Annotated in this window: 54 protein-coding genes (2 of these 54 only partly in view); 29 read left to right on the top strand and 25 right to left on the bottom strand. The window is 70.7% G+C overall.

Going from position 1 to position 56,860, the window contains the following annotated elements:
* The 3 genes from G401_RS0111690 to G401_RS0111680 form a co-directional block, all read left to right on the top strand.
* A protein-coding gene (locus G401_RS0111690; RefSeq protein WP_027342667.1) for a DNA-3-methyladenine glycosylase 2 crosses the window boundary here: on the top strand, positions 1–988 show its 3' portion. The gene continues 365 nt to the left of window position 1, outside the view; the window shows 988 of its 1,353 coding nt (coding positions 366–1,353); its start codon lies off the left edge, out of view; it ends in the stop codon at positions 986–988.
* A gap of 95 nt (positions 989–1,083) precedes the next feature.
* Complete coding sequence (locus tag G401_RS58280) at positions 1,084–1,422, top strand: winged helix-turn-helix domain-containing protein (protein WP_051366500.1); 339 nt, start codon at positions 1,084–1,086, stop codon at positions 1,420–1,422.
* Between the two features lie 88 nt (positions 1,423–1,510).
* Positions 1,511–2,665, top strand: a complete 1,155-nt coding sequence (locus tag G401_RS0111680; RefSeq protein ID WP_407636852.1) for a DNA recombination protein RmuC — start codon at positions 1,511–1,513, stop codon at positions 2,663–2,665.
* Here G401_RS0111680 and G401_RS0111675 read toward each other — a convergent pair.
* On the bottom strand, positions 2,658–3,623 hold the full coding sequence (locus tag G401_RS0111675) for a 4-hydroxy-3-methylbut-2-enyl diphosphate reductase (protein WP_027342665.1): 966 nt from the start codon (positions 3,621–3,623) through the stop codon (positions 2,658–2,660). The genes G401_RS0111680 and G401_RS0111675 overlap by 8 nt on opposite strands.
* Here G401_RS0111675 and xseA point away from each other — a divergent pair.
* A complete protein-coding gene (xseA, locus tag G401_RS0111670) occupies positions 3,617–4,840 on the top strand; it encodes an exodeoxyribonuclease VII large subunit (RefSeq protein WP_051366499.1) in 1,224 nt (407 codons plus the stop codon). The two genes, G401_RS0111675 and xseA, sit on opposite strands and share 7 nt — an antisense overlap.
* Positions 4,837–5,037, top strand: coding sequence for an exodeoxyribonuclease VII small subunit (locus tag G401_RS0111665; RefSeq protein ID WP_027342663.1), 201 nt, complete (start codon positions 4,837–4,839; stop codon positions 5,035–5,037). The genes xseA and G401_RS0111665 overlap by 4 nt, the downstream gene beginning before the upstream one ends.
* Positions 5,038–5,044: 7 nt before the next feature.
* On the opposite strand, the gene G401_RS44980 is transcribed toward G401_RS0111665, so the two are convergent.
* The gene (locus G401_RS44980) at positions 5,045–5,635 is read right to left on the bottom strand and encodes a DUF4245 domain-containing protein (protein ID WP_157545598.1); all 591 of its coding nucleotides are present in this window, start codon (positions 5,633–5,635) and stop codon (positions 5,045–5,047) included.
* Positions 5,636–5,799: 164 nt separating this feature from the next.
* Here G401_RS44980 and glpX point away from each other — a divergent pair, with 164 nt between their 5' ends.
* Both glpX and G401_RS0111650 read left to right on the top strand, forming a co-directional pair.
* The gene (glpX, locus tag G401_RS0111655; RefSeq protein WP_027342662.1) at positions 5,800–6,822 is read left to right on the top strand and encodes a class II fructose-bisphosphatase; all 1,023 of its coding nucleotides are present in this window, start codon (positions 5,800–5,802) and stop codon (positions 6,820–6,822) included.
* Entirely contained in the window at positions 6,822–7,760 is a 939-nt protein-coding gene (locus G401_RS0111650; RefSeq protein ID WP_027342661.1) for a DMT family transporter, read from the top strand. The genes glpX and G401_RS0111650 overlap by 1 nt, the downstream gene beginning before the upstream one ends.
* A gap of 111 nt (positions 7,761–7,871) precedes the next feature.
* On the opposite strand, the gene G401_RS0111645 is transcribed toward G401_RS0111650, so the two are convergent.
* A complete protein-coding gene (locus tag G401_RS0111645; RefSeq protein ID WP_027342660.1) occupies positions 7,872–8,789 on the bottom strand; it encodes an NAD-dependent epimerase/dehydratase family protein in 918 nt (305 codons plus the stop codon).
* A 125-nt stretch (positions 8,790–8,914) separates the two neighbouring features.
* Here G401_RS0111645 and G401_RS0111640 point away from each other — a divergent pair, with 125 nt between their 5' ends.
* Positions 8,915–9,607, top strand: coding sequence for a TetR/AcrR family transcriptional regulator (locus G401_RS0111640; protein WP_027342659.1), 693 nt, complete (start codon positions 8,915–8,917; stop codon positions 9,605–9,607).
* A gap of 110 nt (positions 9,608–9,717) precedes the next feature.
* On the opposite strand, the gene G401_RS0111635 is transcribed toward G401_RS0111640, so the two are convergent.
* The 10 genes from G401_RS0111635 to G401_RS0111590 form a co-directional block, all read right to left on the bottom strand.
* Positions 9,718–10,689 (bottom strand): NAD(P)/FAD-dependent oxidoreductase, encoded by a 972-nt coding sequence (locus tag G401_RS0111635; protein WP_027342658.1) that lies wholly within the window; start codon positions 10,687–10,689, stop codon positions 9,718–9,720.
* Between the two features lie 40 nt (positions 10,690–10,729).
* Positions 10,730–11,509 (bottom strand): S1 family peptidase, encoded by a 780-nt coding sequence (locus G401_RS0111630; RefSeq protein ID WP_034591414.1) that lies wholly within the window; start codon positions 11,507–11,509, stop codon positions 10,730–10,732.
* A 70-nt stretch (positions 11,510–11,579) separates the two neighbouring features.
* Positions 11,580–12,533 (bottom strand): LuxR C-terminal-related transcriptional regulator, encoded by a 954-nt coding sequence (locus tag G401_RS0111625; RefSeq protein ID WP_027342656.1) that lies wholly within the window; start codon positions 12,531–12,533, stop codon positions 11,580–11,582.
* A gap of 68 nt (positions 12,534–12,601) precedes the next feature.
* Positions 12,602–16,297: a S8 family serine peptidase gene (locus G401_RS0111620; protein WP_027342655.1), complete on the bottom strand. Its 3,696-nt coding sequence runs from the start codon at positions 16,295–16,297 to the stop codon at positions 12,602–12,604.
* Between the two features lie 91 nt (positions 16,298–16,388).
* Complete coding sequence (locus G401_RS0111615) at positions 16,389–17,030, bottom strand: aggregation-promoting factor C-terminal-like domain-containing protein (RefSeq protein ID WP_027342654.1); 642 nt, start codon at positions 17,028–17,030, stop codon at positions 16,389–16,391.
* Positions 17,031–17,220: 190 nt separating this feature from the next.
* Entirely contained in the window at positions 17,221–18,540 is a 1,320-nt protein-coding gene (locus G401_RS0111610) for a PhoH family protein (RefSeq protein WP_034591273.1), read from the bottom strand.
* A gap of 62 nt (positions 18,541–18,602) precedes the next feature.
* Positions 18,603–19,268 carry an aggregation-promoting factor C-terminal-like domain-containing protein gene (locus G401_RS52590; RefSeq protein WP_051366497.1) on the bottom strand — a complete coding sequence of 222 codons (666 nt, stop codon included), beginning with the start codon at positions 19,266–19,268 and terminating at the stop codon, positions 18,603–18,605.
* 182 nt (positions 19,269–19,450) lie between these two features.
* Positions 19,451–20,245, bottom strand: a complete 795-nt coding sequence (locus G401_RS0111600) for an isoprenyl transferase (RefSeq protein ID WP_034591272.1) — start codon at positions 20,243–20,245, stop codon at positions 19,451–19,453.
* A complete protein-coding gene (locus G401_RS0111595; protein WP_027342651.1) occupies positions 20,242–20,697 on the bottom strand; it encodes an RrF2 family transcriptional regulator in 456 nt (151 codons plus the stop codon). The genes G401_RS0111600 and G401_RS0111595 overlap by 4 nt, the downstream gene beginning before the upstream one ends.
* 93 nt (positions 20,698–20,790) lie before the next feature.
* Positions 20,791–22,620, bottom strand: a complete 1,830-nt coding sequence (locus tag G401_RS0111590) for a phosphoenolpyruvate carboxykinase (GTP) (protein WP_027342650.1) — start codon at positions 22,618–22,620, stop codon at positions 20,791–20,793.
* 323 nt (positions 22,621–22,943) lie between these two features.
* Between G401_RS0111590 and G401_RS52585 the strand changes: the two genes are divergently transcribed.
* The 3 genes from G401_RS52585 to G401_RS44960 are packed head-to-tail and all read left to right on the top strand — an operon-like array spanning position 22,944 to position 26,760.
* Positions 22,944–25,613, top strand: coding sequence for a sigma-70 family RNA polymerase sigma factor (locus G401_RS52585; RefSeq protein ID WP_051366496.1), 2,670 nt, complete (start codon positions 22,944–22,946; stop codon positions 25,611–25,613).
* Between the two features lie 18 nt (positions 25,614–25,631).
* Positions 25,632–26,132, top strand: a complete 501-nt coding sequence (locus G401_RS44965) for a GtrA family protein (RefSeq protein WP_051366495.1) — start codon at positions 25,632–25,634, stop codon at positions 26,130–26,132.
* A 25-nt stretch (positions 26,133–26,157) separates the two neighbouring features.
* Positions 26,158–26,760 (top strand): GtrA family protein, encoded by a 603-nt coding sequence (locus G401_RS44960; RefSeq protein ID WP_157545596.1) that lies wholly within the window; start codon positions 26,158–26,160, stop codon positions 26,758–26,760.
* Positions 26,761–26,863: 103 nt separating this feature from the next.
* Here G401_RS44960 and G401_RS0111570 read toward each other — a convergent pair whose 3' ends face one another.
* Together G401_RS0111570 and G401_RS44955 are read right to left on the bottom strand one after the other, a co-directional pair.
* On the bottom strand, positions 26,864–27,394 hold the full coding sequence (locus G401_RS0111570) for a PH domain-containing protein (protein ID WP_027342649.1): 531 nt from the start codon (positions 27,392–27,394) through the stop codon (positions 26,864–26,866).
* A gap of 37 nt (positions 27,395–27,431) precedes the next feature.
* Positions 27,432–28,193: a biotin--[acetyl-CoA-carboxylase] ligase gene (locus G401_RS44955; RefSeq protein WP_051366493.1), complete on the bottom strand. Its 762-nt coding sequence runs from the start codon at positions 28,191–28,193 to the stop codon at positions 27,432–27,434.
* 86 nt (positions 28,194–28,279) lie between these two features.
* On the opposite strand from G401_RS44955, the gene G401_RS57050 reads away from it, so the two are divergent.
* From G401_RS57050 to G401_RS0111550, 3 genes are all read left to right on the top strand, one after another.
* Positions 28,280–29,497, top strand: a complete 1,218-nt coding sequence (locus G401_RS57050) for a WXG100 family type VII secretion target (RefSeq protein WP_051366492.1) — start codon at positions 28,280–28,282, stop codon at positions 29,495–29,497.
* The gene (locus tag G401_RS52575; RefSeq protein ID WP_051366491.1) at positions 29,494–30,171 is read left to right on the top strand and encodes a hypothetical protein; all 678 of its coding nucleotides are present in this window, start codon (positions 29,494–29,496) and stop codon (positions 30,169–30,171) included. The genes G401_RS57050 and G401_RS52575 overlap by 4 nt, the downstream gene beginning before the upstream one ends.
* 208 nt (positions 30,172–30,379) lie before the next feature.
* Positions 30,380–31,951, top strand: coding sequence for an acyl-CoA carboxylase subunit beta (locus G401_RS0111550; RefSeq protein ID WP_027342648.1), 1,572 nt, complete (start codon positions 30,380–30,382; stop codon positions 31,949–31,951).
* Between the two features lie 4 nt (positions 31,952–31,955).
* Here the strand turns inward: G401_RS0111550 and G401_RS0111545 are convergent, their stop codons facing one another.
* Positions 31,956–32,558 carry a hypothetical protein gene (locus G401_RS0111545; protein WP_027342647.1) on the bottom strand — a complete coding sequence of 201 codons (603 nt, stop codon included), beginning with the start codon at positions 32,556–32,558 and terminating at the stop codon, positions 31,956–31,958.
* A gap of 302 nt (positions 32,559–32,860) precedes the next feature.
* On the opposite strand from G401_RS0111545, the gene G401_RS0111540 reads away from it, so the two are divergent.
* From G401_RS0111540 to G401_RS0111510, 7 genes are all read left to right on the top strand, one after another.
* Entirely contained in the window at positions 32,861–34,063 is a 1,203-nt protein-coding gene (locus tag G401_RS0111540) for a S53 family peptidase (RefSeq protein ID WP_027342646.1), read from the top strand.
* Positions 34,064–34,284: 221 nt separating this feature from the next.
* Entirely contained in the window at positions 34,285–35,718 is a 1,434-nt protein-coding gene (locus G401_RS0111535; protein WP_157545594.1) for a hypothetical protein, read from the top strand.
* Complete coding sequence (gene mycP, locus G401_RS44940; protein ID WP_051366490.1) at positions 35,718–36,884, top strand: type VII secretion-associated serine protease mycosin; 1,167 nt, start codon at positions 35,718–35,720, stop codon at positions 36,882–36,884. Before G401_RS0111535 ends, mycP begins: the two co-directional genes overlap by 1 nt.
* 40 nt (positions 36,885–36,924) lie before the next feature.
* Positions 36,925–37,497: a hypothetical protein gene (locus G401_RS0111525; protein WP_027342644.1), complete on the top strand. Its 573-nt coding sequence runs from the start codon at positions 36,925–36,927 to the stop codon at positions 37,495–37,497.
* Between the two features lie 149 nt (positions 37,498–37,646).
* Positions 37,647–37,853: an acyl-CoA carboxylase subunit epsilon gene (locus G401_RS0111520; protein WP_027342643.1), complete on the top strand. Its 207-nt coding sequence runs from the start codon at positions 37,647–37,649 to the stop codon at positions 37,851–37,853.
* 9 nt (positions 37,854–37,862) lie between these two features.
* On the top strand, positions 37,863–38,486 hold the full coding sequence (locus G401_RS0111515; protein ID WP_027342642.1) for a Maf family protein: 624 nt from the start codon (positions 37,863–37,865) through the stop codon (positions 38,484–38,486).
* Positions 38,483–39,145, top strand: coding sequence for an O-methyltransferase (locus tag G401_RS0111510; RefSeq protein ID WP_027342641.1), 663 nt, complete (start codon positions 38,483–38,485; stop codon positions 39,143–39,145). Before G401_RS0111515 ends, G401_RS0111510 begins: the two co-directional genes overlap by 4 nt.
* A 20-nt stretch (positions 39,146–39,165) precedes the next feature.
* Here the strand turns inward: G401_RS0111510 and G401_RS44935 are convergent, their stop codons facing one another.
* The 5 genes from G401_RS44935 to G401_RS44930 form a co-directional block, all read right to left on the bottom strand.
* Positions 39,166–40,368 carry an MFS transporter gene (locus G401_RS44935; protein ID WP_084557069.1) on the bottom strand — a complete coding sequence of 401 codons (1,203 nt, stop codon included), beginning with the start codon at positions 40,366–40,368 and terminating at the stop codon, positions 39,166–39,168.
* An 82-nt stretch (positions 40,369–40,450) separates the two neighbouring features.
* Positions 40,451–42,187, bottom strand: coding sequence for a S8 family serine peptidase (locus G401_RS57045; protein WP_084557068.1), 1,737 nt, complete (start codon positions 42,185–42,187; stop codon positions 40,451–40,453).
* 97 nt (positions 42,188–42,284) lie between these two features.
* Complete coding sequence (locus G401_RS0111495; RefSeq protein WP_027342639.1) at positions 42,285–43,040, bottom strand: ABC transporter permease; 756 nt, start codon at positions 43,038–43,040, stop codon at positions 42,285–42,287.
* A gap of 3 nt (positions 43,041–43,043) precedes the next feature.
* Entirely contained in the window at positions 43,044–43,994 is a 951-nt protein-coding gene (locus G401_RS0111490) for a daunorubicin resistance protein DrrA family ABC transporter ATP-binding protein (protein WP_027342638.1), read from the bottom strand.
* A gap of 45 nt (positions 43,995–44,039) precedes the next feature.
* A complete protein-coding gene (locus G401_RS44930) occupies positions 44,040–44,687 on the bottom strand; it encodes a PadR family transcriptional regulator (RefSeq protein WP_245601689.1) in 648 nt (215 codons plus the stop codon).
* A 115-nt stretch (positions 44,688–44,802) separates the two neighbouring features.
* On the opposite strand from G401_RS44930, the gene G401_RS0111480 reads away from it, so the two are divergent.
* The 7 genes from G401_RS0111480 (at position 44,803) to G401_RS0111450 (ending at position 52,515) form a co-directional block, all read left to right on the top strand.
* Positions 44,803–46,551 carry an acetyl/propionyl/methylcrotonyl-CoA carboxylase subunit alpha gene (locus G401_RS0111480; protein WP_027342637.1) on the top strand — a complete coding sequence of 583 codons (1,749 nt, stop codon included), beginning with the start codon at positions 44,803–44,805 and terminating at the stop codon, positions 46,549–46,551.
* Positions 46,552–46,781: 230 nt separating this feature from the next.
* The gene (locus G401_RS0111475; RefSeq protein WP_027342636.1) at positions 46,782–47,093 is read left to right on the top strand and encodes a hypothetical protein; all 312 of its coding nucleotides are present in this window, start codon (positions 46,782–46,784) and stop codon (positions 47,091–47,093) included.
* Between the two features lie 14 nt (positions 47,094–47,107).
* A complete protein-coding gene (locus G401_RS0111470) occupies positions 47,108–47,728 on the top strand; it encodes a hypothetical protein (RefSeq protein WP_211240720.1) in 621 nt (206 codons plus the stop codon).
* A 4-nt stretch (positions 47,729–47,732) separates the two neighbouring features.
* Entirely contained in the window at positions 47,733–49,172 is a 1,440-nt protein-coding gene (locus tag G401_RS0111465; protein ID WP_027342634.1) for a GuaB1 family IMP dehydrogenase-related protein, read from the top strand.
* A 75-nt stretch (positions 49,173–49,247) separates the two neighbouring features.
* On the top strand, positions 49,248–49,976 hold the full coding sequence (locus G401_RS0111460) for a PALP domain-containing protein (RefSeq protein ID WP_027342633.1): 729 nt from the start codon (positions 49,248–49,250) through the stop codon (positions 49,974–49,976).
* Positions 49,977–50,055: 79 nt separating this feature from the next.
* Complete coding sequence (locus G401_RS52570) at positions 50,056–50,997, top strand: class I SAM-dependent methyltransferase (RefSeq protein WP_027342632.1); 942 nt, start codon at positions 50,056–50,058, stop codon at positions 50,995–50,997.
* A gap of 150 nt (positions 50,998–51,147) precedes the next feature.
* On the top strand, positions 51,148–52,515 hold the full coding sequence (locus G401_RS0111450) for a Fic family protein (RefSeq protein WP_211240719.1): 1,368 nt from the start codon (positions 51,148–51,150) through the stop codon (positions 52,513–52,515).
* Positions 52,516–52,518: 3 nt separating this feature from the next.
* On the opposite strand, the gene G401_RS0111445 is transcribed toward G401_RS0111450, so the two are convergent.
* The 4 genes from G401_RS0111445 to G401_RS0111430 form a co-directional block, all read right to left on the bottom strand.
* Positions 52,519–53,430 carry a transglutaminase family protein gene (locus G401_RS0111445; protein WP_245601688.1) on the bottom strand — a complete coding sequence of 304 codons (912 nt, stop codon included), beginning with the start codon at positions 53,428–53,430 and terminating at the stop codon, positions 52,519–52,521.
* Positions 53,427–54,365: an alpha-E domain-containing protein gene (locus tag G401_RS0111440; RefSeq protein ID WP_027342629.1), complete on the bottom strand. Its 939-nt coding sequence runs from the start codon at positions 54,363–54,365 to the stop codon at positions 53,427–53,429. The genes G401_RS0111445 and G401_RS0111440 overlap by 4 nt, the downstream gene beginning before the upstream one ends.
* A 12-nt stretch (positions 54,366–54,377) precedes the next feature.
* Positions 54,378–55,934 (bottom strand): circularly permuted type 2 ATP-grasp protein, encoded by a 1,557-nt coding sequence (locus G401_RS0111435; protein WP_027342628.1) that lies wholly within the window; start codon positions 55,932–55,934, stop codon positions 54,378–54,380.
* 95 nt (positions 55,935–56,029) lie between these two features.
* The gene (locus G401_RS0111430; protein ID WP_034591269.1) at positions 56,030–56,482 is read right to left on the bottom strand and encodes a hypothetical protein; all 453 of its coding nucleotides are present in this window, start codon (positions 56,480–56,482) and stop codon (positions 56,030–56,032) included.
* A 101-nt stretch (positions 56,483–56,583) separates the two neighbouring features.
* Between G401_RS0111430 and G401_RS44920 the strand changes: the two genes are divergently transcribed.
* Positions 56,584–56,860, top strand: the 5' portion of a protein-coding gene (locus G401_RS44920; protein WP_034591268.1) for a hypothetical protein. The gene runs 236 nt beyond the window's last position; 277 of the gene's 513 nt are visible here — the first part of the coding sequence; the start codon lies at positions 56,584–56,586; the stop codon falls past the right edge of the window.

Here is a 56,860-nt window from a genome sequence, read left to right as displayed (position 1 = left end):
CGGACCGCTGGCCCTGGCCCGCACGCAACGGGCGCAGACCGCGCGTACGCTCATCGAATCCACGTCGCTCGGGCTGGCCCAGATCGCCTTCGCGGCCGGGTTCGGCAGCGTACGCCAGTTCAACGAGACCATGCTCGAGGTCTACGGGTGCCCGCCGTCGCAGTTGCGCCGGCCCGTGTCGCCGGCCGCCGGGGAGATCCGGCTGAAACTCGCGTACCGGGCGCCGATCGACCTGCCGCATCTGCTGCGGTTCCTCGCCGACCGGGCGATCACCGGGGTGGAGGAGTTCGACGGCGCGACCTATCGGCGTACCCTCCTGCTGCCGCACGGGCGGGCGAGCCTCGCGGTGGCCGACGGCGACGGGCACGTCGCGGCCACGCTGTCCCTCGCCGACGCGCGCGACCTCGCGCCCGCCGTGGCGCGCCTGCGCCGCCTGCTCGACCTGGACGCCGACCCGCAGGCCGTCGCGACCGCGCTGGGCCCGCACTTCCCGGCCGCCGCGGGCGTGCGCGTGCCCCACGTCATCGACGGCTTCGAAGCGGCCGTACGCGCGGTCGTCGGCCAGCAGATCAGCGTGGCCGGGGCCCGGACGGTGCTCGCCAAGCTGTGCGCCGACGGCCTGTTCCCGACGCCGGAGCAGCTGCTGGCGCTGCCGGACGAGGCGTTCGCGATGCCGACGAGGCGCCGCCAGACCCTGCGCGACCTGGCCGGGGCCAGCCTCGACCTGTCGCCGGGGGCCGACCGGGCGACCACCCGGGCGGCGTTGCTGGAGATCCCCGGCATCGGCCCGTGGACCGCCGACTACGTGCTGATGCGCGCGCTCGGCGACCCCGACGTCCTGCTGCCGACCGATCTCGGTACGCGGCACGGCGCCCAGGCACTCGGCCTGCCGACGGACCCCGAGGAGCTGCTCGCGTACGCCGAACGCTGGCGGCCCTGGCGCTCGTACGCCCAGATGCACCTGTGGCGGGCCGCCGCGGCGGCCTGAACGCGGCCTGAACATCGAAGATGTCCCGCTGTTTAACGGAGATCACAGAGATCTCCTAGTAGACAGATAGGAAAACTATGTTTAGGCTCGAAGGCATGAGCGTACTCGCCGAACCCCTGTCGCGGGCCACCGCCCAGCTGGAACTCAACGTCGACGCCCGCACCAGCAGCCTCCTCGAGGTGCCGATCCGGTTCACCCGCCGGGAATTCGACCTCCTGCTGTTCCTCTCCGAGCACCCGGGCATCTGCTTCACCCGCCTGCAACTGCTGCGCGCGGTGTGGGGCCACGAGTTCAGCGGCGAGCGCACCGTGGACGTCCACGTGCGACGGATCCGCGTCAAGCTGCGCGGCTACGGTCCGACGATCGCGACGGTGCACGGATTCGGCTACCGGCTCGACGACACCGACCGCGTACGCATCGTCCGGGTGCGCTGAACCTTCCGGCCGGGCGGGGCCGGCGCCGGACCGCGGGGACGAGCGCGGCGGCGGGGCGGGCGCGACCACGGCGGCTATCCTGCCGAACGTGGAGACCGTTCTGATCGCGATCCTCTGTCTTGCGGCCGGTGCGGCCCTCGGCTGGCTCGCCGCGAGCAATCGCAGCGCCGCCGAGGTCGCCCGCCTGAAGGCGACCCTGGAGGCGGCGCAGACCGGCGAGGCCCGGCTCGAACAGTCGATGCGGGCCCTCACGTACGAGGCGACGGCCCAGTCCCACGAGGCGGTCTCCCGGGCCATCGCCCCGCTGCACGAGACGCTGCGCCGCTACGAAGACCAGGTCGCGCAGCTGGAACGGGACCGCGTGGACGCGTACGCGGCCCTGCGCACCGAGGTGAAGGTCGTCTCGGAGGTGTCGTCCGGACTGCGTACCGAGACGGCGCAACTCGTCGCGGCGCTGCGGGCCCCCCAGGTACGCGGCCGCTGGGGCGAGCACCAGCTGCGCCGGATCGTCGAGGCGGCCGGGATGCTGGAACACTGCGACTTCGCCGAGCAGGTCACCGCGTCGACCGACAACGGCGTGGTACGCCCCGACCTCGTCGTCACCCTCCACGGCGGACGGACCGTCGTGGTGGACGCGAAGGCGCCGTTCGACGCGTACCTGACCGCGATGGAGGCCCGCGACGGGCGCCTGCGGGACACCCACCTCGACTCGCACGCCCGGGCACTCCGGTCCCATGTGGACGCGCTGAGCGGGAAGGCGTACTGGCAGGCGTTCACGCAGACGCCGGAATTCGTGGTCCTCTTCGTGCCGGCCGACCCGTTCCTCGACGCCGCCCTGCAACGCGACCCGACCCTGCTGGAGTACGCGTTCGCCCGCGACATCGTCCTCGCCACGCCGGCGACCCTGGTGGCGCTGCTGCGCACGATCGCGTACTCATGGCGGTCCGAGGCGCTGACGAGGGACGCGCTCAAGGTTCAGGAGCTGGCGAAGCGCCTCTACACCCGCATCGGTACGCTCGGCGGCCACCTCACGAAACTGGGCAGCTCGCTGAAGGCGTCGGTCGACGCGTACAACTCCACCGTGGGGTCGCTGGAACGGCAGACGCTGGTGACCGCCCGGCAGCTCGCCGAACTGGGCGTGGCCGACGCGCCGCTGCCGGAGATCGCCGTGGTGGAACTGGCCCCGCGGCAGCTGCAGGCGCCGGAACTGACCGACACCAACGGCCACCACCAGATCAGCTGACGCCGGCGGCCTTCATGTCGCGCTTGAGGTCCTGCGGCAGCGAGAACACGAGCCGCTCCTCGACCGCCAGGATCTCCTCGACCTCGCCGAACCCCCGCTCGGCCAGGTACGCCAGCACGTCGGAGACCAGGTCCTCGGGCACGCTCGCGCCGGACGAGAGGCCGACGGTGGTGGCACCCGCCAGCCACTCCTCCTGGATCTCGTGGGCGAAGTCGACCAGGTGACCCGAGCGGGCCCCGGCGTCGACGGCGACCTCGACGAGGCGTACGGAATTGGAGGAGTTGCGGGAGCCCACGACGATCATGACGTCGCACTCCGGCGCGATCTGCTTGACGACCTGCTGGCGGTTCTGCGTCGCGTAGCAGATGTCGTCGCTCGGCGGCGACTGGAGCATCGGCAGGCGCTGCTTGAGCCGCGCGACCGTCTCCAGCGTCTCGTCCACGCTCAACGTGGTCTGGGAGAGCCAGACGACCTTCTCGGGATCACGTACGGTGACCTTGTCGACGCCGTCCGGGCCGTCCACGAGCTGGATGTGCTCGGGCGCCTCACCGGCGGTGCCGATCACCTCTTCGTGGCCCTCGTGCCCGATGAGCAGGATGTCGTAGTCGTCGGCGGCGAACCGGCGGGCCTCGTGGTGGACCTTCGTGACCAGCGGGCAGGTCGCGTCGATCGCCCGCAGGTTGCGCTGCTTGGCCTCGTCGTAGACGACCGGGGCGACGCCGTGCGCCGAGAAGATGACGGTGGCGCCCTCGGGCACCTCCTCGTTCTCCTCCACGAAGATCGCGCCGCGCTTCTCCAGCTCGCTCACGACGTGCTTGTTGTGGACGATCTGCTTGCGCACGTAGATCGGCGACCCGTACGTCTCCAGGGCCTTCTCGACCGTCTGGACGGCGCGGTCGACCCCGGCGCAGTAACCGCGGGGCTTGGCGAGCAGGACACGCTTACGGGGAGATGTCACCCCCTCATCTTAGGCTGTGCTCTGTGACGAGCAGCCCTGAGGAACCATGGCCAGTCCGTAGAGTGAGCCACAACATAGGCCAATGGGTGAACCGCCTGGGTTGGATCTGGATCGACGGCCAGATCGCCCAGATCGGCCGCCGGCCCGGCATGAGCACCGTCTTCCTCACTCTCCGTGATCCCGCGGCCGACGTCAGCGTCACCGTCACGGCCCCCCGCGACGTCGTCGACCCGGCCCTCACCGACGGCGCCCGCGTCCTCATCCACGCCAAACCCGAGTGGTACGCGACGCGCGGCACCCTGTCGCTGCGGGCGGACGAGATCCGGCAGGTCGGCGAGGGCGAGCTGAAGGCGCGCATCGAGACGCTGCGCAAACTCCTGGAAGCGGAGGGCTTGTTCGACCCCCGCCGCAAGCGGCGCCCGCCGTTCCTGCCGCACCGGGTCGGGCTGATCACCGGCCGGGCCAGCGCCGCCGAGCGGGACGTGCTGACCAACGCCCAGCGCCGGTGGCCCAGCGTCGACTTCCGGGTCGTCAACGTCTCCGTGCAGGGCGTCAACGCCGTGCCGGACATCGTGGGGGCGCTCGGCGTCCTCGACCGGGACGAGGGCGTCGACGTGATCATCCTGGCCCGCGGCGGCGGCTCCTTCGAGGATCTGCTCCCCTTCTCCGACGAGGCGCTGTGCCGGGCGGTGTTCGCGTGCCGGACGCCGGTGATCTCCGCGATCGGCCACGAACCGGACACCCCACTAGTCGACTACGTCGCCGATGTACGCGCCTCCACCCCCACCGACGCCGCCAAACGCGTGGTCCCCGACCTCACCGAGGAGCAGCGGCTGGTCCTGGTCCTGCGCGGCCGCCTCGACCGGGCGGTGCGCAACCGGCTCGACCGGGAACAGCACCGGCTGGACGCCGTCCGGTCGCGGCCGAGCCTGGCCCGCCCGACCGCCCTCATCGACCGCCACTCCGACGACGTACGCGCCGCCGTCGACCGGGCCCGGCGAACCCTGGATCACCGGCTGACCCGGGCCGACGCCGATCTCGGGCACACCCTGGCCCGGCTGCGCGCCCTGTCGCCGGCGGCCACCCTCGCCCGGGGATACGCGATCGTCCAGCAGGCCGACGGACGCGTACTGCGGTCGGTCGAGGAGGCCGGGGCCGGCGACGCGCTGCGGGTGCGGCTCGGCGACGGGACCGTGGACGTTACGGTGGCGGGATGACCGAGTCGCTGAGCTACGAGCAGGCCCGCGCCGAACTGGCCGGAGTGGTCGAGAAGCTGGAGGCCGGCGGCTCCACGCTGGAGGAGTCGCTGGCCCTGTGGGAGCGCGGTGAGCAGCTCGCCACCGTCTGCCAGCGCTGGCTGGACAACGCCCGCGCCCGCCTGGACGCCGCCAAGGCCGCCCCCGACGCCGGATAGCCGGCGGTCAGGAGCCGTAGGCCGCCAGGGTGACCAGGTCGGACGCGCCGACCTCGCCGACGATGAGGACGGTCTGCGTACCGGCGGTGCGGACGAGGGCGGACTCGTGGGCCCGGCCGGTCCACTGCTGCCACTCGACGCCGCCGATCTCGGTGGTGCCGGCCTTGCGGGCGGTCGCGGACAGTTCCGCCTTGACGAACGTGTCCCCACCCTTGTTCGTCTGCGCGATCTGTACGCCCTTGTCACCGGGTGTCAGGTAGCCGATCCGCAGGACGCCGTCCTTGTACTGGGCGCTGACGATCTTCCATCCGGCCGGCGGGGTCGCCGACGGGAACGGGGCCATGCTCGCGCGTACCGCGCCGGACAGGGCCGTGCTCGGATCGACGGTGCCGGTCGTCGAGTCGCCGTAGAAGAAGCGCCCGATCGCGAGGACGATCAGGATCGGGACGAACAGCACGGCCAGCGAGAGCGCCATGTCACGGGGACGGCGGATGCGGCGGGCCTCGGCGGGCGCGTCGGTGATCTCGTCCGCGGCCTCGGCGGCGTCCACCGCCTCGGCGTCGTCCACGGTCTCGGGGGCGGGAGCTGGGGATGTCACGTCGCCCAGTATGACTCCGGCCCCCGTGCCTGCTCGGGGCGCCCTGCGATGCCATGTGCGGCAGCCGCTCCCAGCAGCCCCAAACGAGCGTTAACGTGAACGCCATGTGAGGATGGCAGCATCCCCCGCGAGGACCCCCGCAACGGAGCGAGGAAAGGCGAGAGATGGCTGGCGCGCGTACTCCCCAAGATCTTGATCGAAACCTGGCGCTGGACCTGGTCCGGGTGACCGAGGCGGCCGCGATGAGCGCGGGCCGGTGGGTCGGGCGGGGTGAGAAGGAAGGCGGCGACGGCGCCGCGGTCGACGCCATGCGCAAGCTGATCAACTCGCTCCCGATGCGCGGCGTCGTGGTGATCGGCGAGGGTGAGAAGGACAACGCGCCCATGCTCTTCAACGGCGAGCAGGTGGGCGACGGCACCGGGCCCGAGGTGGACGTGGCGGTGGACCCGATCGACGGGACCACGCTGATGAGCAAGGGGATGCCCAACGCGCTCGCGGTGCTGGCGGTGGCCGAGCGCGGCGCGATGTTCGACCCGAGCGCGGTCTTCTACATGGAGAAGCTGGCGGTCGGCCCGGACTGCGCGGACGTGATCGACATCGAGGCCGGAGTGGCGGAGAACCTGCGCCGGATCGCGAAGGTCAAGAAATCCACGGTCTCCGACGTGACCGTCTGCATCCTGGACCGGCCCCGGCACACCCGCCTCGTCGAGGAGGTACGCCAGACGGGCGCCCGCATCCACTTCATCAGCGACGGCGACATCGCGGGTGCGATCAGCGCGGCCCGGGAGCGCTCGGACGTCGACGTGCTCATGGGCATCGGCGGTACGCCCGAGGGCATCACGGCGGCCTGCGCGCTCAAGTGCATGGGCGGTGCCATCCAGGCGAAGCTGTGGCCGAGCAGCGATGCCGAACGGGAGAAGGCGATCGCGGCCGGCCACGATCTGGATCGCGTACTGCACACCGACGATCTGGTCGCCGGGGAGAACATCTTCTTCGTCGCGACCGGTGTCACCTCGGGCGACCTGCTGCGCGGCGTACGCTACCGGGCCGGAACCGCGTACACGCAGTCGCTGGTCATGCGGTCGAAGTCGGGCACGATCCGGTTCATCGACTCCTACCACCGACTGGAGAAGCTCAGCCTGTACTCGGTGGTGGACTTCGACGGGCAGCCACTAGCCTCCGAGTAGTGAGATCATCCGGTAAGGCGTTCGGGGTCGGGCTGGCCCTTCTCGGCGGGGCGGGCGTGGCCCTGCAGAGCAGGATCAACGGCGAGCTCGCCGGGCGCGTGGGCAGCGGTTTCCTGGCCGCCGTCATCTCTTTCGGCACGGGCTTGGTGATCATGGCGATCGCCACCGCCGTCACACCCAACGCCCGCCGCGGGCTCGGCAAGGTCGCCGCGCTCCTGCGCAAGGGCGGACTTCGCTGGTGGGAGTGTGTCGGCGGGGCGGCCGGCGCGTTCCTCGTCGCGAGCCAAGGCATCACCGTCGGCTCGCTCGGCGTGGCCGTCTTCATCGTCTCGCTGGTCGGCGGACAGTCCGTGAGCAGCCTCTTCGTGGACCGGGCCGGCCTGGCGCCGGGCGGCCCGCGGCCGATCACCCCGAATCGCGCGATCGGCACGGTGCTCACCGTCGTCGCCGTTCCGATCGCGGTCGCCGGACACCTCGGTACGCCGGCCGCGCTCGGACTCGCCGTCCTGCCGCTGCTCGCCGGCTTCGGATCAGCCTGGCAGCAGGCCATGAACGGCCGCGTACGCCAGGCGGGCGAAGGTGTCGTCGCGACGACCTTCATCAACTTCCTGGTCGGCACGGTGGCCCTGATCATCGCCTTCCTGATCTCGATGATCTTCAAGGGTGCCCCGACCGGATCACTGCCCTCGGAACCGTGGCTCTACCTCGGCGGCACGCTCGGCATCATCTTCATCGCGATCGCCGCCGCCCTGGTACGCCACATCGGCGTACTCCTGCTGGGGCTGGGGATGATCGCGGGGCAGGTGATCGGCGCGGTGCTGCTCGACCTGATCCTGCCGGTGGACAACAAGCCCGGGATCGCGACCTACATCGGGGCGGGGCTGACGCTGGTCGCGGTCTGGATCGCCGCCCTACCCCGCAAGACCCCCACCCCCTGACCCTGCTGGCCCCTGGCCCGCTGGCCCAAGATCCCGTTTGGATCAGGGAAATCACCCGAATCTTGGGCCATGATTCGGGTGACAACCGTGATCCAAACGGGATCATGACGGTCAGGCGCGGTAGGCGAGGGTCGCGTCCCGCAGCGCGGTGTCCAGGTCGGACGGCGTCAGGCCGAAGGTGCGCTCGGTCAGCGTCGAGTCCAGCCGGAACGGGCGCTGGAACTGGTAGTTCATCTCCCGCATCGCCTTGTACTGGCCGTTGAACACCCCGCTCACCCAGAACAGCGGGTACGGGATCCGGACGATCTTCGGCTTGGGCGCGCCCACGAGTTCGGCGGCGCGTTCGGCCGCGGCCCGGGCCGAGATCGCCGGATTGGTCGGGGCATGCCAGGCCCGGCCCCAGGCCCGCTCGTCGGTCGCGACGGCCACCATCGCCTTCGCCAGGTCCTCGATCGTCGTGAACGCGTGCGGCGCGTCCGGATCGCCGAGCCATTGCGGCGTACCGCCGGTGGCGATCTTGCTCAGCACCAGCGTGTCCAGGACCGCCATCTCGCCACCGCCGACGTAGTCGCTGGCGCGTACCTCGGTGTAGCGGATGCGGCCCGCCCGGTGCAGGTCGAACGCGTCCTTCGTCATCTTCACGCGGATCCTGCCGTGCTCGGTCTCGGCGACGAACGGCATGTCCTCGGTCATCGGCACGTCGACCGGTCCGTAGCCGTAGACGTTGTTCGCGGCGACGAGCACCGCGCCGGTCGCCTCGGCGGTGTACAGCAGCGCGGCGGCGATCGGCGGCCACAGCTCCTGCCATCTGCTGTAGTCCGCAGGATTCGCGCAGTTGTACAGGGCGTCGGCGCCCTGCGTGATCTCCGCGAGGCGTACGCCGTCGGACGCGTCGGCCGTCACGCCGGTCGCGCCTTCGATCGTCGTTCCGCGCCGCGTGACGATCACGACCTCGTGCCCGTGCGCGACGAGTTCCGCGGCGACCGCCTTGCCCACGCGGCCGGCGCCGACGATGACGTGCTTGCCCATGATCTCTCACCCCCTGGTCGACGAGAGCTCCTCATCATTTGGTGAGCACTGCTCTCTATAACGACAAACGCTCTCACGGACCCCTGCTCCCTGTCAAGAGCAGTGCTCTGATATGTTCGTGAACCATGACAGCCGCATCCGTGCGCTCCCGCGTACGCGCCGAAATGATCAACGAGATCAAGGCGGTCGCCCGCCGCCACCTCGCGACCGACGGCGCAAACCTCTCGCTCCGGGCGGTCACCCGCGACCTCGGCATGGTCTCGTCGGCCGTCTACCGGTACTTCGCCAGCCGGGATGACCTGCTCACGGCACTGATTATCGACGCGTACAACGATCTGGGCGACGCGATCGACGCCGCCGAGGCCGCGGTCGAGCGCACCGACTACCGCGGGCGCTGGCTCGCCCTCGGCCGCGAGATGCGCGCCTGGGCGATCGCCCACCCCCCCGAGTACGCGTTGCTCTTCGGCTCGCCGGTGCCCGGCTACCAGGCGCCGCAGGAGACGGTCGAACCCGGCATCCGCCCGGTACGCGTCTGCGTGGCGATCCTCAACGACGCGGTGGCCGCCGGTGCGCTGCGGCCGTCGCCGGGTGAGCGGATCCCCAAGGCCGCGCGCGACCAGCTGGCCCTGCTGCGCAGCGGTGTCGTGTTCGAGGGGCTGTCGGAGCCGGTGGTCTTCCGGGCGACGACGTCCTGGGCGATGCTGTTCGGCTCGATCAGCTTCGAGCTGTTCGGCCGCTACGGACCGGGCGTCACCGACGCGGGCGCGATCCTCGACCACCAGCTGGCCGAGATGGCCGACTACATGGGCCTGAAATAGCCCGCCTCCCCGCCCCGCCCGCACCCACGAACCCCAACGATCTTGCGCGAATGCCTCGAATTACGCGGCAAATGTCCGCATTGCCCGAACATTCGCGCAAGATCGTCGAATTAGTCGGCGGAGCCGCCGGAGGAGTGGCCGGGGAACAGGTGCGCGTCGGGGTTGATGATGACCGCCGCGTTGTTCACCGCCGTCGCCGCTTCGCCGAAACCGGTCGCGATGAGGCGTACCTTGCCGGGGTATTCGACGATGTCGCCGGCCGCGAACACCCGCGGCAGGTTCGTCGCCATCGTCGAGTCCACCACGATGTGCCGGCGGTCGAGTTTCATCCCCCACTCGGCGAGCGGGCCGAGGTCGGCCGTGAAGCCGAGCGCCGCCACCACCACGTCGGCCGGGCGTACGTCCACTCCGGACGGATCGCTGATCTCGACCGCCGACACCGTGCCGTTCCCGATGATCTTCGTGACCTGGGCGTTGACGCGGATGTCGACCGGCAGTGCGCGTACGCGGTCCACGGTGGCGGCGTGCGCGCGGAACTTGTCGCGGCGGTGCACCAGCGTGACGGAGGAGGCCAGGTCGGCGAGGGCGAGCGCCCAGTCGAAGGCGGAGTCGCCGCCGCCGACGATGACCACGTCGCGGCCGGCGAGGTCGTCGAGGTGCGGGACGAAGTAGATGATGCCCTCGCCGGTGAACACGTCGGCGGCGGGCAGCGGCCGGGGCTTGAAGGAGCCGAGGCCGCCGGTGACGAGGACGGCCCCGCACCGGTACGCGGTCCCGTCCACGAGTTCGAGGACCGGAAGTCCGTCCTCATAGGTCAGTCCGCGGGCCTGTGTCCCCAGCTTGTACGCGGGCGCGAACCCGTCCGCCTGCGCGACCAGGTTGGCGACGAGCTCCCGGCCCCGGATGGCGGGAAAGCCGGCCACGTCGAAGATGAGCTTCTCCGGGTACATGGCCGTGATCTGGCCGCCCGGTTCGGGCAGCGCGTCGATGACGGCGGTCGTCAGCCCGCGGAAGCCCGCATAGTACGCGGCGTACAGCCCCGTCGGTCCCGCGCCGATGATCGCTACATCGATCTCATTCATAGGGAGAAAATAGAGCCGTAACGTTGGCGGCGGAAGGGGCTCACAGGAGATCGTCGATCGCGGCCCGGATGTCTTTCGTGAAGTGGGACACCTGGGTGTAAACCCCCGGGTACTCCTTGCGGGCGCAGCCGATCCCCCAGCTGACGATCCCGACCTCGACGTACTGGCCGTCGGCCGCCTTGCGGACCATGGGCCCGCCGGAGTCGCCCTGGCACGTGTCGACACCGCCCCGCTTCGTGTCGCCCGCGCAGATCATCTCCGGGCCGACGAAGGTGTAGTCGGGCGCGTACAGCCGGGCGCAGGTGTTGTCGGCGAGACCGGGGACCTGGGCGAACCGCAGGTACCGCTGCGAGCGGTACTCCTTCTCACCGGTCGTGCCCCAGCCCATGATCGTGAACGGGCCGACGTCGTCCGAGCCACCACCGCTCAGCCGCAACGTGGGCAGGTCGAGCGTGCGGTCGAGCTTGATGACCGCCCAGTCGTGGCCGCTCGTGACGTCACGGAAACCGGCGGCCCGGCGTACGTAGACGCTCTTGACGGTCTTCGCGTGCGCACCGTACAGGTCGCGCGAACCGGCGATCACCCGGATGCGGGTGTTGTTCCCGGTCGGCCCCGCGCAGTGCGCCGCCGTCAGCACGATGCGCGGCTGGATCAGCGCGCCGCCGCACCCCATCGACAGGTGCACCACCCAGGGGAAGTCCGCCGGCGCGGCCGTCCTGCCGCCGACCACCTCGATCCGCGTACCGGGGTCGGGGCTCGCGTACGCGGGGATCGGTCCGGTCAGGACGAACGCCAGAATCAACGCCAGCACGCGCCGCATCGCCACCCCCGTGTGAGCCGTCATCAGGCACAACGCGAATGCGCGCCGCGGGTTGCGAGCGAGACCGGCCCTAGATCCAGTCCTTGCGCGCGGCGTGCCAGCCCAACTGCACCCGGGTGGTCACCCCGGCGAGATCCATCAGGCCGCGGATGCGCCTCTGGACGGTACGCGCGGACAGGTCCAAGCTGCTCGCGATCGCATGGTCGGTCAACCCCGCGAGCAGCAGCGTCAGTACGCGTACGTCGAGTTCCTCGAGTTCGCCGCCCTCCACCGCCGGGGTGAGCCGCAGGGGCCGGCCCCGCTCCCAGACCTCGTCGTAGAGGGCGATGAGCGCGTCGAGGATGCCGCTGGCGTGCACCAGCACCGAGGCCGGGGCGGTCGTCCGGCCGTCGGTCAGCGGGAGCATGCCGAGCTGCCGGTCAGCGATGATCATCTTGATCGGTACGCGATCGACCACGCGGACGTCCTCGCCCTCTTCGAGCGCCTGGGTGAGGATCGCGTGCGCCGACGGCATCTCCAGGAACTCGCGGTCGATGATGACCCGGTAGCGCACGCCGCGGGCCATCGTCACGGGTTCGGCTTCGTTCTCGCCCGGCGGGACGACCGTCGCGTACGGGACCACCATCGAGCGGATCTCCTCGCGGGCGGCGTGCTGGATCTGGGCGAACCGGTGGCGTACGGCGTCCGCGCCGCTGATCACCTCGATGACGTCCCCGGCCGTGCGGCCCAGCGTCGCGAGGCGGTGCTCCTCGGCCAGCGCGACCAGTTCCAGCTCGGCCGACCGCAGATCGTCGCGGCGCCGCCGGAGCAGGGCGCCCAGCGCGACCGCGGGGGGCGCCATCGCGTACTCCCCGTCCTGAAAGATGACGAGGCCACGCTCCGTGAGCGAACCGAGGAGCACGGGCACGGCGGCGGCCGGCAGGTCCGGCAGGGCGAGCTGCGCGGCCGGGACCGGACCGGGACGCGCGACGAGGAAGCGGTAGAGCCGCTCCTCGTCCGCGGAGAGCCCGAGCGCGGAGAGCATGTCCGGACAGTACGAAGGTGGCCCCGGTGAGCGCACGCCCCCGGGGCCACCTTGTGACCAAACTGCTATCAGCGCAGGCCGTACGCCCGCTCGATCTCCTGGCTGATCGAGAACCCGTTGTCGGAGACCGCCGACGCGCGGACGGACAGGAAGCCGCCGGGCTTCTTCGCCAGCCGCACGTCGCCGGACCACCAGCCGTCGGCACCCTTACGGAGCGTCACGGTCTGCCAGGTGGCACCGTCGTCATAGGACACGTCCAGCGTGACCTTGGTGATCTTCCCGGTGCCGCTGCCGCCGGGCTGCGGCACCGCCTGCAGCGCGATGGTCTGCTTCGACCCGGCCGGCACGTCCCCGTGCAGGTCGGTGGGGAGCTGGTAGTTCAGCTGCAGCAGGGTCACCGGCTCGAAGCGGTCGGTCGCCGCGGTACCGGAGACGAAGTCCCACTCCGTGTGCGTACGCGTGCTCAGCCGCCAGTCCGCCGCCGGCCGGGCCGCGTCGACGACCAGGTGGTACGGCAACTTGCCGGACGGAACCTGCAGCCACTGGAAATCGGTGTCCCAGTCGTTGGAGTCCAGCAACGTGTCGCCCTGGTAGATCTTGGCGCTGGTGGGCATCGTTCCCCAGTCCATCAGGCCGCCGTGGTTGACCGTGGTCCCCGACGACGACCACGCCAGCGGGTGCAGCGTCATCTGGTCGCCGACCCGCTGGTTGCGGACCGCGTACACGTTGTTGAACGCCGGCCGGGCCGCCGGGGCGAACCAGTCGATCTTCGTGGTGCTGCCGGCCGCGTACACGTGATCGTCGGAGGTGTCGCTCCAGCCGCCGTGATCGTGCACCTCGACCCACGGCATCCCCGGCGTCACCCACTCGGTACGCGTGCTCGGGTACAGCTCCCGCTCCGCGAACGTGAGGACGGCGTTGGTGACGACGTCGTACCGTGCGCCCGAACCCTCGACCGCGTCGACGGGGTTGAAGTACCGCGCCTCGACCTTGCCGAGGTCCCGCTGCCGCGGGTGGTACGCGAGCGACCGGTCCGGTACCTGGCCGGCATAGGTCTGCGAGAGGTCGTAGGTGAACGGCGTGTACGCCGAGGTCTTCACCGTCAGCGGCAGCCCGGCCTTCGCGAAGCCGAGCAGCAGCTGCCCCTCGTTCTTGTGCACGGTCGCGACGGGGATCGTCGCCGCGCCGACCACCTCGTTGAGCCGGCCGGGGCCGTCGTCGACGACCACGAGAGCCGCCGCGCCGGCCGCCGCCGCGTTGGCCGCCCGCTCGTCCGGGGCCACCGCGTCGCTACGGACGACGACGGCGAGCCGGCCCTTCGCGCGTACCTTGGCGAAGTCCGCGGCCGAGCCCGTGCCGGCGTACACCGCCTTGAGGTGCTGCGTACCGGTGGTCAGGGCGCTGCCGGGCTGAACGGTGGCGTCGAACGTGATCAGGCCGCCGAGCAGGGACAGGTCGATCGACCGCGCCCCGAACCGCCAGTGGGTCTCCATCGTGAAGGCGCCCGCGGTCACCTTCGCGGTCGGCGACAGGTAGAAGTCGTCGTACATGATCGGCAGCACGTAACCCGAGCTGATCTGCGCGCCGTTGGGGAACGTCAGGTCGTAGCCGAACGAGCGCTGCCGGTCCTCGGCCCGCTCCGGCGCGGCCGTGTCGACCAGCCGGGCCTTGCTCGCGTCGAGCGTCACCGTCCGGGCCTGGTTCAGCGTGACCTGCGGCGCCACCAGGTCGGCGATGCCGAGGTGGTCCGGCTTCTCCCCGGTGGTGTCGAGGGAGACCTCCGCGGCGTAGTCGCCGGGGCGCAGGCGTACGGTCATCTCGCCGTCGACCGCGAACAGGTAGGGGAACCACAGGTCCGACGAGTCGTACACGACGACCGTGCCCGAGGCCGGCTTGCCGTCCCGGCCCACCAGCTTGATCGTCAGGTCGTAGTGCTCGTCTTCCTTGATCAGGGCCAGCCCCGTACGCGCGACCGCCTTCCCCGTCGCCGCGTCGGTGCCGACGAGGAAACCGGTGAAGCGGCCGTAGCCGACGGCGGTGGGATCGCCGGTGACGTCCACTGTGGCCGTCCCGCCGGCCGGAACCCGCACACTCGGTACGCCGACCGTGAACGCCGGGTCGCCGGACACCGCCAGGTTCAGGGTGACGTCCGCCGCTCCGGTGTTCGTGTAGGTGACCTGCTTGGTGACCGGGCCCTCGCTCGGGCCGTGCGGCCAGGTGAAGTTGCCGAAGAGCACCGAACCGCTGCTCGTGACGTCCGCCTTGATCGCGGCGGCCACGTCGACGCGGCCGGCGCCCATCTCGAACGGCGTGTAGTCCAGCGCCTTCGAGGTCGACATCAGCGCCAGCTTCAGCTGCTGCCCCGACCAGTCGGGGTGGCGCTGCTTGAGGATGGCGGCCGCGCCGGAGACGTGCGGCGTCGCCATCGACGTGCCGCTGATCGTCCAGTAGTACCCGTCGCCCTGGGCCGGATTCTGCTGCTGCGAACGGGCGGCGGTGATGTCCACGCCCGGCGCCACGATGTCGGGCTTGATCGCCCCGGTCGACATCAGCGGCCCGGTCGCCGAGAAGTACGCGAGGTAGTCCTGCTTGTCGACGGCGCCGACGGTCAGCGCGTCGGCCGCCGCACCGGGCGCGCCGATCGTCTCCGGGCCGGAGTTGCCGGCCGCGATCACGAAGAGCGTGCCGTACTGCTCGGACAGCGCGTTCACCGCCAGCGACAGCGGATCCTGGCCGTCGGAGGGGCGGTCCTCGCCGAGGCTCATGCTCACGACCGAGGCGCCGGACTGCGCGGCCCACTCCATGCCCGCGAGGATCCAGGAGTCGTCGCCCCAGCCCTCGTTGCTCAGCACCTTCCCGACGATCAGGTCGGCGCCGGGCGCCACGCCCTTGTACACGCCGCCGGACGCCGCGCCCGTGCCGACGATGGTGGAGGCGACATGCGTACCGTGGCCGTGGAGGTCGGACGTGTCCTCGCCGGGCACGAAGCTGACCTTGTCATCGATCTGGGTGGCGAGGTCCGGATGGGTCGCGTCGATACCGGTGTCCAGCACCGCCACCTTGACGCCCTTGCCGTCGTAGCCGGCCGCCCACGCCTCCGGCGCGCCGATCTGCGGCACGCTGTCCTTCAGGTTGACCTTGGCCCGGCCGTCGAGCCAGATCTTGGCCACGCCCTCCGCGAAGGTCTTGCTCTCGGGTCGCGGCGCGACGCTCGTCCAGAAGGTACGCGTCTGCCGCTTGTCGGCCGTGAGCGCCGCTCCGCCGATGGTGGCGAACCGCCGGGTGAGCTTGCTGCCCTTGGGCGCCGCCGGGGCCGCCGCCGTACGCGTCTTCGGCGGGACGAACGTGGCGATCATCGGGACGGATCCCGACTTCGCGTCGTCGTAACCCATCTCGATCAGGTCGGAGACGTCGAACAGGCGGCTGTCCAGCTTGTCGGCGGCCAGCAGCGGCAGCACCTCGTCGGGCAGGACGTAGAGGTCGCCCTTCACCTTCTGGACGCGTACGCCGCCGGTGGCGGAGGACGGCCGGACGACCGAGGCGGCCTGCTTGCCGTCGGCCAGGGTGGTGACCGTGACGACGTCGCCCGTGACAAGGGTGATCTTGTGGGTGGCGGCGGCTGCTCGCGCTGTGGCCGGCGCCGGCTGCCCGGCGACCGCCGGGGCCGACAGGGCGGCGGTGCCCGGCGTCAGAAGGGGTAGGGCGGTGACGGCCGCGAGAAGCGACCACCGCCGGCGCCGGGAGAACAAGGAGGGGGATGGCATGCCAGCTGTCTACCGGCGCGCCATCCCCTCGATCAACGGTATCGAAGTGGCGACAAGACGCCCTGGCGCAAAGTCGCCACCACCTCCTCCGTTAGTACCAGCCTTGGTCCTCCGAGTGTTGCCATGCGCCGCAGGGCGTCTTGTAACGCTTCTCGATGTAGTCCAGACCCCACTTGATCTGCGTCGCGGGGTTGGTCTGCCAGTCGGCGCCGAACGCCTTCATCTTGTCGCCGGGGACGGCCTGCGGGATCCCGAAGGCGCCCGACGACTTGTTGTACGACTTGTAGTTCCAGTGACTCTCGCGCGTCCACAGCTTGTCCAGGCACGGCATCTGGTCGAGGCCGAAGCCGGCCTTGAGCAGTTCGGAGCAGCCGATGGCCTTGGCTCCCGTGTACGCCTTGCACGAGGTCGGAATCGGACCGTAGGACGGCGGCCGGTTGGCGCGCCGGTTGGCCTCGTCCTCGGCCGCCTTGGCCCGGTCGGCGGCGAGCTTGGCCTCCTGGGCCGCCTTCGTGGCGGCCTCCTTCGCCTTGGCCTGCTGCTCGGCCGTAAGGCTCGCGGCGGCGGCGAGGTCCTGTTTCTGCGTGGCGTTCTCGGCGGCGTTCGCGGCCGTCGCCTGACCCGACGTCGACGAGGACGAGTCCTTGCCGGAGTTCAGGTAGACGCCGCCGGCGACACCGGCGACGAGCAGCGCGACGGCAGCGGCGCGTACGCCGATGCGGCTGACCAGCACTCACAGTCCCTTTCGTGGGGCGACAGAACCACCACGACGGCGACGTGCGGTACGGCGCGGGGCGCCGGAGGTACCGCCGGGGGGGCGGAGGGGGTGCCGCCGTGGCACGCCCACCACCCTCGCCCGGCGTCTATGGCTCCGCACGGCGTGGGCAGGCCATTGTGACCGCTGTCACGCCGCAAATCAGGGCTTAATTCGGCAAATCCTCCAGCAGGTCGGTGACCATCTCGGCGATCGGCGACCGTTCCGACCGCGTCAGGGTGACGTGCGCGAAGAGCGGGTGGCCCTTCATCGCCTCGATCACCGCGGTGACGCCGTCGTGCCGGCCGACCCGCAGGTTGTCGCGCTGCGCCACGTCGTGCGTCAGCACCACACGCGACCCCTGGCCGATCCGGGACAGGACGGTCAGCAGGACGCCCCGCTCCAGCGACTGGGCCTCGTCGACGATCACGAAGGCGTCGTGCAGGCTGCGGCCGCGGATGTGGGTCAGCGGCAGCACCTCGACCAGCCCCCGCGCCATCACCTCCTCGAGCACGTTCTCGTGCACGACCGCGCCGAGGGTGTCGAAGACCGCCTGCGCCCAGGGATTCATCTTCTCCGTCTCGGAACCGGGCAGGTAGCCGAGCTCCTGGCCGCCGACGGCGTACAGGGGGCGGAAGACGATCACCTTCTTGTGCTTGCGGCGCTCCATCGCCTGCTCCAGACCGGCGCACAGGGCGAGCGCGGACTTGCCCGTGCCGGCCCGGCCGCCGAGCGACACGATCCCGATCGAGTCGTCGAGCAGCAGATCGATCGCGATGCGCTGCTCGGCCGAGCGCCCGCGTACGCCGAACACCTCCCGGTCGCCCCGCACGAGGCGGACGGTCTTGTCGGCCTGCATCCGGGCCAGCGCGCTGCCCTTGGGGCTGTGCAGCACGAGTCCCGTGTGGACGGGCAGGTCGGCGTCGACCTCGATCGGCGAGCCGCCGTAGAGCCGGTCGACGCGCTCGGCGTCCACGTCCAGCTCCACGAGTCCGGTCCAGGTGCCGTCGGCGGCCTGGCCGTGCCGGTACTCGTCCGCCGCCAGCCCGACCGCCGCCGCCTTCACGCGCAGCGGCATGTCCTTGCTGACCAGCGTGACGGTCTGGCCCTCGGCACCGAGGCCCAGCGCGACCGACAGGATGCGGGCGTCGTTCGAGCCGGTGCGGAACCCGGCCGGCAACAGCTGCGGATCGGCGTGGTTGAGCTCCACGCGCAGCGTTCCACCGAGATCGTTGACCGGCAGCGGCTGGTCGAGTCGGCCATGGCGGATGCGCAGCTCGTCGAGGTGACGCAACGCCTGCCGGGCGAACCAGCCGAGTTCGGGATGATGGCGCTTCGCCTCCAGTTCGCTGATGACGACGAGCGGCAGCACGACGTCATGCTCGGCGAAACGGAAGACGGCCGCGGGATCGGCGAGAAGGACGGAGGTGTCCAGCACGTAGACGTGCCTGGCGGCCTCGGATGTCTTGCCTGGAGCTGGGGCGACCATGACTCACGTTAGCGGTAAATCAGGCATGGACACCAGCCCCCACGCCGATCGATGAAACGCGTCTAGTACCATCCGGTCGCTTCGGAGTGGGCCCACGCCGCCGACGGGCTGCCGTAGACCGACCTGATGTAGCCCAGGCCCCACTTGATCTGCGTCGCGGGATTCGTCCGCCAGTCCGACCCGGCGCTGGCCATCTTGCTGCCCGGCAGCGACTGCGGGATGCCGTAGGCACCCGAACCCGAGTTCTCGGCCGTCGTCGTCCAGTCGCTCTCCCGCGTCCACAGCTTGTCGAGGGAACTCATCTGCGCGTACGCGAAACCGAAGGAAGGCAGCAGCTTGCAGGCGATGAGCCGGTTCCCGGTGTACGCCCTGCAGCTCGCCGGGGTCGCCGTGGTGGTCGTCTTGCGGGTGGCCGTCGCCTTGGGCGCGGCCTTCGCCGTGGTCGCCTTCGGGCTGGGTTGGGCGGCGCTCGGCGACGGACTCGGGCTGAGGCTGGGGCCGGTGCTGGGCGAGCTGCTGGGACTGGCCGAGGCGAGCGTCCGGTCGAGATCCCGGTCGGCCGCCTGGGCCGAACGTTGGCTGTCGAGCTCGGCCACCTGGGCGGGATCCGGACCGTGCGAGGGGACGGCCGCGAGGGCCACGCCGCCGATCGCCAGTACGCCGGTCGCGGCCAGGCCGACCACGATCTTCCGCCGGCGAACGGCACGCAGCAGGGAACCGATATTCACGAGTGTCTCCGATCGGGGGTACGCGGAGCGCGCTCAGGGGGTGAACGCGAAGCGCCGGGGGGCGGCGCAAGTCGCCGACACTCCCCCTCGACCGGAGAGATCGCCAAGGAAAACCGCGAATTCTGTGGACTTCGCCACGAAAAGCCGGCTGTTTTGTCCAGCCGGCTTTCAGGTCGGGGTGATCAGGCCCCGAAGCGCCGTTGCCGGATCGCGTACGCGCGCAGGGCCCGCAGGAAGTCGATGTGCCGGAAATCCGGCCAGTTCATGTCGGCGAAGTAGAACTCCGAGTGGGCCGACTGCCACAGCAGGAATCCCGACAGCCGCTGCTCGCCGCTGGTCCGGATGATCAGGTCGGGATCCGGCTGGCCCTTGGTGTAGAGGTGCTCGGCGATGTGCTCGACGTCGAGGATCTCGGCCAGCTCTTCCAGCGTCCCGCCGGCCCGGGCGTGCTCCTGCAGCAGCGAGCGGACGGCGTCGGCGATCTCGCGGCGGCCGCCGTAGCCGACGGCCATGTTGACGGTCGCCCCGCCGGTGCGGTCGGCCGTCTTCTCCTCGGCCGCCTTCAGCGCCGCCGCGTTCTCCGGGGGCAGCAGGTCGAGCGCGCCGGCCATGACGAGCCGCCAGGGATTGCCGTCCTCGGCCAGCTCGGTGGCCAGGTCGGAGATGATCTGCAGCAGCGGGTCCAGCTCGGCGGCCGGGCGGCGGAGGTTGTCGGTGGCCAGCATGTAGAGCGTGACGTGCGGGATCTCGGCTTCGTCGCACCAGCGCAGCAGATCGATGATCCGGCGCGCGCCGACCCGGTGGCCGTCGTTGGGATCGACGTACCCCATCTCCCGGGCCCAACGGCGGTTGCCGTCGCACATGACGCCGACGTGACGGGGGCGCGGCTTGCCGGTCAGCTTCCGCTTGAGCCGCTGCTCGTAGACGGAATACACCAGATTGCGCACGGTCTTCACCCCCGGCAGCCTAGACCTCATCGTGACTGCCACGCATCCGGCGCGGTCGTGAGGGCCATGACCGGAGCGGGTAGCTCGCCGCGCACTATCTGCCCGAGAGTTACCTCGTCAACGACGTTGCGGACGGCCGCCCGGACGGCGACCCAGAGCGTCGGCAGGTGCTCGGAGGTTCCCGAGTAACTGGTCTGCTCGGGACGGTGCCCGCGTACGCCGGCCAGCGGCCCGTCGACCGCCCGCAGCACCGAGCCGACCGTCGTCTCCTCGGGTGGCCGGGTCAGGCAGTAGCCGCCTTCCGCGCCCCGGATCGATATCACGATCCCGCCCCGGCGGAGGTCGGCCAAGATTGCTTCCAGGAACTTGCGCGGCAGGCCCTGCGCATCGGCGAGCGCCTGAGCGGAAATCGTGGCCGGGTGCGCGGCGGCCAGTTCGAGCGTGGCCCGTACCGCGTACTCCCCACGTGCGGAGATTTGCACGGTCCCAGCGTAGGTGAACCTCGGCCGGAAGGAGGAGCCGCGTCCGGTCGGCACCCGCCGCGGACCCGGAGATCCGCGGCGGGCGGGTACGCGTCAGGCGCCGAGCCGTGCCTTCAGGGCGTCCAGCTCGGCCCAGAGCACGCCGGGCAGCTTGTCGCCGAACTTCTCGAACCACTCCGTGATCTGCGGCAGTTCGGCCCGCCACTCCTCGGGGTCGACACGCAGCGCGGCGGCCAGGTCGTCGGTCGAGATGTCGAGGCCGGACACGTCGAGGCCCTCGGGCGTCGGCACGTAGCCGACGGGCGTCTCGACGGCCGCGCCGCGACCTTCCAGCCGCTCGACGACCCACTTGAGGACGCGCGAGTTCTCGCCGTATCCGGGCCACAGGAACTGGCCCTCGTCGCCGCGGCGGAACCAGTTCACGTAGAAGATCTTCGGCAGCTTGCCGGCGTCGCCGGTGCCGCCCTTGCCCATCTCGATCCAGTGGCGGAAGTAGTCGCCGGCGTTGTAGCCGATGAAGGGCAGCATCGCCATCGGGTCGCGGCGCACGACGCCGACCTGGCCGACCGCGGCGGCCGTGGTCTCCGAGGAGAGCGTGGCCCCCTGGAAGACGCCGTGCACCCAGTCGCGCGCCTCGCTGACGAGCGGGATCGTCGTCTTGCGGCGGCCGCCGAACAGGATCGCGTCGATCGGTACGCCGGCCGGGTCCTCATAGGAGTCCGCGAGGATCGGGCACTGCTTGATCGGCGTGCAGAAGCGGGAATTGGGGTGGCTCGACAGCTCGCCCGACTCCGGCGTCCAGTCGTTGCCGTGCCAGTCGATCAGGTGCGCGGGCGGCTCGCCCATGCCCTCCCACCAGATGTCGCCGTCGTCGGTGAGGGCCACGTTGGTGAAGATCGAATTGCCCTTCGCGATCGTCCGCATCGCGTTCGGGTTGGTCCGGTAGTCCGTGCCGGGCGCGACGCCGAACAGGCCGTACTCCGGGTTCACGGCGTACAGGCGGCCGTCGGAGCCGAACCGCATCCAAGCGATGTCGTCGCCGAGCGTCTCGACCTTCCAGCCCGGGATGGTCGGCTCCAGCATGGCGAGATTGGTCTTGCCGCAGGCGCTCGGGAACGCGCCGGTGACGTGGTAGACCTTCCCCTCCGGGCTGGTCAGTCGCATGATCAGCATGTGCTCGGCGAGCCAGCCCTCGTCCCGGCCCATGACCGAGCCGATCCGCAGCGAGAAGCACTTCTTGCCGAGCAGCGAGTTGCCGCCGTAGCCGGAGCCGAAGCTCCAGATGAGCCGCTCCTCCGGGAAGTGGGTGATGTACTTCGTCTGGCTGCACGGCCACGCGACGTCCTCGTCACCCGGCCGCAGCGGGGCGCCGACGGAGTGCAGCGCGTGCACGAAGTCCGCGTCGTCGGCCATGGCGGCGAGCACCTCGGCACCCATCCGCGTCATGACCCGCATCGACGCCACCACGTACGCCGAGTCGGTCAGCTCCACACCGAACATGGGCTTCTCGGCGGTGAGCGGGCCCATGCAGAACGGGATGACGTAGAGGGTCCGGCCCGCCATGCAGCCCCGGTACAGGTCCGTCATGACCCGCTTCATCTCGGCCGGGGCCATCCAGTTGTTGGTCGGCCCGGCGTCGGCCTCGTCGACCGAGCAGATGAACGTCCGCTCCTCCACCCGCGCGACATCCGTCGGGTCGGTCCGCGCCCAGAACGAGTTGGGCTTGATCTCCGGGTTCAGGCGTACCAGCGTGCCCGCTTCGACCAGTTCGGACGTGAGGCCGTCCCACTCCTGATCGGAACCGTCCACCCAGACGATCCGTTCGGGGGTGGTGAGTTCGGCGACCTCGCGTACCCAGGCGAGCAACTTCGGATGGGTGGTCGGGGCCTGATCCAACCCCGCTAGGACGGTCGCTGCGGTCATTGCTCTCTCCTATGTGGTCGACACTGACCCGGGAAGAAAAGAAGTGTGAACGCCCCGGTGGAATGCGTTCACCTGAACGTGCCCTCAGCGTAAGCCCTGGCAGTCCCGTTTTTCCCGGGGCAGCTTGTGAAGAACTGCACAAGCTGCGGCGCTTTTGCGCGCGGACGCTCGTTTCTCCGGTTACCCGCGCGCGCATGCGCAAAACCTGCGGCCGCGCCGGTAAACGACCGAGTCGACCTGGGGGTCTTCCCTCGCCAGGGCGACCCCGGTTAGAGTTTGGGCAAATCGGGCAACCCGCTCTAAAACTCCCCCCGGAGGCGGAAGTGACCGTTCAGATCCACTCTGCCCTGACCTCGGACGCGGAGTTGCTGACGCGCGTACGCGACGGCGACTCCGAAGCCTACGGCGAGCTCTACCGCCGCCACGTCGACGCCGCCCGGCGGCTGGCCGTCGTCCTCGCGCACGACCGCGGCGAGGCCGAGGACCTGGCCGCCGACGCGTTCGCCCGGGTGCTGGCGAGCCTCCGGTCGGGCGGCGGCCCCCGCACGGCGTTCCGGCCGTACCTGCTGACGTCGGTGCGCAACGCCTTCTACGACCGCGTACGCCGGGCGCAGCGGGTCGAGCCGACCGACGCGATCGAGGACTACGAGACGCCGGAGCCCTATGAGGACCCGTCGATCGCCGCCCTCGAGCGCTCGTACGCCGCCCGCGCCTTCGCCCGGCTGCCCGAACGGTGGCGGGCCGTGCTCTGGCACACCGAGGTGGAAGGCGAGTCGCCGACCCAGATCGCCCCGCTGTTCGGGCTGACCGCGAACGCGGTGTCGGTACTCGCTTACCGGGCGCGGGAACGGCTGCGCCAGGGCTATCTGGCCGAGCACATCACGGTCACCGGATCGCCGCGCTGCCATTGGACCGGCGAGCACCTCCCCGGCTACGTACGCGCCGGCCTGCCCGGCCGTGAGCGTACGAAAGTGGAGGATCATCTGGGCGAGTGCGCGGAATGCCGGCGGCTGCACCGGGAGCTCACCGAGGCGAACGTGAGCTTACGGGTGGTGCTCGCGCCGCTGCTTCTCGGCAGCGCGGCACCCGGATACCTGGCGACGGCGGGCGGCCGGGCCGGCCTCGCGGCCGCGCTCACCGGCCTGCTGGCGGGCGGGTGGCACGGTCTCGCCGCGGTGTGCGGACGGTGGGTCGAAGGTGTGCGGACCGCCTGGTGGTGGGTGAGCACCCTGCCGCGCCGGCTGGCCCGGCGCTACGGCGGCGCCAACGTCGCCGCGGCGGGCGGCCTGATCGTGGCAGCGATGCTCGGCATCACCATGTTCGTGGTGACCGTGCTCGCGCACACCGGCACGCCGGGATCACGGCACACCGACGCGGCGCCGCTGCCGATCCCCGCGCCAGCCGTCGGTCCGGGCTCGACTCCCACCGCACCGGCCGCCGCCCCGTCGTCGCCGGCCGCGGCATCGGGCGCAGGCTCGCACAGGGCGACCGGCGCATCGCCGAGCGCGGCGTCGATCCGGCCGGCCACCGCGCCGGGAACGGTCGCGGTCACGCCGGACACGTCGGGAAGCGAACTCGTCGCGGGCGGGCGCGGGGTGCTGCCGATCGCGTTCAGCCGGACGGAGGAGAGCGGCCGCGAGGAGTCCGCCCGCACGCCCGCCCCCACCCCGGTCGCCCTCGCGGTCGCCCCCGCCCCCGCCGTCGCCCCCGCCGTCGCCCCCGCGCCGGATCCCTCGACGATCTTGCGCGAATGCCCCAGAAACTGCCCTACTTCGCCCGATTCGCCCGAACATTCGCGCAAGATCGTCGAAAAGCCGGGCGTCGAAAAGCCGGGCGGAGGGAAGGAAGGGAAGGGGTGGGTGGTGAGTGTGACGTTGCCGGAGGGGATCACCCTCGCCGACGCTGACGCCGGGGACGGCTGGTCCTGCGCGAACGACAAGACGGACAAGACCGGTACGCGTATCGGCTGCGCGCGGACGCGTACCGCGGCGGGGTCGGTGGCCCGCATACCGGTCGAGATAGGCAAGAACGTCACGGGCTTCCAGCAGGTCACCCTCAAGATCGATGGCCGCGTGACGTCCTTCCGGGTACCCGTCGCGCCGGCCGGGGCCAGGGTCGCGTTCGCCGCGGCGGGCCGGCTGCGTACCACCGTCGCGGGGAACACGCTGGTGTCGTGCGTACCGCGGCCGGTGTGCCTGAGCCAGGACAACAACGACGTCCAGGTCGGGCCGCTGCTGCCGACCGACGTCGAGCCGGGTGTCCCGGCCGGGCTCGTCCTGCCGGGCCCGCGGGCGGCCAGCGGCGCGCTGCTCGATCTCCCCGCGACGGCCAGGATCCGTTGGGCCGGGCTGATCGTGGCCGGTTCGAACGCGGCCAGCCCGGACGCCGTCCAGCTCCACGACGGGCACGGCTGGCACCAGGTCGAGCTCACGTCCCACATCGCCACCTCGGGCGCCGCCGAGGGCACGCGACGCGTACGGCAGGGGTTCGCGGACGTCACCGCGCTGCTGCGGGCCGGACACGGGCCGGCCTGGTGGGTGGCCGCGCCCGCCGGCCGGCTGCCCGCCGGTCTGGGCGCCTTCGCAGGCTGGTCGCTCGCCGTCGTCTACGAACTGCCGACCCTGCCGGTCGCCGAGGTCGCCGTCCATCTCGGCCCGCTCGCCCTCCAGACCCCCCTGACGGTACGCACGTCCCGGCACTCGCTGATCGACGTCGCCTACGCCATGTGGGACGGGGACAAGGGGTACGCGGGTGACACGCTGCGGATCGGCGGGACGGCGGTCGGCGTACCCGGGAACTTCGCACAGGGGTTCAATCCGAGCGCGGCCGCGCTGGAGTGCGCCGGCCGGCCCCGGTGCGACGGGCGTACGCCGGGAGTGGATCTCGGGGTCGTCCAGGCCCGGACCAGCGGCACGGGCGGCGTGACGGTCGACCCGGGCGATGATCCGCTGGGGTGGGGACTTCTGGCCGTGGGCGAGCAGCGGGCCCGCTGAGCCCGGTACGCTGGCCGCGTGTCGACCGTCACCAGGCCGGAGCCCGAGGCCGATAGCGCGGGGCTGGTAACCAGGTTGTACCGGCGTTTCCGGGGCATCCTGCACGAGCTGGGCAAGTTCGGCGTCGTCGGTGTTCTCGCCTTCGCCACGGACACCATTCTCTATGCGGTGTTCCTGGGCCTCGGCCTCGAGACCACGCTGGCCAAGACGATCTCCACGGCGATCGCGGCGACCTGCGCCTTCCTCGGCAACCGGTTCTGGACCTGGCGCGACCGGCCGCGTACCGCGCTGCACCGGGAGTACCTGCTGTACTTCCTGTTCAACCTGATCGGCCTCGGCATCACGTTGGTGGTGCTGTGGATCACGCACTACCTGCTCGGCGGCATGTGGCCGGTTCTGCAGTCCCCCGTCGCCGACCTGATCTCCGGGCAGATCGTCGGCAACGCCGCGGCGACCGTGTTCCGGTTCTGGGCGTACCGGCGGTTCGTGTTCGCTCAGCCACAGGCCGAGCGGGCCTGAAGGCGACCCGGGTAAGGTGAATCGGGTGCGTCTTGTCCGGTTCCTACCTCCGCGCTTCCAGCGGCTGGCCCACGAGATCATGAAGTTCGGCGTGGTCGGCGTGCTCAATACGCTGATCAACCTGGCCGTCTTCGACGCCCTGCTGGTCTCGATCGCCGACGTCGGCCGGCTGAAGGCCAACTTCGTCGCCACCGCCGTCGCGACCGTGTTCGCGTACCTGATGAGCCGGTACTGGACCTTCAAGGACCGGCCGAGCGGGCACTCGGCCTCGCGTGAGTTCCTGCTCTTCGTCTTCCTGAACCTGATCGGGCTCGGCATCGAGTCGGCCGTCATCGGCGCCGCGGTCTACATGCTCGACGCGAAGTCGATCCTCGCCGCCAACATCGCCAAGATCGTCGGCCTGGTGCTCGGCACGATCTTCCGGTTCTGGGCGTACCGCACGTTCGTCTTCAAGCCGTCGACCGCCCAGATCGCCGAGGGCGAGGCGCTGGCCGCGGCCGTGGCGACGACCGGCACCCTCGGGGTCGAGGCGACGCTCGCCGAGATCGAGCAGGCGTACGCCGCCGGCCACCTCACCGAGGAGGAGTTCCGCCGCTTCGCGCAGGCGCACTCGTCCGGCGCCGTCTGACCGGACGCGTACGACGGCACGGGAAGGCGCAGGGAGGCGCAGGAAGGCACGGAAACGAAAAGGCCCGCCGGTCGGCGGGCCTTTCTGCTGTGCGTACGAGCCGTCATTTCTTCTCGCGCGTGGGCTGCGCGGGGCGCTCGTCGTCGTCGTAGCTGTGCGAGTCGCGATCGGCCTCGACGATCTCGTAGAGCGACGTCTGCACGCGCTCGACGTGCGGGATCTCCTTCAGGATCGACTGGCCGCGCTCGCCGGCCGACTCGATCGTGAGGGTGCCGCAACCGAGGATCCGCTCCAGGAACGTCTGGCTCATCGAGTGGTCGTTGATCCGGTTCACCGGGATGTCCCGGCGGTTGCGGGAGAAGACGCCCGTCTGCAGCAGCACCCGCTCGTTGGTGAACACGTAGTGGGTGGTGCGCCACTTCAGGTACGGCCACAGCGCCAGCCAGACGATCGCGATCAGCGCGAGCGCCCCCACGATGTACAGCCCGATCGCACTGATGGCGACGCCCGCGACCACGGTCAGCGCGATGCCCAGGACCGTCAGGATCACCGGCCAGATCAGCGCCTTCCAGTGCGGGTGCAGGTGCATCACGACGCGCTCGTCCTCGCTGAGCACGTCTTCGGGGAATGCCACGACTTACCTCCTGCTTACTCGGTGGGTCGCGCTGAGGTTAGACGGTGCCGTCCAGTCGCGCCATCGGCCGCACATGCACCACGTCACCCGCCGCGACCGGCGTACCGGCCACGACGAGACGCCCGTCACCGTCCACAGTGGTCACCAGACCCCGCCGCTCCGCGCCCCCGGGCAGGATCACTCTCACCTCGCGGCCGATCGTCACGCACATTCCGGCGTACGCGGAGTGCAGGCCGTTCGCCGCCGCGTCCCCGGAAGCGGCCTGCCAGCTGTCGTAACGTTCGCCGAGTCGTGTCAGAAAGCCGTCGAGGATCTCCTCGTTGTCGACGGCCTTCCTCTGCTCATACGCGAGCGACGTCGCGCGGATGCCGGTCGGGGTCGGGGGCAGCTCACCCGGCTCCAGGTTGGTGTTGAGGCCCACACCGAGCGCGATCGCACCGGCACCGTCGGACTCGGCGAGGACACCGGCGCACTTCGCGTCGCGTACGAGCAGGTCGTTGGGCCACTTCAGACCGGCGTCGAGCCCGGTGACGGCCCGGACGGCCTCGGCGAGGGCCACCCCCGCGAGCAGCGGCAGCCAGCCGATCCGCGCCGTCGGCACGTCCACCGGGCGCAGCAGCGTGGTACACCAGAGCCCGCCGTCCGGCGGCGACTGCCAGCTGCGGCCGAGCCGCCCGCGGCCCGCGGTCTGCGTACCGGCGACGATCACCAGACCTTCGGGCTCCCCGGCGGCCGCGGCGGCCAGGACATCGGCGTTGGTGGACCCGGTTTCGGCGACCCGGCGTACGCGGAACTGCATGTCATCAGGTTATCCACACCCCCTTGTGCCACCTGGCCGGCGCCCGTACTTTTCTGGTGTCCGCACACTCCGGGGGGCCGTGAGCTATGACGAATCCACTCGTCGCGCAGGCGCATTCCTCGACGACGTGGAATACCGGCCTCGGTCTCGTCGAGGACGCCGCCCAGGTGGCGAACGGCATTCACAACCATTCCTGGGTGGACGCCACCCTCGGCGGGGTCGGCGGCACTCTCGACATCCTCGGCATGGTCATCGACCCGATCGGTTCGCTGGTCGCGTGGGGCGTCTCCTGGCTGATGGAGCACCTCAAACCGTTGAAGGAAGCCCTCGACTGGCTGGCCGGCAACCCTGACAAGATCGCCGCGCACGCGCAGACGTGGAAGAACGTCTCCCAGTTCACCGATCAGGCGCGCGAGCAGTTCGCCGACGCCGTGCGTACGCAGACCGCCCAGTGGGTCGGGGATTCCGGCGACGCGTACCGGGAGCACGCGGGGATCCACCTGCAGGCGCTGGAAGGGATCTCGAAGGCGACCAACGCGATCTCCTATGCCGTCGAGGGCGCGGGGCTGCTCGTCGGCCTGGTCCGGGGCATCGTCCGCGACCTGATCGCCCAGTTCATCGCGACCCTCGCCGCCCGGCTGCCGCAGTGGCTGGCCGAGGAGGGACTCACCCTCGGCCTCGGCACACCGGTCGTCATCGGCCAGGTCACCGCCCTGGTCGCCAAGTGGGTCAACAAGATCAAAGGATTCATCGAGGCACTCCTGCGCTCCCTCAAGCGGCTGCGCCCGCTCGTCGGCAAGCTCGGCGACATCCTCACCGAACTGCGCGCCCTGCTGAAGAAGCTGGGCCGGGCCGATCCGCTGCACGGTGACCCGCACGCGCCGCACGGCCGCGGGATGGCCGAGGACTTCGACCCGGCGACCTGGGAACCCACCGTCACCCACGAGCCCGGCGCGACCGCGATCGGCAACGACCCCAACACCGCGGACGCGCTGGCGTTCGCGCCCCGCGAGGACGGCGTCCACAACGTCGTCATCCACGGCAACCAGCACGGTTTCGCCATGGGCACGACGCCCGAGGAGGTCGCGGCGGCCGTCCGGGCCAATCCGTCCTACGTGCCCGGTCAGCCGATCCGGCTCATCACGTGCTGGGGCGGCAACATGACGACCCCGATGGCCAGAGAGCTCAAAACCACTGTTCACGGCTACAATACGAAGCTCTACGTGAACCCGGACGGCTCGTTCGCGGGCGGCGGCCAATGGCAGAACTTCGACTGGGAGAACGACGGGTGGATGCTCGAATGAGGTACGCCGGCTTCTACGACGCCCTCGGCTACACCGTCGGGACCGGGGTCGAACCCCGATCCGTGCTGGGCGACCGGATCCGCCTCATCGACCGCGACCGGGTCGTCGCGTACCTCGACCGGGGTACGACGCTCATCGCCGTCCCGGGCCCGGAGCAGGACCCCATCGGCGGGACGCAGACCGTCGACGGCGGGTCCGGTGTGCGTACCGACGGGGAATGGGCGTGGCCGACGATGGCCGCGTACCTCGTGGCCACCTACGACATGGACCTGCCTGAGGAGTTCCTCGCCCGCATCCGCGCCGCCGCCTACGTGCCGCCGACCGTCGAGCGCGAAGAGCTTATCGAGATCTTCGAAGCCAACCGCACGCTCCTGACCCCGCGCCCGGCCTCGGCCGACGACCGCGTACGCCTCGACGTCATCCTCGTCCGCGAAGTCACCGGCACCGGCGACGAAACCCTGGCCCTCTGCGGCGCCTCGGCAACCGGCGGCCCGATCACCGTAGGCGCCGAGTTCATCCGGCACGGCACCGACGAGCGCGTCACCGTGGCCGGAGTCCGCCTCCGCGACGGCATGGCCACAGAGCTCGCCGACGGCGCCAAGGGCCTCGTCAGCCTGAGCGGAGCGACAGCCGCACAGATCGCCGCGGGCGACGTCTTTTTCGCCGCCGAATAGCGCGACCGGCCGACGGCGAACGATGCGTCGCCCCACTCACCTGGCAGTGGAGGCCCCCCAGGGCCGGAACGGTCTCCCGCGCGAGGAGCGGAGGTGAGATCGACGAACCCGGGACAAAATGATCTTTATCCTCCAGAATTTGATCTTGAATCTCAGGAATGACCACAGTCACAGATTTTCTCCTGAACGCTGATTTAGGATCGAGCGCATGACGCCCGATCCCCACACCACCGCCGGCAAGCTGGCCCTCCTCGCCGCCCACATCGACGAGGCCGTGCACGCCGGCTCGGCGCGGGCCGTGGAGAAGCAGCACGCGCGGGGCAAGCGGACCGCCCGCGAGCGGATCGCGATGCTGCTCGACGAGGGCAGCTTCGTGGAGCTCGACGAGTTGGCGCGGCACCGGTCGCAGAACTTCGGCCTGGAGAAGACACGGCCTTACGGCGACGGCGTGGTGACCGGGTACGGCACGGTCGGCGGGCGTCAGGTGTGCGTGTTCGCGCAGGACTTCACGGTGTTCGGCGGGTCGCTGGGCGAGGTGTTCGGCGAGAAGATCGTCAAGGTCATGGACCTGGCGATGAAGATCGGCTGCCCGGTCGTCGGGATCAACGACTCCGGCGGCGCGCGGATCCAGGAAGGCGTCGTCTCGCTGGGCCTGTACGGCGAGATCTTCTTCCGCAACGTACGGGCGTCCGGCGTCATCCCGCAGATCTCGCTGGTCATGGGGCCGTGCGCGGGTGGCGCGGTGTACTCGCCGGCGGTCACGGACTTCACCGTGATGGTCGACCAGACGTCGCACATGTTCATCACCGGCCCGGACGTGATCAAGACCGTCACCGGTGAGGACGTCGGGTTCGAGGAACTCGGCGGGGCGCGTACGCACAACACGAAGTCCGGCAACGCGCACTATCTGGCGGCCGACGAGGAAGACGCCGTCGAGTACGTGAAGGCGCTGCTGGCGTACCTGCCCTCGAACAACATGGACGAGGCTCCGGCGTACCCGGTGACGGCGTCGCTGGAGCCCACCGACTCCGACGGCGCGCTCGACACGCTGATCCCGGACTCGGCCAACCAGCCCTACGACATCCACCAGGTCATCGAGACGGTGCTCGACGACGGCGACTTCCTCGAGGTCCAGCCGCTGTACGCGCAGAACATCGTGGTCGGCTTCGGCCGCGTCGAGGGGCACCCGGTCGGTGTCGTGGCCAACCAGCCGACGCATCTCGCGGGCTGCCTCGACATCGCGGCGAGCGAGAAGGCCGCGCGGTTCGTGCGTACCTGCGACGCGTTCAACATCCCGGTGCTGACCTTCGTGGACGTGCCCGGCTTCCTGCCCGGCACCGGCCAGGAATGGGAGGGCATCATCCGGCGCGGAGCCAAGCTGATCTACGCGTACGCGGAGGCCACCGTCCCGAAGATCACGGTGATCACGCGGAAGGCGTACGGCGGCGCGTACGACGTGATGGGGTCGAAGCATCTCGGGGCGGACCTGAACTTCGCCTGGCCGACGGCGCAGATCGCGGTGATGGGCGCGCAGGGGGCGGTCAACATCCTCTACCGCGCGGAGCTGGCCGCCGCGGCCGATCCGGTCACCGAGCGGGCCAAGTTCATCGCCGAGTACGAGGACACGCTGGCCAACCCGTATGTCGCCGCCGAACGGGGCTATGTGGACGCCGTCATCCAGCCGTCGGCCACCCGGGCGCACGTGACGCGGGCGCTGCGTACGCTGCGCACCAAACGGGAGACGCTGCCACCGAAGAAGCACGGCAACATTCCGCTGTAGCCGGTCAGCCGCCGATCCGGACGGCCTGGGCGGCGGCGATCCGGCGCACCTCGGCGGCGGTCATGTTCGTGCCCGCGACCGTGGCCACGAACGCGCCCCGGCGTACGACGGCCGTCCACCACTGGACCGCCGGATCGTCGGCGTGGATGCTGTCGCTGCGGACGAGCACCGCGTCGTCGGCCGTGAACCGCTGGTCCTCGATCGTGTGGCTGACCAGGGCGGCCGTCGTCTGGTAGCGGGGGCAGGCGGTCAGCACCGCCCGGATGTCCGTCAACGCGCGCGGGGCCCAGCCGTCGGCGTACTCCTCCAGCACGATCTGCACAGTGCGGCCGTGGCCCTGCGTGAACACGGCCGCCCGCGCGGCGGTCCGGTGCTGCTGGGCCGGATAGTCCGCGGGCGCGTACGCCGCGCAGCCGCTCAGCGCGAACGCCCAGCCCACGGCCTCCGGGGCGGGAGCCGCCCGCCAGCCCGCGCCGCCGATCTCACGAACGGTGAGCAGCCGGGGGTCGGGCGCGGGCACGGCCGTCCGGTCGGCCTGCCCGGCGGGCCGCGGCGCACAGCTGCCGGCGGCGGCGAGAACGAGGACGGCGACGACGAGCAACCTCATGACCAGCTCAACGCCGGCTGGTACCGACCGGCAACTCCCCGCCCCCGCCGGTGCGGTCCAGCCGACCGCGAGTCCACCGCCGGTGGCGCGATGAATCGCCTTTCTCCTATGATTCGTAGGAGACTTCCTCCACTGTGGATCTTAGCGAATTCCCAGCGTACGCCCATCGAATCGCAGCCTTTTCGCAACGCATTCACGAGATCTCACACGAACTTATACATTTACAGTTCTGCATCAAAGGTGCCCACGCCATCACCCGGTGTGGGCATCGGCGTATCCCTCAAACCCCCAGGAGGGTTCGAATGCGTACCTCACTCCGCGCCGGGCTGGGCCTTGCCGCCCTGGCCGCCGCACTGACGGCCGTCCTCGCACAGCAGCCGGCACAGGCCGCGCAGGCGTCCACCGCGCACCACTACTCGTCCCAGCGCACCTGCGCGACGGCCGCCTCCGGCTCCGCCGCCTGCCACGCCCGGGTCCGCACGGACTCGGCGACGCCGCACGCCACCACGGCCTCGCCGGCCGGCCTCAACCCGGTCGACCTGCTGGACGCGTACAAGCTGACCGCCCTGGCCGGCTCCAACGGCGGATCGCAGACGATCGCGATCGTCGACGCGTACAACGACCCGACGGCAGAGGCCGACCTCGGCGTCTACCGCGCCCAGTTCGGGCTGAGCGCGTGCACCACCGCCAACGGCTGCTTCAAGAAGGTCAACCAGACCGGCGGCACGTCGTACCCGGCCACCGACGCCGGCTGGGCGCTGGAGATCTCGCTCGACCTGGACATGGCCTCGGCGATCTGCCCGAACTGTAAGATCCTGCTGGTCGAGGCGACCTCGTCGAGCTTCGCCAACCTGGGCGCGGCGGAGAACTACGCGGCCGCGCACGCCACCGTCGTCTCCAACAGCTGGGGCGGCTCGGACGCGCGCGACACCACCTACGGCTCGTACTTCAACCACAGCGGCGTCGCGATCACCGTCTCCTCGGGCGACAGCGGCTACGGCGCGGAGTACCCGGCCTCGTCCCACTACGTCACCGCGGTCGGCGGCACCAAGCTGACCAAGGCGACGGGCACCTCGCGCGGCTGGACCGAGACCGCGTGGACCAGCGCGGGCAGCGGCTGCTCGAAGTACAACACCGCACTGTCGGGCGCCTCGACGTTCGGCACCGGCTGCAGCAAGCGGGCCGAGGCCGACGTCTCCGCCGTGGCCGACCCGGCCAGCGGCGTGTCGGTCTACGACAGCACGGTCTACTCGGGCCAGAGCGGCTGGTGGGTCGTGGGCGGCACGAGCGCCTCGGCGCCGATCGTCGCCGGCGTGTACGCGCTGGCCGGCAACGCCGCGTCGATCAGCAACAACACCCTGTACACGGGGTACAGCTCGGCCAACTTCTTCGACGTGACCAGCGGCAGCAACGGTTCGTGCACCACGACCCAGTGGTGCAACGCGCGCGCCGGCTGGGACGGCCCGACCGGTCTGGGTACGCCGAACGGCGTCGCCGGGTTCTGACGGATCTCTGTTCCTCCCCTGATCGCGGCCCGGCGGAACCTCCGCCGGGCCGCGTCCCATGGAGGTCACGCGGGAGGTGTTCGCCGAGGTCGCTTCCGGTCACCGGCGGACAACTCTGCCAAGTTCCCGCTTGCCGGACATACCGCTGGCATCGGGGTGGCATGGAACCGGTATGGCACAGTAGGCTCAGCGTCGATCGCTCGAGCGGGGAGGGTCCGGCGATGATTCCACCAGAGGACACCTACAGCGGCACCAGCTGGTATGTGCTGGATGTACCCACGATGTGGAGCTACATCAGCGGCATCAATCTCGATCCCATGTACACGCAGTCGAGCGGCTGGGACAAGGCGATCGATCTGGCGTCCACGAACCTGTGGCGGCTCAAGGACTTCCGGGACAAGCTGACGCAGGCGTGGCCGCCGGAGAAGAGCCAGGCCTCGCAGGAGTACGTCGGCAAGCTGGACGAGCTGATCACGAGCGTGCAGGACGTCTACGACGCGGCCGTGGCCAACAAGACGAGCGCCTCCAACCTGACTTCCTCGTTGTCCGAGGCGCAGTACAAGGTCAAGCCGCTGTACGACGAGTACCTGAAGAACATGGGCACTCAGTCCACATACGAGCAGAACCTGACGAGCAAGAAGACCGAGCTCGCCAACAAGTACACGGCCGGCAGCAACAGCTACAAGTCGGCGCTGGCCGCGTGGCAGAGGTCCAATCCGGACCCCGCGACGGCCGCCCGCCAGGCGCAGATCACCGACACCGTGCGGCAGACCATGTCCGGCCTCAGCACCGACCTCGTCGTGAGCAGCGGCAAGATGGTCGAGCCCAAGCCGTACACGCCGCCGCAGATCGCCGGCCGTGACACCGGCGGCTCCAAAGTGGGCGGCGGCAGCGACGGCGACACCGGCGGCGGAAGCACCACCGGCAGCGGCAGCAACCACACCGCGCCGGTCATCCCGCCGCCCGTGTTCCTCCCGCCGACCACCACCGGGCCGTCGCTGACCGGCACGACGACCCTGCCGCCGCCGGTCGCGCCGACGCCGATGCCGACGGCGCCGATCTCGACGCTGCCGAGCACTCCGCCCGGCACCGGGCCGATCGGCATGGTCCCGCCGGTGGCGCCCGTCGGCCCCGGCGGCCTCATCAACCCGCCGCCCAACCCCACCGGTCCCCTGACGACGTTCCCCGGCGGCAAGACCGGGCCCGGCGTCATCGGCGGCCGCGGCCTCACCGGCGTGCCGGGCGAGGGCCCGATGGGCGGCGGCCGGGTCAACCCCGTCGGCGGCGTCATCGGCCGCCAGGGTGCGACCGGCGGGATGGGCCCGATGGGCGGTGCCCGCGGCGGGTCCGTGCGCGGCGTCAACCCGGCCGGTGGAGTCATCGGCGGGCGTGGCGGCGCGGCCGGGCGTACCGGCCCGGGCGTGACCGAGGAGGAGCTGGCGGGTCGCGGTGGCCGCGGCGGAGTCGGCGGACGCGGTGCCGGCATGGTCGGCGGCGGAGTCGGCGGACGCGGCAAGCGCAACCCTGACGACCACGAGAACGAATGGGACCCGGACAACCCGTGGGAGGTCGCCGAGGGCGTCGCCCCGGTGGTCGAGGCGCCGGCGGAGTCCGGCCCCATCGATCCGGGCCCGGCGATCGGCGGACGTTGGTGATGCTGCGCCGGACCCTGGTCGCGGCGGCAGTCGCGGTGGTGGCCGTTTTCGCGGCCACCCCCGCGTACGCGGACAACGTCCGCGTACAGCAGTGGCACCTGAACTATCTGAAGATCGCCCAGGCGCAGCAGATCGCGCAGGGTGCCGGCGTCACCGTCGCGGTCATCGACTCCGGCGTCGCCGACCACCAGGACCTGTCGGACAACGTGCTCGACGGGACCGACGTGGTGCCCGGCGGCGCGGGCAACGGCCGCTCCGACAGTGAGGGCCACGGCACCGGCATGGCCGGGCTGATCGCCGCGCACGGGCACGGCGCGGGCGGCAAGGACGGGGCGCTGGGCATCGCGCCCAAGGCCAAGATCCTGCCGATCACCATCACGACCGCGAAGTACCAGGGCCAGGACCAGCCGATGGCCGACGCCATCCGGTACGCGATGGCCCACGGCGCGAAGATCATCAACATCTCGCAGGACACCGGCGATCTCCAGACCCTGCGCGCGGTCAACGACGCGCAGGCGGCCGGCGTACTGATCTTCGCCGCGGCCGGGAACACGGACCAGGGCGACACGGCGGTCTCGTCCCCGGCCCGGTACCCGTGGGTGGTCGCGGTCGCGGGCGTCGACAAGAACGGCAACCACGCCCCCACCTCGGTAGCCGGTGCGGAGGTCGAACTGGCCGCGCCCGGCGTCGACATCGTGACCACCGGCCTGAAGGGCATCTGGCGCAAGGGCACCGGCACGAGCGACGCGACCGCGATCGTCTCCGGCGTGGCCGCGCTGGTCTGGTCGAAGTTCCCGAACCTGAGCGCGGCCGAGGTGCTGCACCGGATCGAGGCGACGGCCGTCGACAAGGGCCCGGCCGGTCGTGACCCGCAGTTCGGCTACGGCGTCGTGGATCCGGTCGCCGCGCTCACCGCCGACGTGCCTTCGAGCGCGTCGCCGTCGGCGCAGGCGTCGAGCCCGCTGCCGACGCTCGCCTCGCCGCCGGCGGACGCCCTGCCCGACAGCGGCGGCTCCGGCGACAGCAAGCTGCCGCTCCTGCTCGCGGTGGCCGGCGGTGCGGTCGTCCTGATCATCATCCTGGTGATCGTCGCGGTGGCGATGAGCCGCTCCCGGCGGCGCCCGCCGCCGCCGAGCGCCGGCCCGCCGTGGTCACCGGGGCGCTGACGCGCGCAGACTGTTCATCGAAAGTGACGGAGGTGCATCCATGACGGGCAACAACGACGACAAGCTGCTCTACGATCCGCAGCTGTACCACCACCTTCCGCCGGAGGACCGGCCGTCCACCTTCATCGCGGACTACAAGGACATCGCGGTCAACGTCGACGACCTGGAGTCCTTCTCGAAGTCGCTGATGGACGAGCTGACGAAGAACTACCTCCCGCACCGCGACAAGGTGGCCACCGACCTCGCCGTCGGCGACATCTACACCAACCAGAACTTCGTCGAGCTGATCGACGCCATGAAGCGGCACGCCGAGATCCGCCAGCTGACCCTCAACCGCCTGTTCGACCACGGCGACGGTACGGACACCATGGCAGTCGCCGCGGACAAGATCAGCAAGAACTACGGGTCGTCGGACGCGTACTCGTCGGCGACGTCGCGGGACGTCACGAAGGTCATAGACAACAGCACGACGAGCACCGATCCGAAGGTCAACACCAACACGACCTACTCGCCGAACGGCGCCGTCACGGCCCCGGCGACGACCACGACGGTCACGGTGCCGACCAGCACCACGACCTCGAACCCGGACAACGGCACGGACGTCACCGGCTGAGTCCCCGGATCGGCCACACGTGTGTGCGCCGAACGTGATTGCGGGCGCCTGCGTCCCGCAAGGTATCAAGGTAGTACAGCGGGCGGTGTGATCTGATCGCACCGCCCGCTCTGTGTCTGCGGCGGCCGCCGACGGGGCACAATGTCGGCATGAGCCAGCTGCCGATGATCGAGGTCGTGACCGGGGCCCCCACCGACGAGGAGATCGCCGCTCTCGTCGGCGCCGTCCTCGCCCTGGGCGCGGGCCGGCCCGCCGAACCGGCACCCGCGCCGCGCAGCGCCTGGTGGGCGAGTGGCCTGCCGGACCGTCCGCGCGACTGGCGTACCTCGGGGTTGCCGGGGGCGTCGGGCCGATAATCTGAGCCGATGAATCTTGTCCTCGCCTCGGCGAGTCCTGCCCGGCGTACGCTGCTGGCGGCCGCGGGGATCGACGCACACGTCATCGTCAGCGGGGTCGACGAATCCTCGGTCGGCTCCTCCAACGCCGAGACGCTGTGCGCCGTGCTGGCCCGGATGAAGGCGCTCGCCGTAGCGGAACGCGTACGCCGGGCGGAGCAGGGCATCCATCTGCCGGCCGGCCGGGTTCTCGTTCTCGGCTGCGACTCGGTGCTCGACTTCGAGGGCAAGGTGCTCGGCAAGCCGGACGACGCTCAGGACGCCCGCGACCGCTGGCACGCCATGCGCGGCAAGAGCGGGGTTCTGCGTACCGGGCACTTTCTGGTGGACCTGGACCGGGGCAAGACCGCCGAGGCGGTGGCGTCCACGACGGTCCACTTCTCCGACGTGACCGACGACGAGATCGAGGCGTACGTGGGCACGGGTGAACCGTTGCACGTCGCCGGCGCCTTCACGCTGGACGGGCTCGGCGGGCCCTTCGTGTCCGGCATCGACGGCGATCCGAGCACCGTCATCGGCCTGTCCCTGCCGACCTTCCGCCGCCTGCTCGCCGAGTTGGACCTGACCGTCATGGATCTCTGGAGGCGATCATGAGCAAGCAGTCCCTGACTCTCTCGAACGAACTGCACGCGTACCTGGTGGCGCACGGTACGCCGCCCGACAGCCTGATCGCGGACCTCATCGCCGAAACCTCCGCCGCCCTCGGTGGTGTGTCGTCGATGCAGATCGCGCCCGAGCAGTCCGCCTTCTTCACCTTCCTGGCCAAGGTCATCGGCGTACGCGCCGGGGTGGAGGTCGGCACGTTCACCGGCCTGTCCAGCCTGTCGATCGCCCGGGGCATGGCGCCCGGCGGCAAGCTGATCTGCTTCGACGTGTCCGAGGAGTACACCTCGATCGCCCGGCGCTACTGGGAGCGGGCGGGCGTCGCCGACCTGGTCGAGCTGCGCATCGGCCCGGCCGCCGACCGGCTCGGCGAGCTGCCGGCCGAGCCGCACCTCGACTGGGTGTTCATCGACGCCGACAAGGAGAACTACGCGACCTACTGGGAGGCCCTCGTCCCGCGCGTACGCCCCGGCGGGGTCCTCGCCGTGGACAACGTGCTCTGGTCGGGCCGAGTGCTCGATCCCGAGGGCGAGCGGTCGGAGTCGACGGCCGCCATGATCGCATTCAACGACCTCGTCGCCGCGGACAAGCGGGTCGAGCCCGTGATGCTGCCGATCGGGGACGGGCTGACGCTGGCGTACAAGCGGTAGGTGGTGCGGCCGGGTGCTCGTCAGGAGACGGCGAGCACCTCGGCGGCCACCGGAACCGGGGCCGACGCCCGGGTCATCGAGACCCGCAGCCGCCAGGCGCAGGCCGCCGCCGCGACGAGCAGCACCGGCACGATCAGGAACGCGCCGCGTACGCCGAGCAGGTCGGCCGCCGCTCCCAGGGCCAGCGGGCCGACACCGAAACTGACCGCCATCGAGTAGGACGAGACGGCCGCCGCCCGGTCGGGCTGGTCGGGGGCGGCGCGCAGGGCCAGCGCGATCGCGATCGGATAGTGCATCGCGTTGCCGAGGCCGAGGACGAACAGGCCGACGATGGCCGGCGCGGCGACCGGCGTCGACCAGAACAGCAGGAAGCCGGCCGCGCTGACCGAGAGCGCGCCGAAGTAGAACGGGATCGCGGGCAGCCGCAGCGCCAGCCGGGCACCGGCCCAGCGGCCGAGGAACATGCCGGCCACCACCGCCGAGATCGCCTGCGCGGCCGTTCCCGAGCTCATGCCGTTGTGCTCGCGCAGCAGGTCCACGGCCCAGAGCGACAGCCCGGCCTCGACCGAGCCGGTGATCGCCATCATCGACCAGGCCAGCCGGTACGCCCGGCCCAGCGGACGCCGCTCGCCCGACGGCCGCGACGGTGCGACCGTCCCGGCCGGAAGGCGTACTCGGAAGAAGAACGCGACCAGGGCGAGTACGCCGACCAGCGCGACCAGCGTCAGCAGGCCGGGACGCCAGCCGAAGCCGGCGCCGACGGTGGCGCCCAGGACGAACGGCGCGACGAGGCCGGCGGCGGTGCACACGGCGTTGGCCTCGGTGATCGCGGCGGAGCCCGCGGTGCCGTGCTGCTCGTTGAGCGAAGCCACCACACCGGTGATCATGATGACGCCGAACGCCATGATGACCATGGCGAGCGGCAGGGTGAAGGCCAGGCCGCGCACGAGCGCGAAGGCGACGACACCGGCCACGACGCCGGCCAGGCTGGCCCACATGCTCCGACCACGACCGAAGCGGCGCAGGACGGCCGGGGCGAGCGCGCCGCCGATGAGCGAGCCGACGGCGAAGGCGGTGCTGTGCAGGCCCGCCACCGCGCTGCTGACATGGTCCTCGTCGCGCAGCATCGGCACGACCGGGCCGAATCCGTAGAGGAAGTAGCCCCACGCTCCGAGTTGGGCATAGATGAGCCAGGTCACGGAGTCACGGCGGAGCTGAGGCACGCCTCCAAGTTACAAGCGGGCCGGCCGCGCCGGGCTCGGCCGAGTGGCCGGGCCCGGCTATGAGCTTCACCACGCACGGTCCTTACGTACGCGGACCTTTGCCCTCGTCAGGCAGCACGGGGAAGCTCGCGGTGTCGTAGATCGTCGGATCGGCTTCGGTCGGGAAGGCGAAGCGCGGCTGCGGGACGGCGATCGTGGGCTGGTTCAGCGCGGCGGCGTCGACGGCGGGCCGGTTCACCATCGGCGCTGCCGGCTGCTGCTGGACCGCGGGCTGCGGCGGCTGCATCCGCGGCGGCTGGGGCGGCGCGACCTGCTCGGCCGTGTGCTGTGGGGCATGCCGCCCGGCGGCCGATGCGGCCGGAGGCTGGGCCACCGTGGGATGCGGCGCCGTCGGCGGATCCCAGCCCGGCACGTATACCTGCTGCGTCGCGGGGTAGGACGCCGTGGTCTCGGCCGTCGCCGTGGTCGCCGGGAACCCGGAAGTAGCGGGATATCCACTCGCCGCCGGGAAGCCCGTCGCGACCGGCGGCGGGTTGCTCGGGAACGTCATGGCCGGCTGGGCGTTCCAGGCGGCCGGCGCGGGGCTGATGGGCGGTGGCGACGACACCGGCTGCGGCGCCCAGGCCTGCTCCGGCGGCGGGTTGCCGCGCCGGCGAACCATGATCATGACCACCGTGCCGACGGCCAGCAGGAGCACCACCGCGCCGAAGATCCCCGCGAGCAGCCCCACCGGTACGCCGCCCCCACCCGAGGTGGTCCCGGCGGCAGCGGGCGGAGCCGCCTCGGTGGCGTCCACAGTGGTCTGCACCGACGCCTCCGCGGACGGTGCGGCGCTGGCCGACGGGCTCGCCGAGGGCGACGGCGAGGCGAGGATGTTGGCGGCGTTCAGGGCGGCGACCGGGTTGATCATTCCGAAGCCGTACTGCGGGTCGCGACCCTTGGGCCCGAGGTCGGTGGCGCTCTTGCGCATCGCGTCGAGGACCTGGTCGGCCTTGAGCTTCGGGTACCGCGCCCAGACCAGGGCGGCGACCCCGGCGATCACGGCGGACGGCATGGCCGTCGACACCGGCGTCGCGTACGCGCCGGCGGTCTTGTCGAGCGTGATCATCGCCGAGCCGGGGGCGGCGAACTCGATCTTCGAGCCGGTGAGGAAGAGCGGATCGATCTTGCCCTTCTGGTCGGTTCCGGCCGCCGTCACCACGCCGGGCCAGCTGGCCGGTGGCGGGATCTGCTTGTCGAACTGCGTGTTGCCGGTCGAGGCGACGACGATCACCCCGGCCGCGACGGCCCGGGCGACCGCGTCCATGGTGGCCTGATCGCCGCCGTAGCCGGCCAGGTGGATGATCTTCGCCTTCTTCTTGACCGCGAAGTCGATGGCCTTGGCCACCGTGCCGTCGGTCGGGGCCGGGCGGGCAGCCGAGACGCGGATCGGCAGGATGCGGGCGCTCGGTGCGATGCCGAGCAGGCCGAGGCCCGTGCCGTGCCCGGTGCCGGCGATGATCCCGGCGATCCAGGTGCCGTGCCCGTCCGTGTCGGTCTTGCCGTCGCCACCCGCGGGGACGGTGTAGTCCATGCCGGTCAGCAGCCGGCCCTTGAGATCGGCGTGGTCGAAGACGCCGGTGTCGATCACCGCGACGGTGATCCCGCCACCGTGGCTGATCTTGTGGGCCGTCGCGATCTTCAGCGGCGACAACCACCATTCGGCCGTCCGGGTGGCGTCCGCGGCGCTCGCGGGGCCGGCCGGCAGCAGAGCCGCGCAGACAGCCGTCACGGCCGCCAGCAGCATCGCCGTCCAACTCGTGGTCGCTCGTGATCGCATACCCGTCCCCTCCCCAAAGAACAGTGCGCCGCACGGCAGAGTACCGTGCGGCGCCACTCGAAGCTTCCTCGGCGAGGTTCGCCTGTGGACAGTGCGGTCAGCGTACGGACCTGGCGAACGAACGCGCTGCCCAGAACACGGCCAGCACGGTCAGCACGCCGATGATCACGAGCGCCTTCCACACCGCGGGCGCGCCCGGATCGCCGTTGAAGAGCGCGCGTACGCCGTCCACCGCCCACGAGAACGGGTTCCATTTCGCCACGTTTTTCAGCCAGACCGGGGCGAACGCGAGCGGGAGCAGGATGCCGGCCGTCAACAGCACCGGCTGGCTGACCGTCTGCAGCAGCGGAGCGAGGGCGTCCTCGCTGCGTACCTTGAGGGCGACGGCGTACGAGACGGCCGAGCAGAACATCGCGATCAACCCCAGCAGCAGGTACGCGAGGAGCACGTCGCCGAGGCGTACGGACAGGCCGAACGGGATGGCCAGGACGGTGATGATGATCGCCTGTACCAGCAGTGACATGACGTCCCGCAGCGACCGGCCGAGCAGCAGGGCGCCCCGGCTGACCGGGGTGACCCGGCTGCGCTCGATGGTGCCGGCCCGCAGTTCGGCGATGAGGCCGAAGCCGACGAAGAGCGCCCCGAAGATCGCCAGCATGACGAGCAGACCCGGCACGAACACCTGGTACGCCTCGGCGTTGGTCTTCGCGCCCAGCGCCGGCTTCAGCAGCGGGGCGAACAGCAGCAGGTAGAGGACGGGCTGGACGATGCCGACGATGATCCACACGGGATTGCGCAGCAGCAGCTGGGTCGCGCGGCCGAAGACCAGCCAGGTGTCTCGGAACAGTTTCATGGCTCAGCTCTCCCGCAGGGTGCGGCCGGTCTTGGTGAGGAACACGTCGTCGAGGCTGGGCCGGTGCAGCTCGATCGTGCCGAGCGCGATGCCCTCGCCGTCGAGCGCGCGCAGGATCAGCGGGATCGCGGTGCCCGCCTCGTCGACGTAGAGGCGTACGCCGTTGTCGGTCGTCTCCAGCTTGCGGACGAATTCGGCGCTGCCGAGCACGTCGGAGGCCCGGGTCGTGTCGGACAGGCCGATGTTCACGACGTCGCCGGAGATCTCCTGCTTGAGCGAGTCCGGCGTACCCTCGGCGACGATCTGGCCGTGATCCATGATCGCGATGCGGTCGCAGAGAGCGTCCGCCTCTTCCAGGTAGTGCGTCGTGATGAAGACCGTCATGCCCTCTTCACGCAGGCGGCGCACCTCGTCCCACATGTGCGCGCGGCTCTGCGGATCCAGGCCGGTCGTCGGCTCGTCGAGGAACACGACCTTCGGCTGGTGGATGATCCCGAGCGCGATGTCGACCCGCCGGCGCTGGCCGCCCGAATAGGTCTTGCAGCGGCGGTCGGCGTACTCGGTGAGCTGGAAGGCTTCGAGCGTCACGGCCGCGCGCCGCTGCGCCTCGGCTTTGCCCACGCCGTACATGCGGGCATGAAGGACGAGTTCCTCGCGCGCGGTGGACTCGTCCCAGGTGCTGCCGCCCTGCGCGACGTAGCCGATCCGCCGGCGGACCTCGCCGGGGTCGCGGCGCAGGTCGACGCCCGCGATCGTGGCCTGGCCGCCGTCGGGTTCCAGCAGCGTGGCCAGCATGCGCAAGGTCGTGGTCTTCCCGGCTCCGTTGGGCCCGAGGAAGCCGAAGATCTCACCCGGCTCGACCGCGAGGTCGACGCCGCGCACCGCTTCGACGGCCTTCTTGTCACGACCCTGACGGGACCGGAAGGACTTCTTCAGTCCATGGGTCTCGATCATCATGGTCGCACGCTATCGCGTTATAACGTAACTAGTCAAGTTTGATTATTGCTCGAAATCCGACTCGCCGACCGGCAGCTTCTCGCCTGTACGCCGCGCGAACTCGCTCCAGCCCTCCGGGTGGTCCACCCGCTCCGGCATGTACGGCGCGCCGGACTCGATCAGGTCGGCGATCCGCTCGCACCACGCGATCTCACCCTCGCTGCGGGCGATCCACAGCTCGAACAGCCATTTCACGTACGCGGGCTTGTTGACGTCGGAGCGGCCGGTGTCGTTCATGTCGACGAATCCCTGTGCGGTGACGCGCAGCATCCGCGCCCGGTGCCGCAACGCCGCGGCCGCCTCCTTGCGGGGCAGGCCGGGCAGGAACACGAAGGCGGCGGCGAACGGGTCCATCGCCGGATTGATCTCCCACCACTGCTGCCGCAGCATGGACTCGAAGACGTCCCGGCCACGCGGGGTGATCTGGTACGACGTGCGCTCCGGCCGCCCGTCGACCTGCTCGGTCCCCGTCTCCTCGAGCAGCCCTTCGTCGGTCATCTTCTTGAGCGCGTGATAGATCGAGCCGGGCTGGATCTTCGCCCACTTGTCGGCGTTCCAGCTCAGCAGCTCACGGCGGACGTCGTAGCCGTGCACGGGCTGCATCCAGCTCACGACGCCGAGGATCATCAGACGGGTGGACGAGGTGGCCATGCGCATCAGCGTAATACTCAAATTTGAGTCGCCCTGACCGCCTCGGCCCGGCATCTTGATCGCTCGTGAGCCATTGCACAGAGTGCTGACGTGAACGGGCGTTTAGACTCCGGCCATGGGCTCGCTCTCCACCGTCCTCATCGCCAACCGCGGCGAGATCGCCGTCCGCGTGATCCGCGCCTGCCGCGACGCCGGTCTGCGCAGCATCGCCGTGTACGCCGACTCCGACCGCGACGCGCTGCACGCGAAACTGGCCGACGAGGCGTACGCGCTGGACGGCGAGACGGCCATCGACACCTATCTGCGCATCGACAAGCTGATCGCGGTGGCCGCGAAGGCCGGCGCCGACGCGGTGCACCCGGGCTACGGCTTCCTCTCCGAGAACGCCGAGTTCGCGCAGGCGGTGCTGGACGCCGGGCTGACCTGGATCGGCCCGACCCCGCAGTCCATCCGCGACCTCGGCGACAAGGTGACCGCCCGGCACATCGCCCAGCGCGCCGGCGCCCCCCTCGTCCCCGGTACGCCGGAACCCGTGCAGGACGCGGCCGAGATCGTCGCCTTCGCGCAGGAGCACGGCCTTCCTGTCGCCATCAAGGCGGCCTTCGGCGGTGGCGGCCGCGGGCTCAAGGTGGCCCGCACGATCGAGGAGATCCCGGCCCTGTTCGAGTCGGCGACCCGGGAGGCGGTGGCCGCGTTCGGCCGGGGCGAGTGCTTCGTCGAGCGCTACCTCGACCGGCCCCGGCACGTCGAGGCGCAGGTCCTCGCCGACCAGCACGGCAACGTCATCGTCGTCGGCACTCGGGACTGCTCCCTCCAGCGCCGCCACCAGAAGCTGGTCGAGGAGGCGCCGGCCCCGTTCCTGACCGACGAGCAGCGCCGCGCGATCCACGAGTCGGCGAAGGCGATCTGCCGGGAGGCCGACTACCACGGTGCCGGGACGGTCGAATACCTCGTCGGCCAGGACGGCACGATCTCCTTCCTGGAGGTCAACACCCGGCTGCAGGTCGAGCACCCGGTCAGCGAGGAGACCACCGGCCTCGACCTCGTCCGCGAGCAGTTCCGGATCGCCGCCGGCGAGCAGCTCCGGTTCACCGAGGACCCGACGCCCCGCGGGCACAGCATCGAATTCCGGATCAACGGCGAGGACCCGGGTCGCAACTTCCTCCCGGCGCCCGGAGCCGTGACCCGCCTCGTCCTCCCGGCCGGTCCCGGCGTACGCGTCGACACCGGCATCGAGTCCGGCAGCGTCATCGGCGGCAACTTCGACTCCCTGCTCGCCAAGGTCGTCGTGACCGGGGCGACCCGGGCGGAGGCGCTGGAGCGGGCCTGCCGGGTGCTCGACGAGATGGTCGTCGACGGGATGGCGACCGCGCTGCCCTTCCACCGCCTGATCGTCCGCGACCCCGCCTTCACCGGCGAGCCGTTCACCGTCCACACGCGCTGGATCGAGACGGAGTGGGACAACACCGTGCCCCCGTTCGGTCCGGCGGCCGCGGCCGACAGCACGGCCGAGGAGCGTACTACCGTCGTCGTCGAGGTGGGCGGCAAGCGCCTGGAGGTACGCCTCCCGGCCGGCCTCGCCGCCGCGCCCGCCCCGGGCCGGGCCGCCCCGAAGAAGGGCCCGAAGCGGGGTGCCGCGGCCACGGCCGGCGGGGACGCGCTCACCGCTCCGATGCAGGGCACGATCGTCAAGCTGGTGGTGGCCGACGGGGACACCGTGGCCGAGGGCGACCCGATCGTCGTGCTGGAGGCCATGAAGATGGAGCAGCCGCTGACCGCGCACAAGGCGGGCACGGTCACGGGGCTGACGGCGGCGGTGGGCGAGGTCGTCCAGTCCGGCGCCGTCATCTGCACCATCGCCTGACGAACCGCCCGCCTGACGGTTCACCGCGACCCTCCCCCACCCCCAAGATCCGCGACCTTCCACCCACCCCCCAAGATCTGGTTTGGATCAGGTTTTTCACCCGAATCATGGCCCAAGATTCGGGTTATTTCCGTGATCCAAACGGGATCACGGCCCGGTCCAAGCCGGATCACCGCGGGGTTATCCACAGGCCCTCGCGGCATCGTCCTACTTCGATTAACGTGCCGGGTATGCGCGAGTCAGAACCCGTCTCCGTCCACGCCCCGGATCTGCACGCCGCGGCCGAGAAGCTGACCGCCGAGGCGTACCCGCTGCTGGTCGGTTCCTGGGACGATCTGTCCCGGGTGGACATTCCCGCCGATCCCCATGCCGCCGACACTCCCGGATGCGACGTCGACGGGGCGTTCGCTGCGTACACGGCGGCGCTGGCCGAGACCGTCCGCGGCCTCCTGGTCGACGTCGAGACCCTCGCGGCCTCCGTTCAGCGGTCCGCCGCGGCGTACGCCGTCACCGACGGGGCCGAGGGGCGGCGTTACGAATGATCATCCCGGGCGCTGTGATGCAGGATCTGATCGCGCTGGCGAAGACGGCCAACACGCTGCGGGCCAATCCCCGGCTGGACAAGCTGGACGGGTTCGTCGCCCAGCTCGACGCGGCCGCCTGGGAGTCGCCGCTCGTGTTCCTTCCGACGGCCGCGCTCAGCTCGTCGGCGACCCGGCTGCGCGGCGCCCATGCAGCCGTCGCCGGGGCGGGCACGCTGCTCGGCCAGTGGGAAGGCGCGGCCGGGGACGCCGCGCGCCAGGCGACCGGCACGGCCGCGGACCGGCTCGGCGGCCTGGCGGACCAACTGGAGGACGATCTGCTGCCAGCGATCGAGGCGTTCGCGAACCGGCTGAACGAGATCACGACGATCTGCGAGCACTGCGGCCGCGAACTGACCGCCGTGCGCCAGTTCCTCCCGCAGGTCCGCGCCGCGGCCGACCTCGCCGACCCGGCCGCGCCCGAGATCTTCCGGCGGATCGCGGCGCGGACGTTCGAGACGTTGTTCCAGCTGACGAACGCGTACTCCGAGTACATGCAGGTGAGCGCCGACCTGGTCCGGCTGCTGCACGTGCTGGGCGACGGACTGCGAGCCGGCGGGAATGCCAGCCCCGCGCCGGCGCGGTCCCTAGCATAGGGAAATGCGGTTTCTGACGGGCGCGACTCCTCCGTACGACCTCACCTACTCCGACGTCTTCATGGCACCGAGCCGGTCCGACGTGGGCTCGCGGCTCGAGGTCGATCTGTCCACGAGCGACGGCACCGGCTGCACGATCCCCCTCGTGGTGGCGAACATGACGGCGATCGCGGGGCGGCGGATGGCGGAGACGGTGTCCCGGCGCGGCGGCCTGGTCGTCATACCGCAGGACATCCCCATCGACGTGGTCACCGAGGTCATCGGCTGGGTCAAGGACCGCCACCTCGTCCACGACACCGCGATCACACTCGGCCCGACGGACACCGTCGGCGACGCGATCCACCTGCTGCCCAAGCGCGCGCACGGCGCGGTGATCGTCGTCGACGCCGAGCGCCGGCCGGTCGGCGTGGTCACCGAGACCGACACCATCGGCGTCGACCGGTTCGCGCAGGTACGCCACGTCATGTCGCCGGATCCGCTGACGGTCGACGTGAACGCCGACGCGCGTACCGGATTCGACAAGCTGATCTCGGCACGGCGGAAGGTGGCGCCGGTGGTCGACCACGACGGGCGCCTGGTCGGGGTGATCACGCGGCAGGGTGCTCTCCGCGCGACGCTCTACAAGCCGGCGCTTGACGCGAAGGGGCGGTTGCGGATCGCCGCCGCCATCGGGATCAACGGCGACGTGGCCGGCAAGGCACGGTCGCTGCTCGACGCGGGCGTGGACACCCTGGTGGTGGACACGGCGCACGGCCACCAGGAGCGGATGATCTCGGCCCTGCGCGCGGTACGCGCCCTCGACCCGCCGGTACCGATCGTGGCCGGCAACGTGGTGACCGCCGACGGCGTACGCGATCTGGTGGAGGCCGGTGCGGACGTGCTCAAGGTCGGCGTCGGGCCGGGTGCGATGTGCACGACGCGGATGATGACCGGCGTCGGGCGGCCGCAGTTCTCGGCGGTGCTCGACTGTGCCGCCGCGGCGCGGGACCTGGGCCGGCACGTCTGGGCCGACGGCGGGGTACGCCATCCGCGCGACGTCGCGCTCGCCCTGGCCGCCGGCGCCGCCAATGTCATGATCGGTTCCTGGTTCGCCGGCACGTACGAGTCGCCCGGCGACCTCTACACCGACCCGGACGGCCGCCGTTACAAGGAGAGTTTCGGCATGGCCTCGTCCCGGGCGGTGAGCGCGCGGACCGCCGACGACTCCGCGTTCGACCGCGCCCGCAAGGCGGTCTTCGAGGAGGGCATCTCCTCGGCGAAGATGTATCTCGATCCCCGCCGGCCCGGTGTCGAGGACCTGATGGACGAGATCGTCGCGGGCGTCCGCAGCGCGTGCACCTACGCCGGGGCACGCACGCTGGACCAATTACACGAAAACGCCGTCGTCGGCGTCCAATCGGCGGCAGGCTACGCCGAAGGAATGCCGTTGCCGACGAGTTGGTAGCGGCGTTGGAAGTAAGGCAACCCCGGCACGCCGGACGGTCGTCCACCATGTAGGACCACGAAGGAGGGGGCCGTCGTGATCACCATCGGCAGCGTCGCGCGTGAGGAGATCGAGGCGGCGGCGGCGCGTACCCGCCACGTCATCCGCCACACGCCGATCACCTTGATCGAGCCCGGCGCCTTCCCCGGCACCGTCATGCTCAAACTCGAACAACTCCAGCACGCCGGCACGGTCACCGTCCGCGGGCTGTTCAATCTCATCGTGTACGCGTTGGAGCAGCGCTCCTTCGACGCGGACGCGGGGCTGGTGTCCTTCGGGGACGACGGCGTACGCGTCGCGGCCGAGCACGTCGCCCGGGCCCTGGACCTGCCGCTGCACTTCGCCGAGGACCGCTCGGCCGCGTGCGCGTACGGGCTGGCGACCGGGGCGCTGCTGTGCGACCCGGAGAGCCCGGAGGCGATCACCGGACTCGGCACGGTCGGCCTCGAACTGTGGACGCAGACCCTCGGCCGCCTGGACACCGTCATCGTCTCGGCCGGCCCGCTCGCGGTCGGCATCGAGGCCGCGCTCGGCGGTCAGGCGCGGGTCCTGCTCGCCTCGGCGACCCCCGACCGGGCGGCGTACGCCCGCCGGACCCTGTGGCGTGAGCGGCGGCTGGCGGTCGACGAGGCCACCGCGGTCGCGTACGCGTACCTCCAGGACAGCTATCTGATGCGGCCGGACGAGCACGTGGCACTGGTCCTCGCCGGCGCGCTCACCGATCCGAGCGACCTGATCGGACTGGTCGGGCTGCTGCCCCGCTGAACCGCCACGCCCCCGAACGAGGGACACCTCGTTCCGCCGTACGCCATTTTCTTCGCTTTTATCCCTTTAGGATGGCGCCATGACCACGGCCAGCCCGTTCCCCACCATCGACTACGACGCGAACGACTACGACTACCAGGACTACTGGAACGGCCGCGACTACGAGATGTGGTCCGAGGACCGGGTGCTGCGCCGGCTCATCCCCCAGTTGCGCCCGTTCTCGTGGTTCGCCGACTTCGGCGGGGCGTACGGCCGCAACTCCCGGTACTACCTGCACGAGGCGCAGCAGGCCGTCATCCTCGACTACTCCGCCACGAACCTCACCAACGCGGCCGGACGCCACCCCGGCTCGCTCGACAAGCTCGGCCTCGTCCGGTGCGACCTCAACAAGGTCCCGTTCGCCGACGACGCCTTCGACGCCGCCATGGTCATCCGCGTACTGCACCACCTGCCCGACGTCGACCACGCGCTCGGGGAGATGGGCCGGACCATCGCCGGCGGCTGGCTCATCGACGTCCCGATCAAGCACCACCTGCTCGGCCTCGCCCGCGGTGCCGTCAACCGCCGCCTCGCCGACGTCCGCAACGCCCAGCCGCTCGTCACCGGCGCGTCCGACGAGAAGTACTTCAACTTCCAGCTGACCGCGATCCGCGAACGGCTCACGTCGCTCGGCTGGCGTACGCGGCTCGGCGCCAGCGTCAACAACTTCCGCCGCTGGGAGAGCCGCGTACCGTCGACCGTCGCCCGGTACGCCCGGCCGGTCGTCCAAGGGCTCGAAGCCTGTACGCAGTCCGTCGGCCGCGGCTGGCTCGGCCCCAGCCAGTTCGTCGTGGGTACGCGGACGATCACGCCGGCCCCGCGCTTCGGAGAACCGGCACCGGGGCTGCCCGCGTTCACGGCTCGGATGGTGTGCCCGGCCTGCCGCGGCGCGCTCGCCTGGACGCCGGAGACGGCGAAATGCGGGGGATGTGCCCGCGAGTACCACCGCCACGGCCCCTACTGGGACTTCGTCGCTCACTGACGGTCAGCGGCGCATTGCTCCCATCTCTGGGAGAAAGTGGGAGCAAATCAGTGGCATCTGCTCCCACTTCTGGGAGATAGTGGGAGCAACGCGGGACAACCGTGTCGGGATTCGCCGCTCATGGGCGTTCTCCGTGGCATTCTCCGCACGATGGACGTGAGCATGCGCCAGCCGATGTCTCCCCCGCCCCTGGAGAGCCTCCTCTCCAGCGCTTTTCGTGACGGTGACACGACGAGCGCTCTGGCCCGGCTCTGGGCACAGGCCGTCGGACAGCCGTACCGGCACTGGGACGAGATGCGCTTCCGCCAGCCGCCCGCCGGATTCACCCTGGAACAGTGGTGGGTGGCGACGAAGCTGCGCCGTGCCAGCACCATGCGGCCGCTCTCCATCACGGACAGAGGTCAGCGCCGGTTCCACTATTGCCTGCCCGACGAAGTCCTGCGGGAGACCGAGTTCATCGCCTCACGTCTGAGCGGCCGGATCGGCCAGGCCGAGCAGGTCATGAACCCGGCTACCCGGGACCAGTACCTGGTCACCTCGCTCATCGAGGAAGCTGTCACCTCCAGCCAATTGGAGGGCGCCTCCACTGATCGGCGCGTGGCGAAGGACATGATCCGATCGGGCCGGGCGCCCCGCGACCGCAGCGAGCGCATGATCCTCAACAACTTCGCGGCAATGGAGAAGGTAAGCGATCGACGGGCCGAGAGGCTCACTCCGGAAATGATCTGCGAGCTGCATCGGGTGGTCACCGACGGCACCCTCGACGATCCCCGGGCGGCGGGCCGGTTCCAGCAGTCCGGCGAGGAGCGGGTCGTGATCCGTGACGACCAGGGCGCCGTCCTCTACGATCCACCACCGGCCGAGGAGATCGCCGACCGCGTTCAGGAACTCTGCGATTTCGCCAATGAGACGACGTCGATCGCATACCTGCCACCGGTTCTGCGGGCTCTGACGATCCACTTCATGATCGGGTACATCCACCCGTTCGAGGACGGCAACGGCCGCACGGCCCGCATTCTCTTCTACTGGTCGATGCTGAATCAGGGGTACTGGCTCACCGAATTCCTGAGCGTCTCGCGCCTGCTCAAGAAGGCTCCCGGCAAGTACGGACGATCGTTTCTCCATACGGAGAGCGACGACGGCGACATGACCTACTTCTACATCTACCATCTCGGCATCCTGCATCGGGCGATCGACGCACTCGACGGATACCTGGCCACGAAGGTGGACGAGGCACGAGAGGTCCGGTCGCTGCTGTCCACCGCAGCCACCGACTTCAACTCACGCCAGATCGCCCTGTTGCAGAACTCGATCAAGCATGACCACGTCGCGTACTCCGTCCAATCGCACATGATGTCGCATCGAATAGCGATGGAGACGGCCCGCAAGGACCTCGTCGAGCTGGAACAGGCCGGGCTCCTCGCCAAGACACGATCGGGGAAGAAGTTCGTCTACGCCGCGGTCCCAGATCTCGTACAGATCCTCAAGCACGACAAACGGATGAGGGGAATCGGCTGAGGGTCAGCGGAGGCGGGTGAGGATCACCTCGACCGTCTGCCCGGTGCCGTCCGGTCCCGCGTACACCCCTTTGAGCGGCGGCACGTCGCCGTAGTCCCGGCCGCGGCCGACCACCACGTGCCGCTCCCCCACGGGTACGCCGTTGGTCGGGTCGAACGCGCGCCACTCGCCGGACCACCACTCGATCCAGGCATGGCTCTGGCCGACGACCTCTTCCCCGAGTCCCGCACCCGGCGTCGGGTGGAGGTAGCCGGACACATACCGCGCCGGTACGCCCATCTCGCGCAGCAGGGCGATCGCGAGGTGGGAGATGTCCTGGCAGACGCCTTTGCGCTGGCGCCACACCTGGACGGCGTCGGTGAGCACGCCCGTCGCGCCCGGCACGTAGTCGATCTCGGTGCGGACGAGCTCGCAGACCGCGCGGGCGGCCTCGTGCGGGCCGCGGTGGCGGGATCTGAGGTCGGCGGCCCGGTCGGTCAGCTCCTCGTCCAGCGCCGTACGCGGTGTCGACACGAGCATCTCGTGCCACCTGTCCACGATCGACGGGGCGGCCAGCTCGGTCCAGCCGGGGCCGCCCGTGCGTACGGCGGCGGGGCCGGAGGTCTCCACGACCGACTCGGCGACCACGTCCAGGAATTCGTGTGGAGTGTGTAGGTCGAACGCCGTGACCGCCGTACCCCAGTAGTCGTGGTACGCGTACGTGCGGGCGGCCGGCAGCACCGAGACCGTCGCCTGCAGCACGTTCTGCCGCGGTTCGGCCGAGGGCAGCATGCGGGCCTCGTTGTACGACGACACGACCGGGCCCGCGTACTGGAATCCCGTGCGGTGCTTGAGATGCAGCCGCCAGCCCGGCGCACCCGTCGCCATCTGCGTTCTCCGTTCGTTGGCCAGGGTCCGGCCCGGTTCCGATCTCATGCCACCGCCTCCGCCCATGCGACCGCCGCGGTCTGGCGGAAGTACCGTGCCGACACCGCCTCGTTCACCGCCGAGCAGGTGCGCTCCAGACCGGCGAGCACCTGCGGCAGGCTGGTCAGCAGCTCCTCCGGCGACTTGTACGCCAGTTCCGTCCGCGCCCGCCCCAGGACCCGTTGCGCTTCGGTGCCGACGCCGACCCGGCCGGGGTCGGGTTCGAGTTCGGCCAGGCAGGTCTCGGCGGTGATCAGGGCGGCCAGGACCGACCGCGGGAACAGCCGGTCGAGCAGCAGGAACTCGGCCGCGTGCCGGTCGCTCAGGGACCCCCGGTAGGTGCGCAGATAGGTCTCCCAGGCGCCGCAACTGCGCAGCAAGGTCAGCCAGCTGGGAATCGTGCCGCCGGCGCGGGTGTGCGTCGACAGCAGCCGGGCGGTCATGTCGACGCGTTCGATGCTGCGGCCCAGGACGAGGAACAGCCAGCCCTCGTCCCGGCTCATCGTCGTGTCGGCCAGCCCGGCGAGCACGCAGCAGCGTTCGCGTACCCATTGGAAGAAGGGATGGACACCGCGGCGGTCGATGCGGTCGCGGGCGTCGGCGAGGCCGAGCCAGGTGGTGTTGAGGCACTCCCACATCTCGGCGCTGACGGTCTCGCGCGAGCCGCGGGCGTTCTCGCGGGCGGCGGCGAGCGCGCCGAGGACGGAGCCGGTGTCGGTGGTGTCGAGGCCGAGGCGTTCGACGACGCCGGTGACGCCGACGGCGTCGAGCCGGTCGGTGGCCGCGCCCATGACCGACAGCAGGGACCGGCAGGCGACCTCCTCGTCGGTCCACGGATCGGCGAGCATCCGGTGCAGATGGACGTCGAGGATGCGCGCGGTGTCCTCGGCGCGCTCGACGTAGCGGCCGATCCAGTAGAGCGATTCCGCTATGCGGCTGAGCATGTCCTCACCTCCTCACTGCTGCTGTTGCTGCTGCTGGGCCGCGTACGCGCCGGCGCCCGGGCCCGGGTCGGGTTGCGTGGCCGCCGCGACGACCGGTTCCAGCGCGGCGTCCGGGTACGCGTACGGGGACGGGCCGCCGTCGCTGACGACCCAGGTGTCCTTGGAGCCGCCGCCCTGGCTGGAGTTGACGACCAGCGCCCCCTCCGGCAGGGCGACCCGGGTCAGCCCGCCGGGCAGGACGCTGATCCGGCGGCCGTCGTTGACCGCGAACGGGCGCAGGTCGACGTGGCGCGGGGCGAGCCGGTCGCCGATCAGCGTCGGCACGGTGGACAGGCTCACCTCGCGCTGGGCGATCCAGCCGCGCGGGTCCAGCTCGATCCGGCGGCCCACGTTCGCCAGCTGCTCCGCGGTCGCCTGCGAGCCGATGACGATCCCGGCCCCGCCCGAGCCGTCCACCGGTTTGAGGACCAGCCGGTCGAGGCGGGCGAGGACGAACTCGCGTACGTCGGGATCGTCGAGGCGGTAGGTCTCGACGTTCGGCAGTGCCGGCTCCTCGTTGAGGTAGTAGCGGATCAGCTCGGGCACGTAGGTGTAGAGCAGCTTGTCGTCGGCCACGCCGTTGCCGACGGCGTTGGCGATGGTGACCCGGCCGGCGCGGGCCGCGTTGAGCAGGCCTGCGCAGCCCAGCGCCGAGTCCGCCCGGAACTGCACCGGGTCCAGGAATTCGTCGTCCACCCGCCGGTAGATCACGTCCACCCGCTGCTCGCCCGCCGTCGTCCGCATCGCGACCTCGTTGCCGACGCAGACCAGGTCGCGCCCCTCGACCAGCTCCACACCCATCTCCCGGGCCAGCAGGGCATGCTCGAAGTACGCCGAGTTGTGCACGCCGGGCGTCAGGACCACCACGGTCGGGTCGTCGACGGGCGAGGCCGCCTTCAGCGCCCGCAGCAGCATCGCCGGGTACTCCTCGACGGGCTGGATCCGCGTCGCGGCGAAGACCTCGGGCAGCACGTGCGCCATGGCCCGGCGGTTCTCCATCACGTAGGAGACCCCGGACGGGATGCGTACGTTGTCCTCCAGGACGCGGAACGCCCCCTCCTCGTCCCGGATCAGGTCCACACCGGACACATGGATGCGTACGCCGTTCACCGGAACGACGCCCGCCGCCTCCCGGTGGAAGTGCTGGCTCGTCACGACCACCCGGCGCGGGACGATCCCGTCGGCGAGCACCTGGCCGGCGCCGTAGACGTCGGCGAGGAAGGCTTCGAGGGCGCGTACGCGCTGGACCACGCCCGCCTCGACGGTCCGCCACTGGGCCGCCGAGATGATCCGGGGCACGATGTCCAGCGGAAAGGGCCGCTCGACCCCGCCGAAGGCGAACGTGATCCCCTGATCGAGGAAGGCCCGGGCCAGCACGTCAGCGCGTACGCGCAGGTCGGCACCGGACAACGGGCGCAGAGTGGCATGCAGGGTCTCGTAGTCGGGGCGGGGCGTACCGGGCTCGCCGAACATCTCATCCCAGGCGGCACCGGCCGCGCCGACGGGGTAGTCCTCGAAAAGGTCCGCCATGCCTGGACGCTACGTGCCGCTCATTGCGGTGCTGTAAACGCGCTCACATCGTGAAATAGTCCATAGTAGATGTGTCGTCCGCCCTGGTACGCCGGTCAGCCCGCCGTGCGCAGAGTCCGGCGGAGGGCCCGGATCATCTCCTCCTGCGGGCCGAACGGCTGCCCGACCGGTGCCCAGATCGGGAGCTTCACGGTGCCGCCGTCCGCGAGCGTCAGGGTGACCGCCTGCCCCGGCCGCCGCCCCAGCGCCTGCGGTCCGATGTGGTAATCGGTGACCTGGTCGAGCACCACGGAACCGGTCGGCGCGGCGTCGAACCCCGCCCGGGCCGGCGTACGCCACGCGATCCCCTGCGGGCCGACGAACACCCAGCGGCGCCGGGACGCGACGACCATGCGTACCAGGAAGACCGGCAGGAGAATCAGCGCCGCCAGGGCGGCCCAGCCGAAGGGGAGCACCAGGTTCAGCAGGACGCAGATCAGAGCGCAGAAGACGACGTTCATCAGTGTGCCGATGGCGTACGCCCGAGGGGTGGCGGCATAGATCCTCACGGGCGCGACTCTCCAAGACGGGCGCCCCGACGTCAAGACCGCCGACCGCCGTTGATGATCTAGAGTCGACGTTCCTACCAGCCCTCATAGGAGCGAACCGAATGCGCAGCAAGCCCCTTGTCCTTCTGATCGCCGCCACCGCCACGCTGGGCGTCCTCACCGCCTGCGGCCCCAAGGACGACCCGGCCGCCGCGCCGAGCGCCGTGGCCGGTTCGAGTGCCGCGGCGTCGCCGACCTCCGCGGGGATGAGTGTCGCCGCCGCCTGCGCGGCCGTCGACACCGCGTACACCGAGCTGGACGCGCAGGCCAAGGCCATCGTCGTGCAGGGCATGACGGCGGAGATGAAGGGTGACTCGGCCGGCGCCAAGGCCGCCCTGG

The organism is Hamadaea tsunoensis DSM 44101, from assembly GCF_000428945.1.
GTDB classification, from domain to species: Bacteria; Actinomycetota; Actinomycetes; order Mycobacteriales; family Micromonosporaceae; genus Hamadaea; species Hamadaea tsunoensis.
The sequence above is the reverse complement of the archived record's forward strand: the minus strand, read 5'-3'. Positions and strand labels throughout refer to the sequence as shown.

What these genes read in the sequence shown, in the direction of transcription:
- G401_RS0111535 (WP_157545594.1), top strand. Translation starts at nt 34,285, where the DNA reads ATGATTCCACCAGAGGACACCTACAGCGGCACCAGCTGGTATGTGCTG.
- G401_RS0111525 (WP_027342644.1), top strand. Translation starts at nt 36,925, where the DNA reads ATGACGGGCAACAACGACGACAAGCTGCTCTACGATCCGCAGCTGTAC.
- G401_RS0111635 (WP_027342658.1), bottom strand. Translation starts at nt 10,689, where the DNA reads ATGAATGAGATCGATGTAGCGATCATCGGCGCGGGACCGACGGGGCTG.
- glpX (WP_027342662.1), top strand. Translation starts at nt 5,800, where the DNA reads ATGGCTGGCGCGCGTACTCCCCAAGATCTTGATCGAAACCTGGCGCTG.
- G401_RS52575 (WP_051366491.1), top strand. Translation starts at nt 29,494, where the DNA reads ATGAGGTACGCCGGCTTCTACGACGCCCTCGGCTACACCGTCGGGACC.
- G401_RS0111480 (WP_027342637.1), top strand. Translation starts at nt 44,803, where the DNA reads ATGGGCTCGCTCTCCACCGTCCTCATCGCCAACCGCGGCGAGATCGCC.
- G401_RS0111475 (WP_027342636.1), top strand. Translation starts at nt 46,782, where the DNA reads ATGCGCGAGTCAGAACCCGTCTCCGTCCACGCCCCGGATCTGCACGCC.
- G401_RS0111540 (WP_027342646.1), top strand. Translation starts at nt 32,861, where the DNA reads ATGCGTACCTCACTCCGCGCCGGGCTGGGCCTTGCCGCCCTGGCCGCC.
- mycP (WP_051366490.1), top strand. Translation starts at nt 35,718, where the DNA reads ATGCTGCGCCGGACCCTGGTCGCGGCGGCAGTCGCGGTGGTGGCCGTT.
- G401_RS0111490 (WP_027342638.1), bottom strand. Translation starts at nt 43,994, where the DNA reads ATGATCGAGACCCATGGACTGAAGAAGTCCTTCCGGTCCCGTCAGGGT.
- G401_RS0111625 (WP_027342656.1), bottom strand. Translation starts at nt 12,533, where the DNA reads ATGCTCTCCGCGCTCGGGCTCTCCGCGGACGAGGAGCGGCTCTACCGC.
- G401_RS0111465 (WP_027342634.1), top strand. Translation starts at nt 47,733, where the DNA reads ATGCGGTTTCTGACGGGCGCGACTCCTCCGTACGACCTCACCTACTCC.
- G401_RS0111515 (WP_027342642.1), top strand. Translation starts at nt 37,863, where the DNA reads ATGAATCTTGTCCTCGCCTCGGCGAGTCCTGCCCGGCGTACGCTGCTG.
- G401_RS0111495 (WP_027342639.1), bottom strand. Translation starts at nt 43,040, where the DNA reads ATGAAACTGTTCCGAGACACCTGGCTGGTCTTCGGCCGCGCGACCCAG.
- G401_RS0111600 (WP_034591272.1), bottom strand. Translation starts at nt 20,245, where the DNA reads ATGAGGTCTAGGCTGCCGGGGGTGAAGACCGTGCGCAATCTGGTGTAT.
- G401_RS0111435 (WP_027342628.1), bottom strand. Translation starts at nt 55,934, where the DNA reads ATGGCGGACCTTTTCGAGGACTACCCCGTCGGCGCGGCCGGTGCCGCC.
- G401_RS52570 (WP_027342632.1), top strand. Translation starts at nt 50,056, where the DNA reads ATGACCACGGCCAGCCCGTTCCCCACCATCGACTACGACGCGAACGAC.
- G401_RS57045 (WP_084557068.1), bottom strand. Translation starts at nt 42,187, where the DNA reads ATGCGATCACGAGCGACCACGAGTTGGACGGCGATGCTGCTGGCGGCC.
- G401_RS44955 (WP_051366493.1), bottom strand. Translation starts at nt 28,193, where the DNA reads ATGCAGTTCCGCGTACGCCGGGTCGCCGAAACCGGGTCCACCAACGCC.
- G401_RS0111450 (WP_211240719.1), top strand. Translation starts at nt 51,148, where the DNA reads ATGGACGTGAGCATGCGCCAGCCGATGTCTCCCCCGCCCCTGGAGAGC.
- G401_RS0111445 (WP_245601688.1), bottom strand. Translation starts at nt 53,430, where the DNA reads ATGAGATCGGAACCGGGCCGGACCCTGGCCAACGAACGGAGAACGCAG.
- G401_RS58280 (WP_051366500.1), top strand. Translation starts at nt 1,084, where the DNA reads ATGAGCGTACTCGCCGAACCCCTGTCGCGGGCCACCGCCCAGCTGGAA.
- G401_RS0111620 (WP_027342655.1), bottom strand. Translation starts at nt 16,297, where the DNA reads ATGCCATCCCCCTCCTTGTTCTCCCGGCGCCGGCGGTGGTCGCTTCTC.
- G401_RS0111550 (WP_027342648.1), top strand. Translation starts at nt 30,380, where the DNA reads ATGACGCCCGATCCCCACACCACCGCCGGCAAGCTGGCCCTCCTCGCC.
- G401_RS0111645 (WP_027342660.1), bottom strand. Translation starts at nt 8,789, where the DNA reads ATGGGCAAGCACGTCATCGTCGGCGCCGGCCGCGTGGGCAAGGCGGTC.
- G401_RS0111440 (WP_027342629.1), bottom strand. Translation starts at nt 54,365, where the DNA reads ATGCTCAGCCGCATAGCGGAATCGCTCTACTGGATCGGCCGCTACGTC.
- xseA (WP_051366499.1), top strand. Translation starts at nt 3,617, where the DNA reads ATGTCACCCCCTCATCTTAGGCTGTGCTCTGTGACGAGCAGCCCTGAG.
- G401_RS0111545 (WP_027342647.1), bottom strand. Translation starts at nt 32,558, where the DNA reads ATGAGGTTGCTCGTCGTCGCCGTCCTCGTTCTCGCCGCCGCCGGCAGC.
- G401_RS0111665 (WP_027342663.1), top strand. Translation starts at nt 4,837, where the DNA reads ATGACCGAGTCGCTGAGCTACGAGCAGGCCCGCGCCGAACTGGCCGGA.
- G401_RS0111630 (WP_034591414.1), bottom strand. Translation starts at nt 11,509, where the DNA reads ATGCGGCGCGTGCTGGCGTTGATTCTGGCGTTCGTCCTGACCGGACCG.
- G401_RS0111640 (WP_027342659.1), top strand. Translation starts at nt 8,915, where the DNA reads ATGACAGCCGCATCCGTGCGCTCCCGCGTACGCGCCGAAATGATCAAC.
- G401_RS0111610 (WP_034591273.1), bottom strand. Translation starts at nt 18,540, where the DNA reads ATGGTCGCCCCAGCTCCAGGCAAGACATCCGAGGCCGCCAGGCACGTC.
- G401_RS57050 (WP_051366492.1), top strand. Translation starts at nt 28,280, where the DNA reads ATGACGAATCCACTCGTCGCGCAGGCGCATTCCTCGACGACGTGGAAT.
- G401_RS44930 (WP_245601689.1), bottom strand. Translation starts at nt 44,687, where the DNA reads ATGGCCACCTCGTCCACCCGTCTGATGATCCTCGGCGTCGTGAGCTGG.
- G401_RS0111520 (WP_027342643.1), top strand. Translation starts at nt 37,647, where the DNA reads ATGAGCCAGCTGCCGATGATCGAGGTCGTGACCGGGGCCCCCACCGAC.
- G401_RS0111510 (WP_027342641.1), top strand. Translation starts at nt 38,483, where the DNA reads ATGAGCAAGCAGTCCCTGACTCTCTCGAACGAACTGCACGCGTACCTG.
- G401_RS0111590 (WP_027342650.1), bottom strand. Translation starts at nt 22,620, where the DNA reads ATGACCGCAGCGACCGTCCTAGCGGGGTTGGATCAGGCCCCGACCACC.